The organism is Noviherbaspirillum sp. FW303-A3, assembly GCF_058788695.1.
In genome coordinates this window covers 4,593,620-4,651,290 of sequence record NZ_JBYTAZ010000001.1, presented here as the reverse complement: position 1 = coordinate 4,651,290, position 57,671 = coordinate 4,593,620, and the positions used below count along the sequence as shown (strand labels likewise).

The window sequence follows — 57,671 nt, the reverse complement described above, 5'->3', positions numbered from 1 at the left end:
TGGCCGTCTTCAGCGACCCGGCCTGCCCCCACTGCAAGCGGTTGGAACCCGAACTCGACAAGCTCGACGACGTCACGATCTATACGTTCCTGGTGCCGTTACAAGGCGCCGCGTTGCCTGCAGCCATCTGGTGCGCGCCCGACCGGCAGAAAGCCTGGCATCAGACCATGCTGCAAGGCGACCAGAGTTTGCTTGCAGCCTCGTCGCCCCCGTCGTCCGCTCCCTGTGCGCATCCGCTCGAACGCAATCTCGCCCTTGCACAGCGGCTGAAAGTGCGCGGCACGCCGACGATTTTCTATACGGACGGCCGGCGCAGCGCCGGCTACGCTCCTGCCGCCGACATCGAAGCCCGCCTCGCGCTCGTGCATGCTCCCGCCCCACGCACCCACATCCAGCCGTATGAGGTGCAGCCATGACACGGCTCTTCTTTTCAACACGCGCCGTCAGCATGCTGGCCGCCTGCTTGTCGATCTCGGCATGCGCCAACATCAGCGGACTAGGCGGCAGTAGCGAATATGGCTGCAAGGCCCCGCAAGGCGTCCGCTGCGAATCGGTCTCCGGCAACTATTACAACGCGATCAAGAACAACCTGCCGTCGCAACGTGAACGCCGCGAGACTCATGCCGCATCGGATGTCACGCCTCGCGCGTCCGCGGCTCGTGCGGAATTCACCCCCACGGCGAACGCCCCATCCCTTGGGAAAACGACGACGGACACCGCCTCTCCCTTGCGCGCCCAGGCCCGCGTGCTGCGGCTCTGGTTCAAACCGTGGGAAGACGCCGACCGGGATTTGTATGACCAGGGGTTTGTGTACGTGCAAATCGATAACGGCCGCTGGCTGATCGACCATGTGCAGCAGCGCATCCGCGATGCCTATGCGCCGATTCTGCCACCGCGCTCGGCGGCGCTGCCATCCGCCGCGCCAATCAAGCCGGCCGATCCCCGTCTTTCCGGCAGCGGTACTCCCGCCAGCAATTCCGGCCCGTCCACCACGGCGCCGAAGCCACTGGCCGGGACAACCAACCTGCCCGACGGCGACAGCCAATGACTTCACGAACCGAGGAAATCACCATGTTCGAATCCCTTCGCACAGGATTGCTTGACGCAGCCGGCGGCGCGCACATCGGCAGCTTATTCGGGCTGGACGAGCGCGACGAATCGCCGGCCGAGCAATTCGCCAGTTGGCTGCCGTATTCCGCCTATATCGGGGACGAGGCCATCTTCATCAACCGCGACAGCCTCGGCTTCATGCTGGAGATCATGCCGCAATCCGGCGCGGACGAACGCATGGTCGAAGTGCTGATTTCGCTGTATGCGACCTACCCCAAGGGCGCGGGCATCCAGTTCCACTTGTTCGCGTCGCCGCACGTGCGCAATCTGCTGCGCCGCTACGCCAACCTGCGCACGGAAGACGAGGATCAGGCCGACAAAGCCAGGCACTGGGGCCGCCCGGTACGCAATGACAACCTGTTTCGCCGGCTCGCGCGCCAGCGCGTCGCCCATCTGCTGCATGGCGCGCAAAAATCAATGACCGCCGGATTCCATTACACCGTGCGCGATTTCCGGCTGATGATGAGCGTCGCCCTGCCCGGCAACTCCGAAGACTTGAACCGTCGCGACGAACTGATCGCGCTGCGCGAAGCCATGTCCACCACCTTGCGCGCGGCATCGCTGCCCAACCGCACCTGCGACGCGGCGGACCTGATCAACTGGTGCTCGCTGTTTACCAACCCGGACCGCATCTCGCGTACCGACACCCCCAGCCTGCACTATGACGACGGCCGCGAGATCCGCGACCAGATCGTCGATTTCGACACGATCCAGGATGCCCATGCCAACGGGCTGCGCCTGTGGAAGGAAGGCGATTCCTGTGCGCTGGAAGCGCGGTTCTACTCGATCAAATCCTTCCCGGAGCGCTTCGCGTTGTGGCAGATGGGTTCGCTGATCGGCGATCTGATGCAGCCGGCACTGCAATACAACTCCCCGTTCCTGCTCACCATGGGCGTCCATGTGCTCGACCCCAACCTCACGAAAACCGCGGTCACCGCCAACCACGTGCGGGCGACGCAGAATGCGCAGAGCAAGATGGCCGCGGTCATGCCCGACGTCAACAAGAAGCTGAAAGACTGGAATGCCGCAGCCGACGCGATCGATGTCGGCGGCGCGCTGGTTTCCATGTATCACCAGCTCGCGGTCTTCACGCCGCCCGGCAAGGCGGTCGCGGTTGAGGAAACCGCGAAGGCGATCTGGCGCGCGCGGGGGTTTGAGCTGAACGCCGACGTGTACATGCACCGCCAGGCGTTGATCGCCAGCCTGCCGATGACCTTGTCCGAACGGTTCCATCGGGATCTGAAGAAGATGCGGCGCGTCACGCGCAAGACCATCGCGAACGCGATCCACCTCGCTCCCCTGATCGCCGAATGGCGCGGCACGCGCACGCCCACGCTGGTGTTCGGCGGGCGGCGCGGCCAGTTGATGACGCTGGACCTGTACGACAACGACCTGGGCAATTACAACTTCGCGATCATTGGCGCGCCTGGCTCCGGCAAGTCGGTACTGATGAACGAGATGGCGTGGTCGTATCGGGCGATCGGCGCCAAGATCTGGATGCTGGACCTGGGACGCTCGTTCGAGAAACTATGCCGCAAAGCGAAAGGCACCTATATCGAATTCCGGCCGGATATCGATATCTGTCTCAATCCGTTCTCGACCGTGCGGGACATCAACGAGGACATCGACATGCTGGTGCCGGCGATCGCCAAGATGGCGTCGATGCAGCACACACTCGAAGAAGTGCAGTACAAGGCCATCTCGGCCATGAGCCTGAAGCTGTTCCGGGAATACGGGCGCGACCTGACGGTGACCGCCCTGCGCGACGCGTTCAAGACCGGCACGATCGCCGAACTCGGCGTCGTCAACGATGCGCGCGTGCGCGATCTGGCGATCATGCTGAATCCTTATGCGAAGGGCGGCCAGTACGAGCGCTTCTTCGAGGGCAAGAGCAGCATCGATTTCTCCAACGATTTCATCGTCATCGAGAACGAGGAGTTGAAACGCAAGCCGGACCTGCACGCGGTGGTCAACATCCTGCTGCTGTACCAGATCACCGGCGAAATGTACCTGACGCGCAACCGCAAGAAAGTGCTGTTCATCGACGAGCTGAAGCAGCAGCTCGGCGACATCGGTGCCAACGATCCGGTCAAGGCGGCGGTGGTCGAAGAAGCGGCGCGCCGCGCCCGCAAATACGGCGGCGCCCTGGGTACCGCGACGCAAAGCGCCGACGACTACTACGGCTCGGCGCAGATGGAAGCCGCGTTCAACTGCTCGGACTGGGTGTTCCTGCTGCGGCAGAAAAAGGAATCGATCGAGATGCTGGACCGCAAAGGCCGGCTGACGATGGACGAATCGAAAAAGCGCCTGCTCAATTCCCTGCGCACCGAGCCCGGCGTGTTCTCCGAAGTCTATATCTCGTCGCCGGTGGGCGAAGGCGTGGCCCGCAACATCCTCGATCCAGCCACCCATCTGCTGTTCTCGAACAAGCTGGAAGACAACGCGCCGATCGACGAGCTGCGCGCGCAGGGCTACAGCATCGATGACGCGATCACCGAACTGCTGCGTCAACGGGGGCATGCGCTATGAAGGCCCTCCTGATCCATGCCGCTGTCACCCTGTTCCTGGTCGCGATCGCGCTGCTCGCCTACGACCGCCTGGTGGCACGCCCGGCACAGCTGGTCGGCATCGTCGATGTGGGCGAGGTCTACCGCCTGAAAGAAGTGGAGTTCACGCAGCAGCTCACCAAGACCGCAACGGCCGACGAGCGCCAGAAGGCGTTGGACATGGCGCGCCAGTTCGCGCAGCGGCTTCCCCTGGCCTTGGAAGAACTGCCGCTTGAATGCCGCTGCCTCGTGCTCGTGCGCACCTCGGTTGCCGGTACGCCGCCGAACGCGGTCGATCTGACGGCGCTGTTGAAGCGCAAGGTGAATCTGCCATGATCGTCGATCCTTCCACGCTCGGCCCGACCACATCACGTGGCAATCCGTTGCGCCGCACGCTGTGCGCATTTGCCCGCTTGCTCGGGAATGCCCTGCGCCACGCACGCCGCCATTGGTTTCTCTACACGCTGGTGTTCGCGATTTGGGGGCTGGCGTTCGTGCGCCTGTTCGTCAATCCAGTGCCACGCGTGCCGCTTCTCTTCAACTGGACGGGCAGCGTTCCGTACACGGTCGCGCTGGTGTGGTACGGAAAGCGGCAACCGTTGAAGCGCGGCGATTTCATCGTCTACCAGTTCGACGGCACAGCCCAGCGCATCTATCCGGGACTGCGCGCGCAGCCGTTCTTCAAGCAGATTCGCGGCATGCCGGGAGACTGCGTGACGGTCGTCGGCCGCCAGGTATTCGTGAACGGCCAGCCCGTGGGCTTCGCGAAAACCGTCACCTTCGACCGCCGCCCGCTCGAACCGATCTCAGAAACGGTGATCCCGCCCGGTTACTTCTACGTGCAAGGCACCCATCCCGACAGCTTCGATTCGCGCTATCGCGAAAGCGGGCTGGTGCGTACGGACCAGGTCGTCGGCAAGGTCATTCCCCTGTTCTAACGGAGCCCATCATGCGCAAAACATGCTTCCTGATCGCGCTGCTCTTCCCCGCTGCCGCCGCGCCGGCCGAAAGCGCCCCGAACGGGACAATGAAAGACGACATCCCGCTGGCCGCCTATCTGGACACGCTGGAGCGGATCGCACCGGCGGCACGGGAGGGTGCCGACGTCTACCTAGATGCGTTTCGGCGGCACTGCGGGCGGCCCCTCAAGACGGTCGAATTGCGCAGGGCGTTCGCGGACGGACCGGGCGATCCGGTGCTGATGGCGATGGTACTTGCCGCCTTCCAGCGCGACCCCCTGAAGCTTCGGCGTCTTGCCGACGGCATTTCATGCGCGCGGAGGATGTGAACCATGGCATATCGCGTTCCCCTGCTCATGCTCGCCGGTGCACTTGCCTTCTGCGGCCTTGCGCATGCCGCCGATCTGGGCGTGATCGGTCCGGTTTACCCCATCGACGAGCCCCATCTGCTCGATTTCATCCGGCAGCGCCTGCAGGAGAAGGAACGCAGCGGCGAACTGAAGAAATTGGAAAAACAAGCGCGCGCACGCGGTGCCGATGCCGTCACCCATCCGAAACCGGTCGCAGGCATCAAACCGGCAGAAACGGCCCGCACCTTTCATTTCGATCCGACGTTCACGCTCGACCGCCATGTTCTTGACGACAAGGGCAACCTGCTGTTCGCCGCCGGCACGCGCAAGAACCCGCTCGAAGTGGTCGCGCTTTCCAAGCACCTGCTGTTTTTCGATGCCCGCGACCAGCGGCAGGTGACACGCGCAAGTGAGCTGATCGCGTTCTACCGGGGCCGCAAGGTGCCCGTGAAACCCATCCTGGTGGGCGGTTCCTACCTCGACCTGATGCAATCCTGGCGCACGCCGGTGTACTACGACCAGCAAGGCTTGCTGACGCGTCGTCTTGGCATCACGCGGGTGCCCGCGATCGTCTCGCAGGACGGTCCGCGCCTTCGTATCGATGAATTGGTGCTGCCATGAAAACACTGTCCCGCCTTCTACTCACTCTTGCCCTGGTGCTGCCGTTTGGCGGCGTGCACGCGCAGATCGCGACCTGCACCGGCAAGTTTCCAAACCCGATCACCGACATTTGCTGGAGCTGCATCCTGCCGATTTCCATCGGCAGCGCGCGCATCGCCAACTTCGGCGGCCAGGAACACATCGACAACCCGTCCAGCCCCGTCTGCAGCTGCGGCGTGAATCCGACCATCGGCTTGTCGATCGGCTACTGGGAGCCGGCACGCCATGTCGAGGTGGTCCGCAAGCCGTTCTGCCTGGTCTCGCTCGGCGGCATCGACCTCGATCCCGGCATCCCGGCGCCGGAAGCCGCCCGATTCACCCGCCCCGAAGGCGATGGCGACGGCGGCAGCTTCTACCAGGCGCACTACTACGTGAATCCGGTGATGTATTGGCTGGGCGTGATCACGGACTTCCCGTGCATGGAGCAAGGTTCGTTCGACCTGGCTTACCTGACCGAGGTCGATCCGCTGTGGAACGACGATGAACTGACGCTGATTCTGAACCCGGATGCGGTGCTGTTCGCCAATCCTGTCGCCATTGCCGCCTGTGCTGCCGATTGCGTCGCCGCGTCCGTCGGCTTTGGCATCCGCGACCTGTTCTGGTGCGCCGGTTGCCAGGGCAGCATCTATCCGCTCGACGGTCACGTGCCTTATCACCTGGGCGGCGTGCGCACTGCGGCGCTGCTGACGCAACGGCTGACCGCCAAGCTGCACCGCGAGCTGCTGGCCTGGGGCTGGCATGGCAGGGCCGGATTGTGCGGACCGTACTTCCAGCCCGTGATGGACAAGACCGCGTACAAGACGCAGCTGACCTACCCCATTCCCAATACCGACAAGATCGACGGCAAATGCTGCCAGCCCTTCGGCCGCACCACCGTGCTGTGGGGCGCGGGCAAGGAATACCCGGTCCGCGGCGAAGACTTCGCATTCATGTTGTTCAGGAAAAGGAATTGCTGTGTCGGCTACTAACCTCTTCTCGCAGGTGGCCCGCGCCACCCTTTTGGCTGCCGTTCTCATGGTAGCCGAGATCTGCATGCATAGCGCGACGGCGCAGGCCGTCACGGACGCGGATATCGCACGCGCCGCACGCGGCCAGCCGGTGATTACCGAGCAGGACATGGAACGCGCACGGCAGAAGCACCGCATGCCGACCGAAGGTGAGCTTCTCCGGGTACCTATTCCAGCCGCGCCCAAGCTGGATGCGCTGCCAGCCCCCGCCTCATCACGCGCGGTCGACCTTGAAGCACTAGCAAAAGGATATGAAGCGAATGCCGATCGCATGGCCACTTTACAGGGCATCCAAACAGGCCTCGGATTGCTGATCTTTGTCAGCTTCTCCCTACCTGAGCCTACTTTACAGCGCCTCATCGATCAGGCCGCGAAGGCACAAGCCACCCTGGTCATCCGCGGTTTCGTCAACGGATCGCTGCGGGAAACGGTGGCGCGTGCCCAAGGATTGATCGGCAACCGGCAGGTCGCCTTTCACATCGATCCGCAAGCTTTCGACCGCTTCGCGGTCGCCAAGACGCCGACGTTCGTGTTGGTGCGCGATGGCGCTCAAGACCAGGCATGCGGTGCCGGCCTCTGCTTTCCTGCCGATGCATTCGTCGCGACCTCCGGCGACGTGAGCCTGGACTATGCGCTCGAATTCATCGAGCACCAGGCGCCGCGCTTCGCCAAGGACGCACGCCGCTATCTGAAAAGAATCAGGGGTTAGCCATGCACAAATTCATCGTCGCCCTCTTCCTCTTTTACTGGGTACAGACACCGGTTGTCGCCGGCCCGCACGAAGACGGCATCGCCGCCGGCAATGCGGCCAATACCTTCAGTCGCGGCACCGTTGACGGCGCCAGCGCGGCGAGCGTTGTCCCTGGTTACACCGCCGCGCCGCCGGAAAGAACGTATTACGGCCAGCCGAACTTGTCCGGGCAGGCGAATTCGCGTATTGCCAATTGCGCGCTGACGCCGGGCGACCCGGTGTGCGAAGCACAGCTAGGGGCGATCCGTTCCGCCAATACGCCCAGGGAGGCCATCACCGCTTACGATCCGGGCATTGCGTCGGCGAAGGACATCGCGCGCAATCCTTCCCTCGCGCTCGGCAGTCTCGCGGCGTACTACGCCGGCTGCACCACCACCGATGTCACCGCCCCGGCAACAACCCAGCCCCGCATTTGCCGTCGCACCGCCGGCGTCAGCACCTATCAATGCGCGCGGACATTGACCGTCGGCATGGAACGCAATGCGAATTGCAATCCGGGCGACTGGTTTGCCCATGCCGGCGCCGGCAATTCCAGCTTTGACGTCCAGTGCCTGCCCGAGCGGCCTGACACAACACAGCATTTCCGAATTACGCAGGCAGGCGACCCGGTCGTCTTTTTCGATGCCGATTTGACGGTGCCCCGCGTGTTCCCGGAACGCGTGGCCGACCTTGGGGCTATCGGCGGCGCCGGTACGACGGGAACGCCCACCCACAATTGGGTATGGCTCGCCGGGACTTCGTGCACGTCGACGACATGCACGGCAACCGCAATCATCGCGCCCGACCGCCATGAAGCATGCACGGGCGGCGGCGATTCCGGGTCGACCTGCAGCACAACGGAACCCTTCAACCGCGTCTTTGCCGCATGTCCGTCCGGGCAACAGCACGGGGGAGCGATCCGGCGCACGTCAGGGTCACCCGAAGCGCAGCCCGTTCCCACGGCGACACCCAACGTGATCGACTACTACGGCGACTCGACGGTATGGGGCTACGCGAGCGGCAGCGGCGGCCAGGTGGCCCGGCCCGCACCGGCCGTATTTGCCGATGAGCTGCCCGCCACCACACAGTTCGACGTGCGCAATGAAGGCGTGAGCGGCTCCACCGCCTGCGAACTGCTGCGCGGCGCCGACGGCCGACACCAGCCATGGGATCGGCAAATGGCCGCGTCCACCGCGTCATTCGTGATCATCAACCACGCGATCAACGATCAGTGGAAAGACAGCCTGGCCGACTATCGCTCGTGTCTCACTCAGCTTGCGCAGATCGCCAAACAGAACGGCAAGCAAGTCATCTTCGAAACGCCGAACCCGACCCGCGATAGCGGCCCGGGCGGCCTGGATGTCTACGTGCAGGCGATGCGAGACGTCGCCTCGCAGGAACAGGTGCCGGTGATCGATCAGTACGCCTATCTGACCAGCTATCTGGCAGGCCGCAGCCCGTACACGATTGCGCCGGACGGGCTGCATCCCTCCGATGCCGTCTATGAGATGAAAGGCAAGTTCGCGGCCGAGAGGTTTGCCAACCTGTTCCCCAATCCGTCCGGTTCCGGCTCCACGACCGCCACGTTGGACGAATCAAGATGCTACATCCCGTCGGCCACCCCGACCGCGATCGCCGGCACCGACATGACCGGAACGTTTTCGGCTTCGTACTGGATTGCCGCGGGCCAGCGCGCCGTAACCGGCTGGCAAAGGAATCCAGCATTCCCGCTGCCGATTCCCGAGATGACGCTCAGCTACACCAAGCCTGCCATGCAGATCACGGAAGGCGATCGCTGGGAAGATCAATGCCCGGTCCCGGCCTCCGGCGGGAGGTGCACACTGGCGACCGCCGATGTGTGTGTCGATGGACCGTCGACCAAGCGCATCGACGGCCGGGACGTGACGCGCCCGTGCTGGCGCTACGAGCGTACGCTATCCTGCAACGACGGCATGCCGATCAACGAATGCGCGCCGCTGGCCGCATCCGGATGCACGCCCGCCTCGTCGTCCTGCCAGCGGATGAATGTGGCGACCGGTGTGTGCGAAGTGTTCCAGGACACCTACCACTGCCCGGTTCCGGCGCAGATGACGACATCGGCGAGCAATTGTCCCAGCAACGTGTTTTGCCTTGGCGACAGTTGTTTCAATACCGCCTATTCCAGCGACGCCGACTTCGCCCGTTCGATGACGTACATGGAAGCGGCGCGCGAAGCCGGCGTGTATCTCGACACCGATCGCATGCAAGTCTTCAAAGGAGAGCGCAACCGCTGCCGGGACCGTCTGCTGACCAATTGCTGCACGTCGGACAGCACCGGCGCCGACATGACCAACCGTTCGGTATTCGGCATGGGATCCCGCCTGGTCTACGACGTGCTGATGAACTCGGACAACCGGCAATTCCTCTACCAAGGCATCCGGGCACTGCTGACCGACGCCGGTTTCAACGGCAGTTTCAGCTCGTACGGCGTGACGGTCGCGGTCAACGGCACGGCGCTGCCCGCCGGTTCCGTCACGCTATTTGCCGGCGAGAACATCGCGATCGCGTTCGATCCCTGGTCGCTGGCGGTCACCGCCATCATGTATGCGGTCACGTCGGCGACCTCCTGCGACGAGGAGGAAGGCAAGCTTGCAATGAAGGAAGGCGCACGCCTGTGCCATTCGGTCGGCACCTATTGCTCGTCCTGCCTGCGCATTCTCGGGCGATGTGTGTCCTGCATCACGCGCACGACATCCAAATGCTGCTTCAACTCCGTGTTGTCGCGCATTGTCAACGAGCAAGGCCGCGTCCAGGTCGGCAAGGACTGGGGCAGCGCGGAAAACCCCGATTGCTCCGGTTTCACGGTCGCGCAATTGCAATCGCTCGATTTTGCGGCGATGGATCTGACGGAGTTTTATGCGTCCATCGTTCCCGACACGCCCGATGTCGCGCGCATACGCTCTTCGGCTGCCACCCGCCTCGCCCAGTTTGTCGCGGATCCCCGCCAAATGCGGCCGGTCACGCCGCCGCGCGTCGAGACGCCCCCGCCACCGGCAGGACCGACACCGCTTCCGTCTGGGCAGACGCCCGGACCGCGCCCGTCACCGCCGCCCACGAACGGCAACGTGTCGCCCTATGGGCAAGACCCGTCGCTCTATACGTCGACCTTCGCGGAGGAATTCGAAAACGGCCTGGATCCCGGTCTCTGGAACGACACAATCTGGTACGAAGCGTCGAATCCGACGAGAAACTACACAGTCGAGGATGGCGTCCTGAAAATCTGGCCGGAACGCGACGCGAGCGGGCGGTTCTTCAATCGCACCATCGATACCGACGGCAAGTATTACCAGACCTATGGCTATTTCGAGATCGAAGCCAAGCTGCCGCTGGGAAAAGGCACCTGGCCCGCCTTTTGGCTATTCAACCATATCGGTGACCGCCGGCCCGAAATCGACGTCATGGAAGCCTATGCCGGCGGCGCGGCGCCCTGGGGTTTTACCGACAGCAACGGCGTCGCGCATCCGCAAGCCTATGCGCCGACGGTATGGAAGGGCGACTACGAGGGGCAGCTGGTCGGTTCGCGCCAATACGATACGGGCATGGACCTGTCGGCCGGTTTCCACAAGTACGCGGTGAAGTGGGAGCCGAACAAGCAGACCTTCTATTTCGACGGCCAGGAAGTGCTGACGCTCGACGTCGCCATGCCCGACCCGATGTACCTGATGCTGGACCTGTGGTACGGCAGCGCGAGCGGCGAGCCGGACGACTCGACGCCGACCGGAAAAGCAAACTCCTTTGAAATCAACTACGTCAGAGCCTGGAGCTTCAAATGAAGCCGCGCCATACCGCCATCGCCTTCGTGATCGCAGTCTCCACCAATGCCCAGGCATCCCCAGTCCTGCGGACGCCCGTCACGGACCCGCGTCCCTTGCTGATCGCTGCCATCGATTCGCCCACCGGCGAGGCGCATGGGGTACTGACGGGCGAAACCGCCGACGTGATCAACCGGAAATTCAAATCCACCACCCCGATCTTGATCGACGTGACCACCGACAGGCGCTATGCGCAAGCCGGTTGCAGCCGCCTCAAGGTGCGGTTCTGGCAGGACGACGTGCATTTGCCTGGAGCGCCCGCGCCGCGCAAGCAGTCGATCGAGTTCGGCATCAATTATTGCCGCGACGGACAGCCGCCGCGCTCCCGGTCATGAAGGTGGACGCGATGAAGACTCTCGTTGCGATGGTGACGGCGGCATGTTCCGCCACCGCCACCGCGCAAGTTCCGCCGCCGCAGACCATAGACCGCGCGTCCGCCCGCTCGTACTGGACCGACAGCCAGCGCGGATGGCATTTCTACGAAGATCCGGAACCAGAACCCGCTGAGCAGTCCTTGCCGAAGGCAGCGCCGGTGAAGGCCGAGCCGCAAAAGCCGCCGGAAATCGCCCAGTTCGAGCGCCTCCAAAAGACATTGGAGGAATACCGCAACGTCGCGATCATCAACCCCAGCGAAGCGAACGTGCGCCGCTACATGGAACTCGAAGCCCGGATCGTGAACCAGGCCTCCCGCTTTGCCGACGTCGCGCAACGGGTCGCCTGGGCGACGCCGGAGCTTGATCCAACGCTGCACGGCCGACCGGTCAATGCGAAAGCGCTGGAAGTCTTCGAACAGGACCAATTGGCAGCGCGTTCACGCTCGGTCGCGGCATTGGCCAAGGATCACGTCCTGTTCTTTTTCTTCCGCAGCGACTGCCCGTACTGCCACGCCTTTGCGCCGACGCTGGAAGCCTTTCAGGCAAGGCACGGCCTCACCATCGTTCCCATCAGTATGGACGGCGGCAGCATTCCCGGCTTCCCCAACCCGCGGCGCGACAACGGGATAGCGCGCACGCTGCATGTCACCCAGGTCCCGGCCGTGTTCCTGGCCCAGCCATTTACCGGAAAGATTTCACCGATCGGCTTCGGCGTGCTGTCGGAGTCGCAACTGCTCGAGCGCATTGCCGTCGTGTCGAACCCATCATCCGAGGCCATGGCGCCGAGCACCGCCAAACAGATCCCGTTGCAGCCCCCATCGCATTGAGGAGCCACACCATGTCCGCCAAGTCGTTCAAAAGTGCCGTCGCCATCGTCACCGCCTGGTCGCTGATGCTGGCACCGCCGCTGCGCGCCGCTGACTTGAACGGCGAGGTCGACAACATGTTCAACAGCCTCGGCGCAATCGGCAATTACACGGCGCCCGGCGCCTTCCGGGGCCAGACGTTCAACACCTATGCGGGCGGCAGCCTGTTCCTGCGGGCGCCCAACAAGGTGTATCAATTGGCCGCGATCCAGTTCCCCAGCGCCAAGGCCGGTTGTGGCGGCATCGACGTGTTCGGCGGGTCGTTCTCGCATATCTCCGCGACCGAGTTCAGGAACATGTTGCGCAACATTACCGCCGCGCTGCCCGGCATCGCGTTCCAGCTGGCGCTGGAATCGGTATCGCCCTTGCTCGGCGGGCTGACGAAGTGGGCGAAAGGGCTGGAAACCTGGATCAATAATGCGCGCATCAATTCGTGCGAGACAGCGAAGGCGCTCGTTAGCACCGCCGCCGAATCGATCGGCTACAGCTCGCAGGAAGCGTGCGCCGACATTGCGATCGAGATGGGCCTGGAAACCGACCGCGATGCCGCACGGCGGCGCTGCGCAACCGATCGAGCCGGCATCCTGGCCGGCGCACGCGCATCGACCGACCCCAATGTGCGGAACAAGGCGCCCTTCGTCGGCAACCTGACCTGGAAAGCGCTGCAACTGGCCGGGACTTACCTCGACGATCAGGAACGCGAACTCATCATGAGCATGGTCGGCACGGTCATTTTCTATCCAGACGAATCAGGCCAGGCGCCCGCGCCAATAGCGCCCACACTGACCTCCATCAGCCATCTTCTGTATGGCCAGGCGAATGCCGCCGCCGGAAACGTCACCCAGCACCTGCTCAAGTGCAATAACTACACCGACTGCGACGCGGTGACCATCGACACCACATATGTCCACACGCCGTTTACGACGCGGGTCGAAAACATGATGCGTTCCATCGCTTCACGGATCGCGACACGGTCCCCGATCCCCAACAACTCTGCCGAAGTCGGCTTCGTCAACCAGACCACGGAACCCGTCTACAAGATGCTCTCGATCGGCTCCACCATTCCGGGTTCGGGTCTGGCGGACAGCCTCATTACCCAGTACCGGGACGTCATTGCCGCCGATTATGCGTATGTCTTTTTGGAACGGAATCTGCGCATCGGCATGGCGGCATTGGACAAGGACTACCTGCTCGCCAACACGCAGCGCGAACAATCCGCCGAGATCCGCAAACGCGCGCAAGCCCTGCTCTTGCAGATCGCGCAGGAAAAAAACCTCCTCTACCAAAAAGTCGGGTCGTTCCGGGCGGTGTCATCGCATCTCGAACAATTGGAGCGCCAGTTACGCAGCAGCATGCCGCAGCACGTGATGGACTTGCTGGGGCAACAGGCCGCTGCCGTCGGCCGGTGAACGCTGTGATCTCATCGAGTGGGGCGACATCATGTGGGAAATCTTTGCCTACCAAAATTCGGACAGCCTGTTCGGCATCTTCAATGCGATCGCCGCCATTCGCGGCGCGGACATTTACCTGAGCGCCATTGCCGGGGTGGTGTTTTGCGGATTTGTCGCCGCCCTGCTCGCGTATGCGTTCGCACCGCAAAAGTTGCAAGGCTGGCAATGGCTGGCTTCCGTCGTGCTCGTGTACTCAATCCTGTTCGTGCCGCGCGTGACCATCGGCATTGTCGACAAGACCGGTGGCGCGCCGGTAAAGGTGGTCGATAACGTTCCCTTCGGCATTGCCCTGTTCGGCGGTCTGACCAGCACCATCGGCAATACGCTCACCGAATTATTCGAAATGGCGTTCCAGGTCATTCCCGGGAACGGCAGCCTGCCAAGCGAGCTGACCTATCAAAAGAACGGTTTGTTGTTCGGTAATCGCCTGATCCGGGATACGGGCAATGTGGTTTTCCAGGACCCGAATTTCCGTACCGATCTGATCAATTTCATCCATAACTGCACCATGTATGACCTGATCGACGGCACGATCGACCCGACGGTCTTTTCGCGCTCCGAAGACGTCTGGAGCATGATGTCCAACCCGAACCCTGCTCGCTTCACCACGGTGACCAGAGGGGGCGGCACGGTGGACACCGATACTTGCCCCAACGCCTACAACTATTTGAACGGCAGGATTCCGGCACAGATCAACAGCATCCAGGACAAGCTCGCGGGCCAGTTGAATCCGACCCTGCCTGGCGCCGCAGCCGCCGCCGTGATCGCCACGCAAATCCAGCAGGCGTACCTCAAGAACGGCATTGCCAATGCCGCGGCTACTGCCGCCGACATCATCCGGCAGAATGCCGTGATCAATGCGATCAACGATACCAGCCGGATCATCGGCCAAAAGACCAACGATCCGGCGTCGATGATGCTGGCGGTTGGCCGGGCGCAGGCAACTGCCCAGACCAATGCGGCATGGATCAATAACGGCAAGATTGCCGAACAAGCGTTGCCGGTGGTGCGCAACGTCGTGGAAGCCCTGGCCTATGCGATGTTCCCGATCGTGGTGCTCTTTCTGTTTTTGACGAGCGGGCGCGAAACGATGATGGCCCTCAAGAACTATATCGCCGTGCTGATCTGGATTCAGCTGTGGCCGCCTCTGTACGCCATCCTCAACTATATGGCCAGCATCTATGCCGCGTCCGAACTGTCCGCCGCGGCCAACGTGGGCGGCGGATTGAAAGCATTGTCGCTCCTGACGGCGTCCTCCATTTACTCGAACGCCATTTCTTCCGAGGCGGTGGTCGGCTACCTGACCATCAGCGTCCCCTTTATCGCCTGGGCGGCGCTGAAGCGCATGGAGAACTTCGGTAGTGTCGTGGTCGGCGGCCTCTCCGGCCTGCAATCCGCCATTACCGCTTCTACGGGCTCCTCAGCCGTTGGCAATGTCAACATGGGGAATGTCGCGATGGACCAGATGCAGCTCGCGCCGAATCGCACGTCGGCCTTCATGAGCAGCATGCAAAGCGATATCACCGGGAATACCGTTACGTCGAATGTTCTCAACGGCCGCGCCGCCGTCAGTCTCTTGCGCAATCAAGGCTTTGCTTCCCGGGTAGTGTCGATGCGGGTGTCGGAACAGGATGTGAGTGAGGCCAGCAGGCAAGCCGATGCCGCGCGTAGCGAGGCGATTTCCGCGAACATGGAGCGCTCGGCAGTTTTGGCTGAAACTCTTACCAAAGGCATCGCCAAGTATCGCTCGTCACGCAGCAGTGGCGGAACCTCGTCCAGCAGTTTTGAGGAATCGGGTGAAAATCTGAGCCGCTTGGACCAGATCACCAAGGGTATATCCGAGAGAACAGGACTTTCCCAATCTCAGGTAGCACAGATTGCTTTCGGGGCATCGGGCCATGTAGGGGTCAATAGCCCAATTGCAGGAGCGCAGGCCCAAGCAAATGCAAGTAAGAACTATCAATCCGGTTTATCAGTAGATCAGCAACAGGTACTGGGATCAATGACCGCCGACCAGATCGCCGCATTCAAGCAGTTTGGCGACCGCGTATCCCGGGATGCGAGCTTCGTCAATGCGATCGGAACGGACTCCAAGGAAGCGAAGGATATGTCTGCACGCCTTGCTACCGCCACCTCGAAATCGGAGCGTGCGGATGCAACGCTCGCCCAACGAACGGCGTTTGCAGAGCGACTGTCCAGCGCTCGCGAGCGTGGGGAAACGATTTCGATCGACATCGCGCAGGATCCGCATAACGTCGAGATGTTCATGCGCTATGCAGAACAGTACGGCGGCAATAGCGCTGCGGCGTTCGCACTGTTTGAAGCGGAACTGGCACGCCAGGGACTACGCCCCAATCGCATCTTCTCGGATGGAACCGCGCTACCTACTTCATTCGATGATATACGTGCGCGGCACGACCAGGACACGACTGACCCACGCTTGAATCCCAATACGGCGGCGATCAATCGCGAGCATCACAAGCAAGTCTCGCGCCTCAATACGTCTGCTCAAAACACCGCAGTTTCCGCAAAGCCTTCAGAAGTCCGAGACGATATTCAGGCGCATGGTGTGGAAATTCGCAAACAGACCGGTTCGGCGAGTCAGGAATTTGATACGAAAGCGGAAATCGATAAGACTCCTGACGGAACGCTTGCGTCGAAGAAATCCCTATTCAAACAGACGGGCAAGCAAGTAGCAGAGGACGCAGATGCTACTATCGAAAACACTAAAGGCGTAGTGAAAAATTTGCTTAAACAAGACAAGTGATTAAAACAATTGATCCGGATCTCGCGTCGCACCTTCCGGATCGGGATGCCCGGACATCGGATAAATTTTTCCCTTGTCACGCCAGTACGTTCTCATGCGTTCTTCTGGTGAAAATCCAATTCCAGGAATTGAATCTTTTTGGAAAAAGGTCGTATGGTTTCTTCCGCCAATTCGCGAAATTGCCGCCCCGACAGCCGTTCCAGCCAATCCACCGATCGACATCATTACCATCTTCAGCCCCAGACCGTCTGGAATTGAAGTGAATAGACCGATGAGCGCGCCGACCGCCGTTCCGATCCAAATAGGTAGTTTCTTCATGTGAAATCACCCACAGTTTCGCGACTATATTGCCTAAAAATTATCAGCCGAATCACCAATTGGCAAGCATTCATTCGGCTCCTTTGCGCCGCTTTTCCCTCGTCGCAAAACGACAATATGCTCTGGTATGCTCTATGCCAACATAACTATTCTTGCAGCAAGGCAAAATGGCGCAACAAAAACAAATCTCGAATAACACGCTCGCGCTACTTGCCTATTGGCGCGCAGCACTCGCGGATAGCTGCCTTTCTCATCCGACGGTTCCCCAGGACTGTGAACCGATCCAGATCGGGCAAGATGGCCGCGGCATGTGGCGTGTCACGGATGCGCCGGAAGATTGGATCGAATCGACCTTTGCCGCCAGCAAAATGAACAAGGCAGATGACGGTGATGCGCGCAAGCCGATTCCATTGCTGCTGATTCCGGCGTTGCTCGTGCCGGAAAGCGTCCATAGCGTCAAGCGCCGCGCGGCGGAACCGGACGACACCCTGGTTCCATTGTGTATTCCCTGCCTGCTTACGCCAGAAAGATCCCTGCTGTCGGATTCGGAGCGGCTCCCCTGGATTCCGCGCAAACTGCTTGAACCGAGCCACAACTATGTCACCGTTGGGTACCTGGCCGACCTGGATAAGTACTTGACGGAACTCACCCGCAAGCCCGATGCCTTATCCGACACGTTGGCGATTGCCGGAGAACTGTTTGCACAAGTCACCGGGTGCCGGTTGGCGCTCCTCGAGCACGATCGTGGCGATGTGGCGGCGGAACTGCCACCGTTGGACATCGAGGACCATGGCGTCATCGACGGCTGGTTCGGCATACCCTATGAACCGCCGATCATCGCCAGGCACATCATCCGGCTTTACGACTTGCTTGCCGAGGGACGCGCGTCCGTCCCGCTGCTGGAAGCGCTAGCCCATATGCCGGATCGCCGGTCCCAAGCGCCCACACCGCTGGCGCAATCGGCCACTCACCTCAAGAAAATCGTCGGCCATATCCATCGGAAATACCCGCTGTCAGCGTCGCAGCACGAGGCAATGGCGGAATTGATCGGCCTGAAGGAAGGCGACATCCTGGCCGTCAACGGCCCGCCGGGCACCGGCAAGACCACGCTCCTGCAAAGCGTGGTTGCCCAGAAGTGGGTCATGGCTGCGATTGACGATCAGCCCTGCCCGATCATCGCGGCGACCTCCACCAACGTCAAGGCCGTGGAAAACGTGCTGGACAGTTTCGCGAAGCTCTGCCATGAAACCGCGCACGAGCGTTGGTTGCCCGCCATCGGCGGCTTCGGACTGTTCCTGGCATCGGCGTCGCGCGACTCGGAGCATCCCACTTACAATGGCCCAAACGAACATCATTTCGTTCAATTCGAGTCCCCGGATTGGGTCAAGAAGGCCAAAGACCATTACCTGAAGCAGGCAGGCACGCTGTCGCTCCTGAGAGGGAAGACGGACACGGTCGATGACGTGGTGGCTGGATTGCGCAAACTCTTGCGCGAGTACCACCAGTATCTGCAAGCGTTGGTCACGCAGCGCTACCGAATCTTCGACTTCTCTGGCAAGGATGAGTCAGCCGGGGCATTGACCGGGTTGAAGCAAGCGATTTCCGCATGCCGACGGCACATCCGCGCGGCCGAAGAAAAGATCGCGGAAGCCGAGCGTATCGTCCAAGACTGCGCAATACAAAAGGCCGACGAGCAAGCCGAGCACGAGCGCAAACTGCAGGAAATCCGGGATACCGAACTGGCCTGGACTACCTATCTGGCGTCGTTGCTATCGTTGCTGCTCGACCTGCTGGCCTTTCTGCCACCGATCAAACGCTATCGCAATGCACGCGACCGGAAATTTTTGCTCGCCAATCCACTCACTGGCATGTTGCAGCATCGCGATGACGATGTGGAAGACCATTTCGCCCGGTTGGTCAGACATGAAAAACTGCGCACACGCGCCATCGTCGCAGACATCCAAACAGTGGAAGACGCCGCGGCCGAACGCCTTGCTGCCGCGCGCGCTGAAAAGGCCCGCTTCATGGAGCGTTTGGGCGAAGCCGAATCGCTGATGAAGAATTGGCTGAAACTGCTGGCGGATGTGTTTGCGGATTGGGCCGATATTCCCTTATGCGATCTGAACGATAGGCTCGATATCCACCTCAGGGCGCCGATGTTCCAGTTCGCGGATTGGTATTGGTCAGGTTGCTGGCTGATCGAAATGGAAGCCCGCTTTCGGGATGGCGGCAAGGATTCGAAAGCGCCGCAAAAACTGGAAACCATGCTGCGACGCTTCGCCAAACTCACGCCGTGCATGGTGTCCAATTTCCACATGGCGCCCGCGTATTTCTGCGGATGGATGGGAGATCAGCCGATTCCTCTGTGGAACGTCATCGACCTCCTGATCGTCGACGAAGCCGGCCAGGTATCACCGGAAATCGGCGCGCCGACGTTTGCATTGGCCAAGCGCGCCGTGGTCGTCGGCGACGTGCATCAGATCGAACCGATCTGGAATGTCGCGGAAGGCATCGACCGCGCGAATGCCGCGAAATTCGGCTTGATCGGGCAATGGGACGATCCGCGCTACCTGACGATTGAGCAGGATGGCTATACTGCCGCCAAGGGCAATCTGATGCAAATCAGTGCGCGCGCCTGCCGTCTGCAGAAATACCCGGAGATGCGCGGCCTCATGCTGGTCGAACATCGCCGCTGCGTGCCTGAATTGATCGACTACGGCAACAAGCTCGTCTACGGCGGGAAATTGCAACCAGTACGCGAATCGATACCGCGCGAACAGAGAATGCTTCCGGCATTCGGCTATTTTGCGATCGCCAGCAGAGACCAACGAGTAGGCGGCAGCCGCAAGAATGTTACCGAAGCCCGGGCCATCGTCGACTGGATCGTAAAAAATCGGGAGCGGCTCCAAGAGCATTACCGGGATCCGAAAACAGGCTTGCCACAACCTATCGGCAAGATCGTCGGCATCGTGACACCGTTCTCGCCGCAAGCCTATCTGATCGCCAATCTCATCAAGAAGAAAATGCCCGACACGAAGAAAAAGGGCGCTGCCATCACTGTCGGCACCGTGCATCGTCTGCAAGGCGCGGAACGCGAGATCGTGCTCTTCTCCCCGGTCTATGGGGAGGATCACAAGCGCGGCATGTTCTTCGACAACGGGCGCAACATGATGAACGTCGCCGTATCGCGGGCAAAGGACAGTTTCCTGGTATTCGGCAATGTCTCGCTGTTCAAGCCGGAAAAGAGCGGTTCGCCGTCGGGGCTGCTGGCGAAATATCTGTTTGCGCATGCGGAAAACGATCTCGCCGGCGCGATTCAGGCCGGGCAATCGGCTTCCTTTACCTTTATTTAGCCGGCTTGCCAGAAAGCGCCATGAGCCTATTACAAAAACTCGGCAGCCTGTTTCGCCCGCAGCAGTCTTCGGCTGCAGCACAAGAAAAGAAACAAACCGCCGGCAGCCAGAAACGGGGCATTGCATTCATCGGCGGCATGATGACGGTGAGATCAGTGGATTTCTTCGGCCCCTATGCACTATCTCCATCGGGGCGCTGGGCGCTCGGATGGAGAGATGCCGATATCGATGCCGGCCGCGGTGGGCACCGCGATAAGGGACACGGCGCTTATCTTCTCTATGACATCGAAAGCGATCGGATTGCAGTAGCCGGAAAACTGGAGCGTCCCAACCAGGGTGTCGTCGCCGACAACGGCACTTTCATTCTTCACGATTGGCATTTCGGAGACGGTCTTCAAGGAACGTTCATTGCGTTCGGCTCGGACGGTCAAGTTCTACTCAAGCGGCGCTTCCATGCCAATCTTCACAATGGCGCGATATCGGCGGATGGCGCCTGGGCGATTTGCCAGACCGCGAACAACCCCGCTCATGACGACGGCAACCGGCTGACAGTTTTCGATCTACGACAAGGCGCCGAATTGTTTTCCATCGAACCGCATACCGGTTGGGCAGATGGTTATGACTTTTCCTCAGACGGCAGCCGGTTCTCTGTTATGCACAATGACTTGGGGAAATTCGCCTACGATCAATCGGGCAATTTTCTCGACGAGCAAATCTATGAGAACGCGTGTCTGACGTCGAAGCGCTTCAGTATCTCGCTGTTTGCCGCCGAGGCGCTGCTCAAGAAATATCCGACGGATGACGAGCAGGCGCGCCGTGCCTTGTCCGCCATTCTCGTGGCAAGACAATCCGGTGCGGACAATGATCCGGGCTGGAAAGCGATGGCGCTCAAGCTTCAGGGCCTCGCTCTTGAAACGACTGGCCAACTTGCGGAGGCGCTGACGATTTACGACGAGGTCTTAGCCATGAATCCCAAGATCGGGGTAAAACGGCGCGCTGATTCATTGAGGAAGCAACTCAGTCAATCCTGAGTTGCGTCATTTTCGCTGCGCATGAGCTTTGCCTTGATTTCGGGCAGCAGAAACGATATCAAGATGTCGTAATCCGTGTCTCGCTCAAAGGCCGGATCTTTCGCCTTGATCTGCTCCCGGATCGTCTTCCGGCGCTTCCGCCAAGTTCCCTTGGTGTCTTGTTCGTCAAGCAAGGCATTGTGTCCGTAAGCTTGTAACGCCCAGCCGAAAGGCAATAGAAAAGGCTTGTAATGGTCAAAAGCGGTGTTCGCCACCTGGACCAGTCGCTGATGACCGTAACCGACGGGCCGGCCATGTTTCGCACTCAGCATGAGAGATACGATGCCGTTAAAAGGAGGCTCGGTGTAATGATCTGGCAACGCCAGGCCATGGGGCTTGAATTCATCGCACAGCGCTTTCCATTTTGCACGGATGGATTCCGTCGAACTCGCCCCGCCATACAGTTCCCAAAAATGCTCGAACATCTGTCTCAGCGCCGCCAGGCCCTGCTCGGCCAGCTCGTCGTTCAATCGCGCTCGTTCGGCTTCGTAGTCGAAAAAAAATACCCGCTGACGCTCCAGGTCAAAGGTCAGTTCATCAATCGAGACTTCGGTACGGCGCCACTCATCCTGGATCCGGCCTTCGGACAATAATGGGATTGTGTACCAGCATTCGAGCGTGAATTTGCCGACTTCCCGCGAGCGCTGCAAAGTAGACGCATTCGCGACAAAGACGTTGGTATTGTTGTTGAAGAAGACGTCTTCCTCCGCGCGCCGCGTTCGCTGGGGATCAAAATCCTGGAAGATCCAGATCAGGTGACCGCCTTCCGCCTGATAAAAGTCACGCCGCTCGACCACCACGTTCAGGTATGTCGTGGATAGCTGGATCTCAAAGGCAAATCGCCGATCATTCCAAGCAGCCTGCACATCAGGCTTGCGCCACGTTTTTCGCTCCATTCCACGCCACACTTTCTCGACCTGTGGTGTAGAAAAACGCGAATCGGCCAATAAGCTCTGCCGGACAAACTCCTTGACCTTTTGATGCGCCAAGCTTTCCTTGGCTCCGTTGTACTTCAGGGCGTTGATGATGTCCTGGCTAAGACCGGGCCCTGATTTTTTCGGACAATTCTCGTCTTCATGGCGATGTCGGAAAAAGAACTTCCGGTCTACGTTCGATACCAGGTACACCGCTGCCATACAGTAGGGACAGACCAACCATGGATTCTCCAAGTCCTTGTTCAACCGGCTAACGATCGTCGCGCGGTCCTGCATCACTGCACGCAGCTCTCGGGCGATAAACGCTCCCGCCTTAATGGGGTGACCGGTATCCAGATCCAGTACCTCGTCGATCAACTGAAATTCGGTAGGCTCGGCAAACTCAAGGCTCATGGGGTCATTTCGGTATTCGCAGGCAAGTAATCCAAGTATCTCATGTCGGCCGTCGGAGCCTGCCCAGCTATTCGCTCCCAATACGGGCGAACGATACATTTGGCATTCCAAACTATGGCCGATCAGGATGACCCTTTTCTAGCCGGCCTTAGCGAACGTCCCCGTGACGACCTGACCGCTGGCGATCACATCAAGGTAGTCCGCCCAATCCTGCATCATGCGCTTGCGTTCGGCCAGGAATTGCGCCCGGTCGTACGCGCTCTCCAGCTTGTCCTTCGGCGCATGCGCTAATTGCCGGTCCACCACCTCGTGTCGATAGCCGAGCCGTTCCTTGATCGTGGTCATCGCCAGCGCCCTGAACCCGTGCCCGGTCATTTCCCCCTTGTAGCCCATCCGCTCAAGCGCCTTCAGGAGCGCATTGTTGCTCATCGGCCGACTGTGGTCACGCTGATTCGGGAACAGATACTTCCCGCCGCCGGTGACTGGATGCAGTTCGCGCAACAGAGCCAGCGCTTGCGATGACAGGCAGACGTGGTGGTTCCTCTTGTCCGGGTTGAGCGCCAACCGGCCACGTTTCATGCGCTGCCACGGGATGACCCATTCGCCGCGTTCCAGATCGATTTCAGACCATGGGGTTTCAATCAGTTCGCTGGTACGTACGAATACCAGCATCATCAGCCGCAGCGCGATACGGGTCGGCTTGTGCATGCATGCTTCATTGTGGTCGAGCGCGCGAAGGAAGTCCGGCAGTTCGTCCGGACTGATCGCCGCGAAATGGCCAGGCACGACCGGCTTGAGCACATCCTTGAGATCGGCCGCCGGATTACGCTCGGTCAAGCCCGATTGGATCGCGTAGCGGAATATCTGAGCGCAGTTGGCCTTCAGACGATGCGCAATCTCGTGCGCGCCGCGCGATTCGATCTTGCGCAATGCTGCGATCAAGTCCTTATGCCGGATGCCGTCGATTGGCATGCGCCCGACCTCGGGGAAGATATCGGCTTCAAGACGCCTTAGCGTGTTTTGGGCCGTGTTGGCGCTCCAGCCGGGAATCTTGGTTTGATGCCATTCACGCGCCACCTTCTCGAACGTATGCGTCGCCTTTTCGGCAGCGATGCGCTTGGCGTCGTCACGGTGCCGGGCCGGATCTATCCCGTCCTGGAGCAGCCGACGGGCCTCCGTACGCAGCTCCCTGGCCCGCGCCAGCGTGATTTCCGGATAGGGGCCGAAGGTCAGGCGATTCGCCTTGCCATTGACTTGACGGTAGCCCATGCGCCAGAACTTCGATCCAGTCGGCATGACTTCGAGGTACATGCCCCCGCCGTCAGCGAGCTTGTACGGCTTTTCCCGAGGCTTGGCATTGCGGACCTGGATATCGGTTAGTGGTATGGCGAGTTTCGGCATGGCTCACTCTCCTTGACTGTTTCCCCCGTCGTTCGTCGCGTCCAGGAACGCCCGTAGCGCGGCGACCTGCGCGGCATTCAAACGCATCCTGCTGCGCGGTTTGTCGATCGTCAGTTCGCCCGCCCCGCTCAAGGCGAGGCGGAACGTACTACCCGCCGGCTGCGTTTCCCGCGCCAAAATTCGCTCTTCGCGCAGCACTTCCGCCGGGTCTTGTCCTTCGTCCAGGAGTTGGTGAACGCGGTCCCGGGCGATACGCGCCATGGCGAGCGAAACGCCTGGGTAGGCGCCGAGCGACAGCCTACGCTCCTTACCCAGATGCCGCTATTTCATGTGCCAGTGACAAGCACCGGACGGTTTGACGTACAGGTACAAACTGCCGCCGTCGCCGAGCTTGTAGGGATTGTCGCGAGGGACGGCGGCCCGGATTTTGGCGTCGGTCAATGGAATGGCGAGCTTCGGCATGATTTTGCGGGCATGCGACGGTTATGGTTAGACCTCATGCCTACAAATTTGGCTCCAAAATGGGGGGATGTCAACAAACGGTATGAGACGTTAGAAAACAAAAAACCCGCGTAACTCATTGAATTTACGCGGGTTTTTACACTTCTTGGGACTACTTGATACCAGTAATTGGCGGAGACGGAGGGATTCGAACCCTCGATACAGGTTTAAGCCCATATGCTTCCTTAGCAGGGAAGTGCCTTCGACCTCTCGGCCACGTCTCCACACGTCAAGCGGGGATCAGATCCCCGCTTCAGTGAAGTCACGCATGATAGCGGCTCATGCGCACTTGGTCAATGAAACATTGACTGCCACTCCACAATGATCAAGCTTTTTCCAGGTCAAAGGCCTTGTGCAACGCGCGCACAGCCAGTTCCATGTACTTCTCGTCGATCAGCACGGAGATCTTGATTTCGGAGGTGGAAATCATCTGGATGTTGATGCCTTCTTCCGACAGCGTGCGGAACATTTGCGACGCGATACCCACATGGCTACGCATGCCAACGCCGACGACGGACACCTTGGACACCTTGGAGTCGCCGATGATGCTGGCGGCACCAATGTGCTCCTTGACGCTCTTGTTCAGCACATCCATCGCCTTCACGTACTCGCCGCGCGGCACGGTAAACGTGAAGTCAGTCTTGCCGTCGACCGACTGGTTCTGGATGATCATGTCGACTTCGATGTTCGCGTCCGCGACCGGACCCAGGATCTGGTAAGCGATGCCCGGCTTGTCGGGCACGCCCAGCACAGTAATCTTCGCTTCATCGCGGTTGAACGCGATACCGGAAATGACGGCTTGTTCCATGTGTGTATCTTCCTCAAACGAAATCAGGGTGCCGGAATTGGCTTCTTCTTCCAGCGGCATCAGCGGGTCGGTCAGCGACGACAGAACACGGGTCGGCACCTTGTAGTTGCCGGCGAATTCCACCGAGCGGATCTGCAGCACTTTTGAACCGAGCGAGGCAAGCTCCAGCATCTCCTCAAAAGTGACGGTCTTCAGGCGGCGAGCTTCGGAGACGACGCGTGGGTCAGTCGTATAAACCCCATCGACGTCCGTGTAGATCAGGCACTCCGCAGCCTTCAACGCAGCCGCGACAGCCACTGCCGACGTGTCGGAACCGCCACGGCCGAGCGTCGTGATGTTGCCGAGATCGTCCACGCCCTGGAAGCCGGTAATAATCACGATCTTGCCTTCGGCGAGGTCCTTGCGAACGCGGACATCATCGATCGACTGGATGCGTGCCTTGGTGTACGCGGAGTCGGTCTTGATCGGCACCTGCCAGCCTGCATACGACACGGCTTGCTTGCCAATCGTTTGCAGCGCCATGGACAGCAGCGCAACGGACACCTGCTCGCCGGTGGAGGCAAGCATGTCGAGTTCGCGCGGGTCCGGCTGCGGCATGATTTCCTTTGCCAGGCCGATGAGGCGATTGGTTTCGCCGGACATTGCGGAAGGCACCACAACGATCTGGTGACCAGCGTCATGCCATTTGGCGACGCGCTTGGCGACGTTCTTGATGCGCTCAGTGGAGCCCATGGAAGTGCCGCCGTATTTGTGGACGATTAAAGCCATACGGATGTGAGGATGCGCAGAGAAATGAAGAAATTTTTGATAAAAATCAACCCTTTACTTTACCTGCTGCAACGCAGGATGGCAAGTGGGAGACCGATGAAATGCAGGCTTTTCGCGCCAAAAACCGATAAAAATATTGCAGAACGTTAATTGATGTCGCTCTCCCATCGCAAGCCGACCGGATTGGATGGACTTTCGGGGATAGCGCCATGGTTCATCCCGATACCGGCGGCGAAAATAAGTCGCCCACCGGCAAGAACAACTGGCAAGCGCTGCCTTTCCCAAACGGGAATATCCAATGCCTGGTAGTGCTGCTTCAGGCTGCGCGTCGGACGGTTAGCAGCCAGCTTGAGCCGTTCACCGCCTTGCCGGAGCCCGATCTCGAGAGCCTGCGCGGCCAGCCAGCCGGCATCCATGCCATCATCCGCAGAATCGAAATACAGCGTGCCGCCAAATTCCTTGAACGCGATCGACGTCTCGCCTTTCCACCGGAAGACATGCGGCATGGCGCCTGCCGGTGCGAATTGCAACCGGGGAATCAGGAAGGCCTTCCCGCGATGTCGCCTGATCTCGCAATCCGGATGGACGACGCACACTTGCGCATCGTCGCAGGCACCAAGCAATTGCGTCCTTGCTTCCAGCAGCCATGCCGTGGAAGGCATGCGTGCGCCGTGACGGGAGAACCAATAGCGCAGCAGGTTGTCCTGGCGGTCTTCGCCAAGCCTACTGAACGGAGCGAGGTCAATACGATCACCATTCCCGCAAGCCTGCCAGTCCAGCACGGCGAGCTCTCCAAGCAGGCGCTGCGCAGCCTGCGCATGTTCAGCTGCCCGAGCGAGGCATTTCTGGTATGCGGGAAAATGCACCTCGAGCACTGGAGCGATCTTGTGGCGCAACGCGTTGCGAGAGTAGCGGATATCTTCGTTGGATTCGTCCTCCACGTGGGTGATGCCACGCCGTGCGACGAACGCCTCAAGCTCGGCCCGCGACACGTCCAGCAGCGGCCGAGCCAGAACCGGAGCCTCCGCCCCGAGCAACGAGGACGCATCATTCATGGTCGCCATGCCGGAGAGCCCAGCCAGCCCTGCGCCACGCAATAGCTGCAGGAGAACCGTCTCGGCCTGGTCATCCTGATGATGCGCTGTCAGGAGCACGCACACCTCATGGCAGCGACATAACTCTCCCAAAGCTGCATAGCGCCTCGTCCGCGCCGCCTGTTCAACACCATCCTGCTTCATCGCCTCGACCTCGATACGCCGCGCATCGAACCGGATACCGAGTGCCGAACATTCCCGCTCACAGTGCTCAAGCCAGTGGTCTGCATTCTTGCTGAGGCCATGATGGATATGGAAGGCAACAAGCTCCAGACCATGCGCTCGGGCATACCGGCTCGACAGATGAAGCAAGGCCGCCGAATCCAATCCTCCACTGTAGGCGATCCCGATCCGCCCCTCAGAAGCAGAAACGCGCACCAGGATTGCTCCAAGCGCGCGTTCGAAAGCGTCCTCGAGGGACGCTGTCTGTCGGGTTGTCACGACATCATTCCGGCGAATTGATTTCCTTGAACTTGCCGTAACTCATGAGCTTCTCGTGGCGAGCGGCGATCAACTCCTTGGGCTTCATGCCTTGCAGCTGACGCAGCGAATCCGCGAGTGCCCGCTTGAGCAGCGCGGCCATCTGCTTGGGGTCGCGATGAGCGCCACCGAGCGGCTCATTGACGATCTTGTCGATCAGGTTCATCGCCTTCAGGCGATGCGCAGTGAGACCAAGCGCGTCGGCGGCATCGGCGGCACGCTCGGAGGTCTTCCAGAGAATGGAGGCACAGCCTTCGGGGGAAATGACGGAATACGTCGCATACTGCAGCATGAGCACTGCGTCGCCCACGGCGATGGCGAGTGCACCGCCGGAGCCGCCTTCGCCGATGATGGTGGCAATCAGGGGCACTTTCAGCTCTGCCATGACGTAGAGATTGTGGCCGATGGCTTCCGACTGGCCGCGCTCCTCCGCGTCGATCCCTGGGAATGCACCCGGCGTATCGACAAAGGTAAAGATCGGCAGGCCGAACTTTTCCGCGACCTTCATCAGGCGCATCGCCTTGCGATAGCCTTCCGGCTTCGGCATGCCGAAGTTGCGCATGGCGCGCTCCTTCGTGTCGCGACCTTTCTGATGGCCGATGACCATGCAGGGCTGGCCATTGAAGCGCGCCAGGCCGCCGACGATGGAGAGATCGTCCGCGTAGGTACGATCACCATGCAACTCATGGAAATCCGTGAAGATCTCGTTCACGTAATCCATCGTGTAGGGGCGCTGCGGATGGCGTGCGATCTGCGACACCTGCCAGGGAGTGAGCTTGGCGTAAATGTCCTTGGTCAGCTGCTGGCTTTTCTTGGAGAGGCGTTCGATTTCCTCGGAGATATCGACTGCGGAATCATCCTGCACAAAGCGCAGTTCTTCGATTTTTCCTTCAAGTTCGGCAATGGGTTGCTCGAACCCGAGAAAAGTTGTCTTGCTCATCGTGCCTCCTTATATCAACACGAGATGGAGTTCAGTACACTACCGGCGCGGATTCAAGGCTGCGCCACAGATACCAGGTGGCGACAGTGCGCCACGGCTCCCAGTTGGCGGCGACTTCGCGGACATCGCTGCGGGATACCGGCTCGCCGGAAAAATAGTTGACGCTGATGCCTTTGAGCAACCCGAGGTCGTCCAAAGGCAATATATTGGGCCGGAGCAGATTAAATATCAAAAACATCTCGGCTGTCCAGCGCCCGATTCCACGGATCTGGATCAGCTCGGAGATGACCTCTTCGTCGTCCATCTCCGTCCATTTGTCCGCATGGACTCGCCTGGCCTTGAAATGCTCGGCAAGGTCAATGACGTATTCCGCTTTCCTTTTTGACAATCCGCAGGCGGAAAGTGCTTCCGGACCAGCCTTGAGCACTTGCGCCGGCGTGCATTTCGGGCACGCCTCAAGGAAACGCTGCCAGACAGCCTCGGCGGCCTTAACGGAAATCTGCTGGCTGATAATCGAACGGGCGAGCGTCGTGAATGCTTCGCTCCTGCCGACGAGATGCATGTCGCCGAACTGCGGAATGAGCTTGCGCATGATGCGGTCGCGCTTCATCAGCTCTTCCTTGGCGTCGTGCCAGTAGGCAGGCACACTGATCGCAACAGCGGATTGACGGGAAACTGCCATGCGGGTTACGCCCTTCTCCATTCGGTCAGGCCGCCCGGCTTATCCTCCAGGACAATTCCCTTTGCAAGAAGCTCCGCGCGAATGCGATCGGCAGATGCAAAATCCTTAGCTTTCTTGGCTGCGGTACGCGCTTCAATCTGCGCAAGAATGCCTGCCTCGTCCAGCGCGCCCTGCTCTGCAGGACCAGCCTGCAGGAATTCCTGCGGCGCACGCTGCAGCAATGCGATCACACCTGCGAGGGATTTCAGCTGGCGCGCCAATGCGGCGGATTTCGTCTTGTTGACCTCGTTCGCAAGATCGAACAGAACGGCGATGGCAACCGGTGTATTGAAGTCATCGTTCATCGCCTCTGCGAACTTCACCGCATGCGGCTCATTCCAGTCGATCGCTTCCAAGTCCGGTGTCACTTCCTTCAATGCCGTATAGAGGCGCGTAAGTGCATGCTTCGCGTCGTCGAGATGGACATCCGAGTAATTGAGCGGGCTGCGATAGTGGGCACGAAGAATGAAGAAGCGCACCACTTCCGGATCGTACTTCTTGAGCACGTCGCGGATGGTGAAGAAATTGCCCAGCGACTTCGACATCTTCTCATTGTCGACACGGATGAAGCCGTTGTGCATCCAGTAGTTGACGAAGGTGTGCTGGTGCGCGCCTTCCGATTGCGCGATCTCGTTTTCGTGATGCGGGAACTGCAGGTCCTCACCGCCGCCGTGGATGTCGAACTGCTCGCCGAGCAGCTCGCAGCCCATTGCGGAGCATTCGATATGCCAGCCGGGGCGTCCCTTGCCCCAGGGCGAATCCCACTTCACTTCGTCGGGCTCCGATTCTTTCGCGGCCTTCCACAGCACGAAGTCCAGGGGATCGCGCTTGCCGGTATTGAGCTCGACGCGCTCGCCCGCACGCAAATCGTCCAGCGACTTGCCGGACAATTTTCCATACGTCGGGAAATCGCGGACTGAATAGTTCACGTCGCCATCGGTCGCCTTGTAGGCGAGGCCGTTGCGCTCCAGTTTCTCGATCAGGCCCAGCATCTGCGGTACGTATTGCGTCGCGCGCGGCTCGTGGTCCGGCTTCTGCACGCCCAGCGCAGCGGCGTCCTCATCCATCGCATCAATGAATCGCTGCGTCAGCTGCGAAATCGATTCGCCGTTCTCGACAGCGCGCTTGATGATCTTGTCGTCGATATCGGTGATGTTGCGGACGTAGGTAACGTCCAGCCCCGAGGAGCGCAGCCAACGCTGCACCATGTCGAACACCACCATCACGCGCGCGTGGCCGAGATGGCAATAGTCGTACACCGTCATTCCGCAAACGTACATGCGGACCTTACCGGTTTGCATGGGGACAAAAGTCTGCTTTTCACGCGCGAGCGTGTTATAGATCTTGAGTGCAGTCATGGGCGGTTTTTCCGTTTCGGCGTGAAATGGCCAGGCTCGCTGAGACAATGGACTGTCTCGCAGGACGCTGCGAGTGACGCGATGCAACGGGGCTGCCGAAACCCTTTTGTCATGCTTATTTTGATAAAATGCACGGTTTCGCTTCAGTATAACATTGATGAAACCGCCCTCCTGCCCCGCAAGGTCAAAGCGGGCGCGGATAGTGCGAAATGCCACAATCCCGTTTCGCCTGCCGTGCGGCAAGGGGCCACGGAAGATACACAATCGACATTCGCCTGTAAAGAGGAAAGGAAGCTGCAATGCAAAACACCCGTCGACGCTTCATGCACCTGGCCGCAGCACTGCTCCTGGGTTCGTCGCTCCAGAGCGCGATTGCTGCCGATGCACCGCAAGTCTCGCTCAAGACCAGCATGGGGGAAATCGTGCTGGAACTCTATCCCGAAAAGGCACCGAAGTCTGTTGAAAACTTTTTGCAGTATGTAAAGAGCGGCCACTACAACGGCACCGTCTTTCATCGCGTCATCAGCAACTTCATGATCCAGGGCGGCGGCTTCGACAAGGACATGAATCAAAAGCCGACCAAGGCACCGATCGAGAACGAGGCGAAGAACGGTTTGAAGAACGAGACCTACAGCGTGGCCATGGCGCGCACCTCGGCACCGCACTCCGCATCGGCGCAATTCTTCATCAACGTCAAGAACAACAGCTTCCTCGACTACCCTGGACAGGATGGCTGGGGTTATGCGGTGTTCGGCAAGGTCGTCAAGGGCACAGAAGTCGTCGACAAGATCAAGGCAGTGGAAACCACCAATAGCGGCATGCACCGTGACGTACCGGCAAAGCCCGTCGTCATCGAGTCCGCATCGATCGTCAAGTAATTCAACCTCATACAAGGACCATCATGGCAGTCATTTTCACCACCAACCACGGCACCTTCAAGCTGGAACTCGATGCGGAAAAAGCACCGAAGACCGTCGCCAACTTCCTCGCCTATGTCCAGTCGGGCCACTACGACGGCACCATCTTCCATCGCGTCATCGATGGCTTCATGATCCAGGGCGGCGGTTTCGAACCGGGCATGAAGCAAAAGCCCACGAATGACCCGATCGAGAACGAAGCGAAGAACGGCCTGAAGAACGAGCCGTATACCATTGCCATGGCGCGCACGTCGGCGCCACATTCCGCCTCCGCGCAGTTCTTCATCAACGTGAAGAACAACAGCTTCCTTGACTACCCGGGACAGGACGGCTGGGGCTATTGCGTGTTCGGCAAGGTTGTCGAAGGCACCGACGTCGTCGACAAGATCAAATCGGTGAAAACTACCCGTACCGGCATGCATGCCGATGTCCCGGTCGAAAACGTGGTCATCGAGAAAGCGGAAGTGGTCTAAGCTGACGACCGCTCCCGCCATGCAACAGCAGCACACGCCTTCAGGCACACAGGAAGCGCAATCCGAAACGGTTGCGCTTTTTGTTTCGGACGTGCATTTGCACGATTCATTGCCGCGCACCACGCAGGCTTTCATCGATTTCCTCGAAGGCCCTGCGAGGAATGCGCGGCGCCTCTACCTTCTGGGAGATCTGTTCGAGTACTGGGCAGGAGATGACGACATCGACACGCCGTATCACAAGCAGATCGCGCAATCCCTTCGTGACGTGAGCGATGCCGGCGTGGCAGTTTTCTGGATCGCGGGTAATCGCGACTTCCTGGTCGGCCAGGCGTTCGCGCGCGAGGCCGGCCTGACACTGCTTGCCGATCCGCACATCGAAGACATCGCGAGAACGCGCGTCGTGCTTTCTCATGGCGATGCACAGTGCACGGACGACCAGGCCTACATGGCGTTTCGCGCACAGGTACGCCAACCGCAGTGGCAGGCACAATTTCTTGCACAGCCACTGTCCCAGCGCAAGGCGATCATCGAAGGCATGCGAACGGGCAGCCGCGAAGCGCAGCGCGCGAAGTCCTATGAAATCATGGATGTGAATCCTGGCGCAATCAGGTCGCTATTCGAGTCCTCAGGTGCGACAGTCATGATTCACGGCCACACGCACCGTCCAGCGACGCACGTTCATGAAGTCGGCGGCGTAACCTGCACCCGGCACGTATTGCCCGATTGGGACTGCGATACGGGTACGCCCCGTGGAGGATGGCTGGCGCTCGACACCAGGGGGGAAACAAGACGATTTGGCGTCGACGGCAGCCAGGTATCTGCCACCATCGTACGCAGCTAGTCGAACTGCTTGCGAAAGCTGTCGAATTGCTCGCTCAGGCGCGCAACTTCAGAGCGAAGGTGCGCGACCTCGGCTTCAAGCTCGGCAATACGATCCTGCCGGGCCGCAGGCGCGGAAACAGCGTCAGGCGCCCGTTCAGGCACTTCCTCGCCGCTAAGCAGGTGCATGTAGCGCACTTCCTTCTCCCCGGGGGCGCGCGGAAGGCGGGCAACCAGCGGCGGATACTTGTCGATCAGGAATTGCAGCCCCGCCTCCACGTCGGCGACCGACGCGAAGTCGTGCAGGCGTCCGCTCCGTGAGCGAATCTCGCCTGCGGTCTGGATGCCGCGCAACATCAGCAACGCAAGCACCGCCAGCTTGTCCTGCTCGAGCGACCATTTCATCCGCATGCGATGCTCGTATTTCGACACACGGGCGCCGGCTTGCCTGACCTCCGAGACGAGTTTCTTTTGAATCAACCGATGCAGCGTGTCCAGAACAGCATCTTCGGAGATCGACATGACCGGATCGCGGCTCGTCAACTGGTTGCAACCGTTGGTGAGCGCATTGACGGATAGCGGGTAATTATCAGGCGTCAGGGCTTCCTTCTCCGCCAGCACACCGAGCACCCGCACCTCCACGGCGTCGAGCACGAGGTCATTTCCGCCAGCGGTCGCACCGCCTTCATTCGATCCTGGTTCCATCATGGCAGCATCCTCATTCCACCAGCTTGTTCAACTGTTCGGCGTCGAACTTGTCCTTCTGCGGCAGGATCTCGCAACCGACACCGGCCGCCTGCAGCGCAGCCAGGACCTTTTGCATCTGCTCTTCCTGCGCAACCGCATTGTCGATCAGCTTGTGCAAGGCGGTCGACAAGGGATCCTCGTCCGCACTCAACGTCACACCATAGGCTGCAAACACGCGAGCGGCAGCTTCCTCTCGCTGTTTGCCGGCATCCTTTTGCACGATATGCGCGGGATTGCCGACCGCCGTCGCTCCCGGAGGAACTTCCTTGACGACGACCGCGTTCGAGCCGACCTTGGCGCCATCTCCAACCGTGAAGCCGCCCAGGACTTTTGCGCCCGCGCCAATGATCGCTCCCCGGCCGAGCGTGGGATGGCGCTTGGCGCCTTTGCTAAGCGACGTGCCGCCCAGCGTCACGCCCTGGTAAATCGTGCAGTCGTCGCCGACCTCCGCCGTTTCGCCGATGACAACGCCAAATCCGTGGTCGATGAACACGCGCCGGCCGATCGTCGCCCCTGGATGGATTTCGATCCCGGTAAGCCCGCGTGCGATATGTGAAATGAAGCGTCCCAACCATTTCATGCCATGCGTCCAGCACCAGTGCGCCCAGCGATGCATCACGATGGCATGCAGGCCCGGATAGCAGGTCAGCACCTCCCAGGCCGTACGCGCGGCGGGGTCTCGTTCAATGATGCTGGCGATATCTTCGCGGATGCGGCTGAACATAGGGGGCAAGTGAGATGGCGTGAAGTCGTAATGTTACCGCGCAGCATCCGGCTTGCCTACGCAAGCCGGCACCTCACTTCGGCATCATGCGCTGGCGGCGCGCCTCGTACAGGCAGACGCCCGAGGCGACGGATACATTCAGGCTTTCGACGGCGCCTTCCATCGGGATGCGCACCAGTACGTCGCAGTTCTCGCGTGTGAGGCGGCGCATGCCCTCGCCTTCCGACCCCATGACGAGGGCGGTCGGCACGGCAAAATTGGCGTCGTACAGGGTCTTTTCGGCATCGTCGGTCGTGCCGGTCAGCCAGATGTCACGCTCCTTCAATTCGCGCATGGTGCGGGCCAGGTTGGTGACGGTGATGTAGGGCACTGTATCGGCGGCGCCGCTGGCCACCTTGGCTGCCGTTGCGTTGAGTCCTACAGCCCTGTCCTTCGGTGCAATCACGGCGTGCGCCCCGGCGCCGTCGGCAACGCGCAAACAGGCCCCGAGATTGTGCGGGTCGGTGACGCCATCCAGGATCAGCAGCAAGGGCGGACCGGAAATGGCATCGAGGAGTTCGTCGAGATTGCGGGCGAGCGACATTTCGCCTGCCTTGGCCACCACGCCTTGATGGCGGCGCGTTCCGGCCATGCCATCGAGTCGCCCTCCCTGGACGGGGATGACGCGAACCTTGGCAGCTTCGGCGGCACGCAGCAATTCCTGCATCCGCCGGTCAGTGCGTTCGGCATCGAAATATATTTCCTCCACCGAAGATGCGTCGTGGCGCAACCGTGCCGTCACGGCATGGAAACCGAATAACAATTTGCTTTTCATGTCTTATCTTTTCTTCTTGCCCGCCTTCGTGCGCGGCTTGGTGGTGCGCGCAGTCTTTGCGGCGGTCGTGCCCGAGCGTGAGCTCTTGCCTTTTGCTGTCTTCCCGGCGGCGCTCTTGCGCGGCGGAGCCGCCTTTGCTTTCGGCTTTGCCTTCTTTTCGCGGACCGGTTCGGCCTCAGTGCGCCGCGCCTCGTTCTTGAGCACAGTGCGAATATCCGGCGTCGTCACGAGGCGCAAATCGATCTTGCGTGCATCGAGGTCGACCCGGCTTACCTGCACGGTGACACGGTCGGTCAACTGATAACGGATGCCTGTGCGCTCGCCGCGCAGCTCGTGACGCACCTCGTCATACTGGAAATAATCGGCCCCCAGTTCGGTAACGTGCACGAGACCTTCGATGAACAAGGTGTCGAGCTGAACGAAGATGCCGAACGGCGCAACGCCAGAGATAGTGCCGGTGAACTCTTCGCCCAGCTTGTCGCGGATGAAGTAGCACTTCAGCCAGGCTTCCACATCGCGCGATGCCTCGTCGGCGCGCCGCTCGTTCGCCGAACAGTGAATGCCGAGCGCTTCCCAGATGGCGAGATCGCCTTCCTTCTTTTTCTTGCCGTCCGCCTTGTCCTGCGCAGCCATGCGGCGTGCGGCTGGCGACAGCATGGTATTGAGCTGGCTGGTGTCGACATCCTTCGGCACATAGCGCTTGCCATGCAGGATCGCCTTGATCGCGCGGTGCGTCAGCAGGTCGGGATAACGCCTGATCGGGCTGGTGAAGTGTGCATAGGCTTCATACGCGAGGCCGAAATGGCCGATATTGTCCGGACTATAGACTGCCTGCTGCATGGAACGCAGCAGCATCGTCTGTAGCAGGACCGCATCGGGACGCAGCTTGATCTTCGGGATCAGCTCCGCGTAATCGGAAGCTGCCGGCGAATCTCCTCCGCCCAAGGTCAACCCCATCTGCTTCAGGAAGGTCCGAACCTGGTTGAGCTTTTCCTTGGACGGCGCTGCATGCACACGATAGACACCCGGATGCTTGTGGCGCGCGAGCAGATCCGCCGCACACACGTTGGCAGCAAGCATGCACTCCTCGATCACGCGGTGCGCGTCGTTGCGGGTACGCGGGACGATCTGCTCGATCTTTCCTACGGCATTGCAGACAATATACGTCTCAGTGGTCTCGAAATCGATCGCCCCACGCTCCTGGCGCGCCTTCAGCAGGGCGTTGAACACGTCGTACAGATTGAGCAGATGCGGCACCAGCTGCTGGCGTTTCGCGGCTTCTGTGCCCTTTGTATTGGAGAGAATTGCGGCGACTTCGGTATAGGTGAGTCGCGCGGCGGAGTGGATCACGGCCGGGTAAAACTGGTAGGCCTTGATCTCGCCCTTCGCAGTGATGACGGCATCACAGACCAATGTGAGGCGATCCACGGCGGGATTGAGCGAGCACAGGCCGTTGGACAGCTTCTCCGGCAGCATCGGAATGACCCGGCGCGGGAAGTAGACCGAGGTACTGCGTTCCAGAGCATCGCTGTCGAGCGCATCGCCGGGCTTCACATAATGGCTCACGTCCGCAATTGCGACGATCAGGCGGAATCCCTTCGTCCGGCCGATCTTCACCGGCTCGCAATAGACCGCATCGTCGAAATCGCGCGCATCTTCACCGTCGATGGTGACAAGCGGAATATCCCGCAGATCGACACGATCCGTGAGATCCGCCTCGCGGACTTCACCGGGCAGTTTGGCGGCGAGCTTTTTCGCGGCGTCGGAAAACTCATGCGGCACGCCATACTTGCGCACCGCGATTTCGATTTCCATGCCCGGATCGTCGATGTCGCCAAGGACTTCGACAATCTTTCCGACCGGCTGGGTATAACGCGACGGCTGCTCGATCAACTCAACGCTGACCACCTGCCCCGTCTTCGCCTTGCCAGGGGAACCGGTCAACAGGATATCCTGGCCAATGCGTTTGTCTTCGGGAGCGACGATCCACACGCCGTTCTCGTTCAGCAGGCGTCCGATCACATGCGTATTAGCGCGCTCCAGCACTTCGACAATCGTGCCTTCCGGCCGGCCGCGACGGTCTGTACCCGCAATGCGGATTTGCACGCGATCGCCGTGCAGCACCTTCTGCATTTCCTTTTCAGGCAGGAAGATGTCTTCGCTTCCGTCTTCGGGAGTGAGAAAACCGAAGCCATCGCGGTGACCGCTAACACGGCCCTCAATGAAATTCGGCTGATGCGCAAGCTGATAGGCGCCGTTGCGACTCGGCTTGATCTGACCGTCACGTTCCATCGCATTCAAGCGGCGCGTAAGGCCGTCCAGTTCTTCCGGTTTGACGTCGAGGGCCGCAGCGAGCGAGTGCACATCCTGAGGCGCGGCCGCGGTGCGTAGGATGCCGAGAATCTCCTCCCGGCTGGGAATCGTGTATGAATATTGGCTCAAAAGGGTACTTCAGTTCATTATTGTCATGACAGGGCTAGTGTAACGGACTACCGTTGTGTTTACCTAACACATTGCCACCCGCCCCTGCCCAAAAAAAGATGCCGCATGAGATTTGACATCCCCGATTTTTCCGCTATAATCTTGGTCTTTCGCATCGCCCAGATGGCGGAATTGGTAGACGCACTAGGTTCAGGTCCTAGCGGTGGCAACACTGTGGAGGTTCGAGTCCTCTTCTGGGCACCAAGGTTCTAAAGGCCCGCTTCGGCGGGCCTTTTCCTTTTCTGCGTCCGAAACGCTTCCCCCTGCCCCTCTCGCACCAACGCCACCAACGCTCAAAATGCAAAAACCCGTTGGCTCTGCCAACGGGTTTTCACTTTTCGATCCTCATCCGGCAAATCCAGACCAATTTGAGTCTGAATCAACCGGCAAGTTCTGATCAGCCGACTTCACCCTTCTTCAGCCACGCCGCCAACTGGTGCGGACGCAGGCTGTCGTACTCCTCGAACGGCTGGTGAATCCACGGGTTGGTGGGAAGGTACTGAAAGTAAAAGTCCGGCCGCACCACGGAACAAGCCTTGCACCAGATCACCGCAGACCGGACTTCAGTCACTGCAGGAAAATTCTCCTTCAGGTGGCCTTGCACCTTTTCCAGCGTCACACCGGAATCGACGAGATCATCCAGAAGCAATACCTTGCCCCCGAGCGATCCCTTGGTCATGGTGATGTGCTTCGCGATGTCCAGCGAACCCTGCGTCATTCCTGCATCCTCGCGATACGAACTGGTCGAAAGGATTGCCAGCGGCACGTCGAAAATGCGCGAGAAAATGTCCCCGGGACGAAGGCCGCCGCGCGCAAGGCACAGTACTTGATCGAACTTCCAGCCCGACTCGTGCACCATTCGCGCCAGCTCGACGACCGCACGGTTGTAGTCATCCCAAGATACCCAGAGGTCTTTATCGTCCGAGACGCCGATTGCCTTTTCAGTCATCTCAGTTCCAATCAAGCAAAGGGATGGCGGAGGACGATCGTCTCTTCACGATCCGGCCCAGTGGACACCATGTCGACCGGGACACCGACGAGTTCCTCGATCCGCTTGACGTATGCGCGCGCATTCGCCGGCAGCGCATCCATGGACTTCGCGCCAACCGTCGACTCGATCCAGCCCGGCATCTGCTCGTAAATCGGTTCGCAGCGGCCGGCATCTTCCGCGCCGACCGGGAACACATCGACCACCTTGCCGTCGAGCTTGTAGCCCGTGCACAGCTGAAGGGTTTCGAGGCCATCGAGGACGTCGAGCTTGGTCAGGCACATCCCCGACACACCGTTGATCTGCACAGAACGGCGCAGCAACGCGGCATCGAACCAGCCACAGCGGCGCGCACGGCCGGTAACCGTACCGAATTCATGGCCGACGCTTGCCAGGTGTTTGCCGACACCTTGGTCAGTCGGAAGTTCCGATGGGAACGGACCGGAGCCGACACGTGTCGTATACGCCTTGGTAATGCCCAGAATGTAATGCAACATGTTCGGGCCGACACCCGAGCCGGCCGCAGCATTGCCGGCGACACAGTTACTGGACGTGACGAATGGATACGTGCCATGGTCGACGTCAAGCAGGCTGCCCTGCGCGCCTTCGAACAACAGACTAGCACCCGCTTTATGCGCCGCATACAGGGCGCTGGACACGTCCGCAACCATCGGCCTGATACGCGGCACGGTGGCCAGCGCGTCATCCAGAGTCTTCTGATAGTCGACCGGCTGCGCCTTCAGGTAGTTGGCCAGGACGAAGTTGTGATAGTCGAGATTCTCTTTCAGCTTCTCGGCAAAACGCTTCTCGTTGAGAAGGTCGGCAACGCGGATGGCACGGCGCGCGACTTTATCCTCATAGGTCGGGCCGATGCCTTTTCCGGTCGTGCCGATCTTTGCTGCGCCACGCGCCGCTTCACGCGCTGCGTCCAGTGCCGTGTGATACGGCAGGATGACCGGGCATGCTTCGGACACTTTCAGGCGGGAGACGACCTCCACACCTACACCTTGCAGCTTGTCGATTTCACGCAGGAGATCGGGCACGGACAGCACGACGCCGTTGCCGATGTAGCAGGCCACGCCTGCACGCATGATGCCCGAGGGGATCAGTTGGAGGGCCGTCTTCTGGCCGCCGATGACCAGCGTATGGCCGGCGTTGTGTCCACCCTGGAAGCGAACCACACCTTGCGCATGATCAGTCAGCCAATCGACGATCTTGCCTTTTCCTTCATCGCCCCACTGGGTGCCGATGACGACAACGTTCTTTGCCATGCTATTAACCTAGTTTTGTAAGAGTCCAGTTACCGTTTTCAAACACGACTGCACGGTCGCAGTCGAATTCATCCTGATCGTTGTCATGTCCCGGCAGTGCCTGAATGACAACTTCGCCTGCTGTCCGCAGTTCTGCAATCTTCTGGCGCAGCGCCGGTTCGGTTCCCCACGGCGCCCGGATCGCACGCTTGCGCTCGGCGATCGGCAGCAGGCGCGCCAATTCACGCAAATCCATGGAAAAGCCGGTGGCAGGACGCGCGCGTCCGAATGCCTCGCCGACGTGGTCGTACCGCCCGCCGCGTGCAACCGCGTTGGGAAGTCCGGGAACATAGGCGGCGAACATGACACCGCTGTGATAATGATAGCCACGCAAATCGGCAAGATCGATAGTCACGCTGGCCTTGCCGGCCTGACTGGAAAGTAAATCGAGCTCATCCAGCGCATTGGCAATACCCGGAAGGTTGGGAAGCACTTTCCGCGCACGGGCAATGGTCGATGCATCGCCGTATAGATTGGGCAGCGCCAGCAAAGCCTCGCGCGTCGCCATGTCGAAATCCCGTGTCAACATGCGCAGGCCGGGGATGTCCTTGCATTCGAGCAAGGTAAACAGTTCGTTTTCTCGCTTCCGGGCCTTCGTATCGTTTTCAACGATCGTACGCAGGACGCCAACATGGCACAAATCCAGACGAACCTCGGACATCCCGGCAAGATTCAGCGAGGCCAGCGCCAGTTCCTGAATTTCCGCATCGGCCTCAAGTCCCTTGTGGCCGTAGATTTCAGCACCGATTTGCAATGGCTCGCGAGTGGCATGCAGCCCTGAGGGGCGAGTATGGAGGACACTGCCGGCATAGCAAAGGCGCGTCACCGAGGAACGGTTCAACAGGTGGGCATCGATGCGCGCCACCTGAGTCGTCATGTCCGCGCGAATTCCCATCGTTCTGCCTGAAAGCTGATCGACAAGCTTGAATATTCGCAGATCCATGTCCTGCCCGGCCCCGGTCAGCAACGACTCCAGGTACTCAAGCATCGGCGGCATGACGAGTTCATAGCCGTACAAACGGAAGTTGTCGAGAAGCGAACGTCGCAACTCTTCGATCTTGCGCGCTTCGGACGGCAAAACGTCGGCAATGTTTTCAGGAAGTAGCCAATTCGGCATGACAGGAAATACTGCTTTAAGAAAAAATGTGAACCAGGCCCAGCGTCACCAAGCCGCACGAAAAAACGACAAGACCGACGAAACGAATTTGTCCGTCGGTCAGTTGAGCGATGCGGTTAATTGTGTCGCGCCATTGCCTTGGGAAAAGAAATGGAATGATACCCTCAAGCAAGAGCATCAGGCCAAACGCGACAAACAACAAGCTTTTCACTTCCAGCCCGGATTACTTCTTCGGGCTGGCCGCCGCCCCCGGTCCCGTGCTCTTGAAATACTTGAAGAATTCGGAGTTCGGGTCGATGACCATCATGTCATTCCGGTTCTTGAAGCTGGCACGATAAGCCTCAAGACTGCGGTAGAACTTGAAGAACTCGGGATTCTGCCCGAAAGCCTGCGCGTAGATCTGCGTTGCCTTGGCGTCGCCGTCACCGCGAATGTTTTCTGCCTCGCGATAGGCCTCCGCCAGGATGACAGTACGCTGGCGGTCGGCGTCCGCACGGATCTTTTCGGATTCCGCAGCGCCGGTAGAACGCAGTTCGTTCGCAACGCGGGTACGCTCCGCTTTCATGCGGTCATACACCGAATTGTTGATCTGCTCGACGTAATCCACCCGCTTGAGGCGAACGTCGATGATTTCGACACCGATCTGTTTTGCCTCGTCGGTCACTTTCTTCTGGATCGCGTTCATCACCTTTCCGCGCTCGCCGGAAATCACTTCCCGCACGGTGCGCTTGGTGATCTCTTCGTTCAGCGCCGCCTTGATGATCTGCGACATGCGATCCTGCGCACGGCGCTCGTCGCCGGTAAAGCTCACGAAATACAGGCGCGGATCCAGGATACGCCACTTCACATAGGCATCCACCAGGATGTTCTTCTTCTCGGCAGTGATGAAGCGGTCAGCTTCCGGCGTATCAAGCGTCAGAATGCGCTTGTCCAGGACGACAACGTTCTGGAACGGCGGCGGCAATTTGAAATGCAAACCAGGCTCGCTGATGACCTTCTTGACCTCGCCGAGTGCAAATACGATCGCATACTGGCGCTGGTCGACGACAAACAGCGTGGACAGCAAGACCGACAGGAGAATCAGGCCGGCAATGGTGTAAGAGACGAGACGGTTCATTATCGCGTCTCCCTGTCACGAGAATCGCGGCTATCACGGCTGCGCGAATCCTTTTGTCGTTGTGTTTCCATCGATTGCAGCGGCTCTGGCGCCTGTGGTTGGTTCGAGGCCTGCGGCACAACCGCTCCGCTGCCCTTCGAAGAATCATTGGCAGCCTGGGAAATCAGTTTGTCGAGCGGCAGGTACAACAAGTTGCTGCCACTCTTGCTGTCGACCATGATTTTGGTGGTATTCGTGAAGATCTGCTGCATCGTATCCAGGTACATGCGGTCGCGCGTCACGGCAGGTGCCTTCTGGTATTCCGCAAGAACCTGCTTGAAGCGCGACGCATCACCTTGTGCGTTTGCGACGACGCGGGAACGATAGGCCTCTGCTTCCTGGAGCAGGCGGGATGCCGCACCGCGTGCGCGTGGAATCACATCGTTCGCATAAGCCTGGCCCTCGTTCTTCTGGCGCTCGCGGTCCTGACCTGCCTTCACAGCATCGTCGAATGCTGCCTGCACCTGCTCAGGGGGCTGAACCGCCTGCATGGTGACATTCGTGATCTGGATACCGGCCTTGTAGCGGTCGGTGATCTGCTGCATCAGCTGGCTGACGTCGAACGCGACCTTTTCACGGCCCTCGTAGAGAACGAAGTCCATTTTGCTGCGTCCGACGATTTCGCGGATGGAGGTTTCCGCAACCTGGCGAACAAGCTCATCCTGCTCGCGGTTGTTGAACAGCCACTCCGACGCATTCTTGAGCTTGTACTGGACCGCGAACTGGATGTCGATGATGTTTTCATCGTCGGTCAGCATCAGCGATTCCTTGGCCTGCTTGTTGCGGACGGAGGAACGGTAGCCGACCTCGACGGTCCGGACCTGCGAGACGTTGACGACTTCGTGGCTCTGGATCGGATACGGCCAACGCCAGTTGAAACCCGCCGGTGTCGAATGGCTGTACTTGCCGAAGGTGAGCACGACGCCGGTCTGCCCCTCCTGGACGATGAAGAAACCGCTGACCAGCCACAGGAATCCGATGATCGCCGCAATCAGGCCGATACCGATGCCGGCACCGCGCGCGTCAGGATTGAATCCACCGCCGCCATCGCCACCGCGCCCCCCCTTGTTGCCGAAGAGACGATTCAACCGCTGGTTGAACTCTCGCCATAGCTGATCGAGATCCGGAGGACCATCATTGGGTCGCTTGCCATCCTGATTTTGGTTCTGACCATTGTCCTGAGAGCCGCGGCCCCAACGGGGATCGTTCAGTGAGAACTTCAGGCCGATTTTTTTGAATAGAGGAACGGGCATTCTCTCGTTATCCGGCTTTGTTGTTAAAGGGTTGTACGGCTGGCTTGTTGTGAGGGCCTCTGACGAAATGAAACGTCCCTAGGTTCGTGCGTCGTGCTGCTCAGTTACCGGCAGACGATCAAGACGCGCCATTGTGCTTGCCTTCGCATATTCGGTGACGGCTTCGCGCAGCAGGTTGAGGCCGGCTCCAGTCTGGGCGCTTATGAAAACACGCCGGATTTTATCATATTCATCACGCTCCAAAGCCGGTTCCAGACCTGCAGCGTCGATCTTGTTCCACACCAGAATCTGGGGGATATGGTCGGCGCCGATTTCCGCGAGCACGGCATTGACCTGCTCTATCTGCTCCATCCGCGTCGGGCTGGCCGCATCGACAACGTGCAGCAACAGGTCGGCGTGAATCGTCTCCTCCAAAGTGGCGCGGAAAGCAGCGACCAATTGGTGCGGCAGCTCCCGGATGAATCCGACCGTGTCGGATATGACGATATTGCCGGCATCACCCAGGAAAATACGGCGGGACGTCGTGTCCAGAGTCGCGAATAACTGGTCCGCGGCATAAGCCTGGGCCTTCGTCAGCGAATTGAACAGCGTGGACTTGCCCGCATTGGTATAGCCGACAAGGGACACCGAAAAGGTGTTATTCCGGCCGCGCGCGCGCCGCTGAGTCTCGCGTTGCCGTTGCAGCTTGTCGAGCCGGATCCGCAGCGCCTTCACCCGGTCACCAAGCAAACGGCGGTCGGTCTCGAGCTGTGTTTCCCCGGGACCACGCAAACCGATACCGCCCTTCTGCCGTTCCAAGTGAGTCCATCCACGGACAAGACGCGTGGCCAAGTGCTGTAACTGCGCGAGTTCGACCTGCACCTTGCCTTCGTGGCTCTGCGCGCGCTGCGCGAAAATGTCCAGGATCAGGCTGGTACGATCAACGACACGGGTCTTCAGGTGGCGCTCAAGGTTGCGCTGCTGCGCCGGCGACAGTGCATGGTTGAAGATGACAATGTCGAGGCGGTCTCGCGTGACCGCCTCGGCGATCTCGCTCGCCTTGCCGGAGCCGACAAACAAGGCGGCATCCGGGCTGGAACGCTTTCCGGTGATGGTTACAGCGGGCTCTGCCCCGGCCGATTTTGACAGCAGGGACAGCTCTTCGAGGCTTGCGGCAAAGTCACCCTTGCCGAAATCGACGCCGACTAATGCAGCGCGCATAAGGGGAAAAGACGAGGCAACGATATGTTATTCCGCGTCGGATTCAACATTGATATTGACGGCACGTGCCGGTACAACCGTGGAAATGGCGTGCTTGTACACCATCTGCGTCACGGTATTGCGGAGCAGTACGACGTACTGGTCGAACGACTCGATGTGTCCCTGCAGCTTGATTCCGTTGACGAGGTAAATCGAAACGGGAACATGCTCTTTGCGTAAGGCGTTGAGGAAGGGGTCTTGTAACAGTTGCCCTTTATTGCTCATGACGGCTCCATTGTGTAGTTTTGTGATGTGGAGTTGGAGGCACCCCGGAGGATTTCAAGTGCTTCCCTGATATATGAATTACGACTGTAATCGATTTTTGCGTTTCCTGCCAAGAGAATGGCTATTTTTGAGACTTGGCAAAAGGATTCTTGCTCGAACGCAGTTCGATACGTAATGGAGTGCCGACCAACGAAAAAGTTTCGCGGAAGTGTTTCTCCAGATACCGCTTGTAATTGTCGTCAAGCGACTCGAGCGCATTTCCGTGGATAACGACAACCGGCGGGTTCATGCCGCCTTGGTGCGCATAGCGCAGCTTGGGCCGGATCGATCCTTTGCGGCGCGGCTGCTGATGTTCGACAGCTTCGATCAGTGCGCGTGTCAGGCGCGGCGTCGATAGCTTTGCCATTGCGGCGGCATAGGCAGAATCGATCGACTTCATCATCGGTGCAATGCCACTCCCCTTGAGCGCCGAAACAAAGTGGAATTTGGCGAAAAAGAGGAAGTTGAGCTTGCGTTCGATATCGATCTTGATCTCGTCGCGCCGATCCGATTCGAGACCGTCCCATTTGTTCACCGCGACAACCAGCGCGCGCCCGGATTCGAGGACGAATCCGGCGATGTGCGCATCCTGTTCGGAGATGTCCTGTTGCGCGTCCAGCAACAGGAGGACGACATTCGCTTCGGAGATCGATTGCAGGGTTTTGACGACCGAAAATTTTTCGATCGCCTCAAATACCTTGCCGCGCCGGCGAATACCGGCTGTGTCGATCAACGTGTAGTGCTTGCCGTCGCGCTCGAATGGAATTTCGATCGCGTCACGAGTCGTGCCCGGCATGTCGAAGGCAATGACGCGATCTTCACCCAGGAGAGTATTCACCAATGTCGACTTGCCTACATTCGGACGGCCGACAATTGCGATCTTGACACCCTTCTTGCCCGGATCCGCCGGCTCGTCTTCCGCGGGACGCTGTGCAATCGCAAGGTCGAGCGCCTCATTGACCAGGTCAGGAACGCCGTCGCCATGGGCGGCCGAAATGACATAAGGGTCGCCAAGGCCAAGCTCGTAGAAATCCGCGGTGACCGACGTGTACTTCATTCCCTCGGCCTTGTTCACGACCAGCATGACCGGACGGCCGGCCTTGCGCAGGAAATCGGTGATGGTCTTGTCATGCGGCGTCATGCCCTGGCGGCCGTCGACAATGAAAACGACGACATCCGCTTCGACCACGGCCTGCTTCGTCTGTTTGGCCATCTCGTGCATGATGCCTTCCTTGGCCACCGGCTCGAAACCACCGGTATCAATGACCAGGAAAGGACGCTCGCCGACCCGGCCTTCGCCATAGTGGCGGTCGCGGGTCAGGCCCGGGAGGTCGGCGACCAATGCATCGCGCGACCGGGTCAGCCGGTTGAACAACGTGGATTTGCCGACGTTCGGTCGGCCTACTAATGCGATTACCGGCTTCATTCAATACTCACTCTGTTGCCAAAGCAACAATTGCTCCCGCTTGCGTCTGGAAAACGGCACTGCTGGCCGAAAGCGGGGATGCGGCAACCACGCGGCTGCCGTCCGTCGGAACACGGGCGAGGAACGCGCCATCCTCGCGCGACAGGAAATGGATATAACCCTCAGCGTCACCGACGGCGAGCGCGCGCGCCATGACGACCGGGGACGAGAGACGGCGGTTGGCCAGCTTGTTGTTGCGCCATGCTCCGGAACCGGTGTCGCGCGCCAATGCGGTCACTGCACCTCGCTCATCAGCGGCGTAAACATTGCGCTCGTCTACAGCCACGCCAACCTCGCTTGACATGTCCTTACCCCAGCGAGGGGCGCCGCTGGCAGCATCAAAGCAGGCTACCCTGCCCTGATAGGCGACTGCGCAAACATCCCGGCCCGCGACGAAAGGGGTGCCGGACAGGTCGGCAATACGCTCGAGTTCGGTCGTTCCGCGCGGATCGCCGACCGCGACTTCCCAGCGCGCACCGCCATTGCTGAGGGCAAGCGCGAGCAACCGGCCGCCGGGCAGCGCCACGTATGCGGTGGTGCCGGAAACAGCGATTCCCGGAGCCGAACGCAGGGTCAGCGGCGGCGACGTGCGCTGCACGGCCCAGCGGCGGGAACCGGTTTCCGCATCATAGGCAGTGATGCGGTTGTCGACGCTGCGGACGACAATCACGCCCTGCCCCACAGCGGGAGCGGAAAGAATCTCGCTCGATGCCTGCACCTTCCAGCGCACCTTTCCATCGCCGTCCAGCGCAAGCAGCATGCCCTTTTCCGCGGCAACCGCCACGGTATTGCCGTCGCTGCCGACGCCTGCGGTCAGCCGCGTGTCGGTGTTGATACGCCAGATGGTGCGACCACTGCCGGCGTCGATCCTGACGACGGTACCGTCCGCACCGGCAGCAAACACGCTATTCCCTGCTGCTGCAGGAGAAAACACGAATTCGCCCGCATTGCCGACTGAAACGGACCAGGCAGTGCGCACACCAAGCGTTTGCTTGAAATCCTCCAGCGCCGCCGGCGGGTTGCGCGGGGCCGGCTTGCTCGCAAACGGATTCAATGAGGAGCAGCCTGCCACGAGAGCAACCATTCCGACACACGTCAGCTTCACCGCAATACGCATTTCTTCCCCTTGTCGTTTTTCTTGTTAAGCAGCGCCTTTGGCCTGCTCGCCGCCCAGAGCGTCCAGCTTCAACTGAATCAACTGGCGTGCGGGATTTTTCTCATCGGTCTTTTCGAGCGCGGCCTTGTATGCGGCGCGTGCATCGTCGATCTTGGACTGGGCGACAAGAATATCGCCCTTGCGGTCGGCGACCGGACCGGCAAACTGCGCGGGGAAGTCGCCGGCAAGGAGCTTCAGCCCTTCGTCATACGCTTTTTCGTCGAGCAGGATGCCTGCAAGGCGAATTTTAGCGATCGCCTTGTACTCGTCGGACGCCGCGTTGTCCACGACCCATTGCAGCTGGGCCTTGGCTGTTTTCAGGTCATTGGCGTCGAAGGCGCTCTTTGCCGCCGCCAGTGCCGCCATCTGGGCGTAGGCAGTGCTGCCGAACTTGGCGGTCATGTCCGTCGTGGCGCGCTGCACCTTGCCGTTATCCTTCGATGCAACGGCCTTTTGCAGTTCTTCATAGAGCTGGCCGGCCTGGGCGGCCTGGTTGCGCTGGTAGTAGTTCCAGCCAGTCCAACCTGCATAGGCCGCCAGCGCAATGATCAGCAGCCAGGTGAGGAGATTGCCGTACTGGTTCCACCATGCCTTGAGCGTGGCTAGCTGTTCTTGTTCTTCGAGATCGTATGCCATGATGTCTTGATGTTAGTGGTGATGGTGATGCGCCGGATCGTCGCACTCGTCGCCGCAGAGGGTCTGGTCGACAACATAGTTGACGACGGATTCGAAAGGAATGGTCGTCTGGTTGTTTTCCGCGTCGTCCGAACGGAGGTTCTTGACGGCGACAATGCCTTTGGCGACTTCGTCGTCGCCAATGATCACCGCGAAGTTGGCACCGCTTGCGTCGGCGCGCTTCATCTGCGACTTGAAGCTTCCGCCGCCGCTTGACGATGCGCAGTTCAGGACGACGTCGAGACCGGCGTCGCGCAGCCGCTCGGCAACCACGAAAGCTTGCATCTGCGCCGCTTCGCCCTGGTGCACCACGTAGACGTCGCACTGGTTCGGCGTGAACTGTTCACCCGACGCCTTGAGCAGCTCAAGCAGGCGCTCCACTCCGATGGCGAAACCGCAGGCCGGCGTGGGCTTGCCGCCGAACATTTCGATCAGGGGGTCGTAACGTCCGCCGCCGCACACTGTCCCTTGGGAACCGAGCTGATCGGTCACCCACTCGAAGACCGTACGGTTGTAGTAATCCATGCCGCGGACGAGGCGCGGGTTGATCGTGAACGGAATGCTGTTGTTGCGCAGGATGCGCTGCACGCCTTCGAAGTGTGCCCGCGACTCCTCGCCGAGGTAATCGAGCAGTTGCGGCGCCTTGTTGACCATGTCCTGCATGGCCGGATTCTTCGTATCGAGGATGCGCAAAGGGTTGGAATGCAAACGGCGCTGCGCGTCCGCATCCAGCAGCTCCTTGTGCTGCTCGAAGTAGGCGATCAGGTCCGTGCGATGGCGATTGCGCTCCTCGGCGTTGCCGATCGAATTCAGTTCCAAGCGGATGTTGTCCAGTCCGAGGTCATCCCACAGGCGTTGGCACAGCATGATGAGTTCGGCGTCGATATCCGGCCCGGTAAACCCGAGCGCTTCCGCACCCACCTGGTGGAACTGGCGATAGCGGCCGCGTTGCGGCTTCTCGTGGCGGAACATCGGGCCTGCATACCAGAGACGCTTCGGGCCGTCATAGGTCAGGTTGTGTTCCAGCACGGAACGGACAACGCCCGCGGTGCTTTCCGGCCGGAGCGTCAGCTGGTCGCCGTTCATGGAATCGACGAAGGAATACATTTCCTTTTCGACGATGTCGGTGACGGCGCCAAGGCCGCGTGCGAACAGCGGTGTCGGTTCGACGATCGGCGTGCGGATCTGCTGGTAGCCATAGCTCTTCAACACCGATTGCACGGTGTTTTCAAACAGTTCCCACAATGGCGCATCGGCGGGCAGGATGTCGTTCATCCCTTTCACGCCGAAGATTTTCTCTGCTTTCTTGTTGTCAGACATGCTCTTTGGAGGCAATGCGCGCTTCGATCAATTTTCGACCGCGGTATTGCCATAACGGGTTTTCACATAATCCAGGACGATCGCCTGGAACTCTTCTGCAATATGGTCGCCGCGCAGCGTGACCTTCTTTTCGCCATCGACAAATACCGGTGCCGCCGGCGATTCGCCGGTACCCGGCAGGCTGATGCCGATGTTTGCATGCTTGGACTCACCGGGGCCGTTCACGATGCAGCCCATGACGGCGACATTCATGTTCTCGACGCCCGGATACTGCTTCTTCCATACCGGCATCTGGTCGCGCAAATAGGTCTGGATGCGATCGGCCAGCTCCTGGAACACGGTTGACGTCGTGCGGCCGCAACCCGGGCAGGCAATAACCATCGGCGTAAACTTTCGCAACCCCATAGTTTGCAGGATTTCCTGTCCCACCACGACTTCCTTCGTGCGATCGCCGCCGGGCTCCGGGGTGAGCGAAATCCGGATCGTGTCGCCAATACCTTCCTGCAGGAGGACCGACAGGGCTGCCGTCGACGCCACAATACCCTTGCTCCCCATACCAGCCTCGGTCAGGCCAAGGTGCAAGGGGTAATCGCAACGGCGGGCGAGCTCGCGGTAGACGGCGACGAGGTCCTGAACACCGGAGACCTTGCACGAGAGGATGATCTTGTCGCCGGCCAGTCCCAGTTCTTCCGCACGGCGCGCGTTCTCGACAGCGGAGGTGACCAGCGCTTCGTACATCACTGCCTGGGCGTCCCAGGGCTCGGGGCGCTGGGCATTTTCGTCCATGATGCGCGCCAGCAGGTCCTGGTCGAGACTTCCCCAGTTCACGCCAATACGCACCGGCTTGTCGTACCTGCAGGCTGTTTCGATCATCTGCGCAAACTGGGTATCGCGCTTGGCGCCCTGCCCCACGTTGCCTGGATTGATGCGGTACTTGGACAAGGCCTGTGCGCACTCGGGAAAATCGTTCAGGAGCTTGTGGCCGTTGTAATGAAAGTCGCCGACGAGCGGGACGTCAACACCCATCTTGTCGAGCTGCTCGCGGATCGCGATCACCGCAGCGGCTGCCTCAGGATTGTTGACCGTGATTCGCACGACTTCAGATCCGGCGCGCGCGAGATCCTTGATCTGGATTGCGGTGCCGATCGCATCGGCCGTGTCGGTATTGGTCATCGACTGGACCATGACCGGCGCACCGCCACCGACCATGACCGTTTTGCCCGCATAGCGGATTGCCACTGCACGCGTCTTGCGCCTCTGCAGCGGGCCGGAGCCGATAGGTAAATTCGGAAGTGCCATTCGCTGCCTACTTCACGGTTAAACGGGCGACATTGTTCTTGGAACTTGTCTTCAATTCCAAAGGAGAGCCGCGCAAGCTTGCATCCACACCCGAAGCATTGCCGATGACGACTGATACAGGTTCGGCCACCTGCACGCTCTCGGTCTCGCCCGGCTTCACAATGCGCGACAGAAGGACGCTGTTGTCACTGCTGCGCCGGATTTCGATCCACGATTCCTCACGCACTTTCAATTGAAGCGCGTCCTTGCCGGCGGCAGGCGCGGCATCCGATGTCGCAGGCTGTGTCGCAATAACGGCTGGTGCCGGTGCAGTTGCCTGAGACGGCGCTTCGGGGACAGCCACCGCGGGAGCACTTGTCTCGGCGGGCGGGTTGGCAGGCGCTTCGGGCTTCGTCTCTGAAGGCAGCTTGTTTTCATCCGCACCCGCCATGCTGGCAGTGCTTTCCTTGACTGCAGACGAGGCAGCTTCCGGGACCGTCAATTGTTCGCCACCATGCCTACTTGCCCAGATTCCGACCGCCACCAGCACGAGCAACAGTGCGCCCACCACCCATTTGGAGGAGACGCCGGGACGCTCCGTCATGGAGGGCATGCGGGAATCGGCAAAGGGTGTCGACAGCGACTTTTGCGGCGTCAACGAATCGTGCACAAGCACTGCCTCCCCGCCGAGATCGGCGAGCAAAGGCGCGGCATCAATTTTCAACAGCTTGGCGTAGGCGCGAACAAATCCGCGCACGATAGCCATGCCCGGCAGGGCCGGATAATCGTCACGCTCGATCGCAAGGATCTGCCTCGGCGCGAGATTCAGCTGGCTTGCCACCTGCTCGACACTCCAGCCACGCTCCTCGCGCAATGCTGCGAGCCGCGAGCCTGGGGATATCTTCGGCAGCCGGTTCTCCGATTCGTTGGAGACCGACTGATCGTTTACTCCGGAATCACTCATCAAATGCTCCGCGTTGGTACGCTGCGAATTCAGCAGAGCCGCCATGGCGACGACGCAATTGCGTGGCCAGGCTTGTTTCGGCCGCACGATCGCCGAGCTTGCGCTCGATCTTGATGGCCAGCCACAGCACTTCAGCGGTCATGACGTCCGACTTCATCACGCGTCCAATGTAGAAGCGTGCACGCTCGTAGTCACCCTGGTCGTGATAGATACGCGCCAGGTTGGAGTTGGTCGTCGGATTGCCCGGGTCGTACTGGAAAGCCTGGGAAAAATAGCGTTCGGCGGCGGCCCTGTTCTTCAGCTTCATGCTGCAGATACCGGCATTGTTCAGCGCCTTGGCCGGCGACTGGTAGCCACGGTTCTTTAACGCAGCGTCGAAATAGGCGATGGATTCCTTTTCCCGGCCGTTCTGGCACAGGAACCATCCGTAGTTATTATTAAAATCAGGGGTATTCGGGGACAACTTGATCGCCTGAAGAAAGCTCTCTTCGGCCAGCTTGTTCTCTCCCATGTCCATGTAAATCAGCGCACGCATGACGTAGGCTTCGGCAAATGCCGGGTCAGCAATCAGTGCCTGCCTGATTTCGTCAAGCGCCACGGCCATTTGCCGCTGTTCGTAATACCCCAACGCGAGCTGCAGGCGAATTTGGGCGCGGCGACGACTCTCGGCCTGGTCGGCGCTCGCGGGCTGTTCGCCCTGCGGCGTCGCAACGGGCCCGGATGCGCAGCCGGTCAACAACACCGCGGACGCAAACACGGCCGCGAGTAATGCATTCACCCGGATTGTCGTCACCTGGGCACCTCGACGATACGGCCAAAATTCTTTCCGAATTTTTCCTGATATTCCGCCATCTTCTGCATGCGCTCCTGCACACGGGTGCGATCCTGCACTTCGCCGGCAAGCTGGCCGCAAGCGGCATCGATGTCGTCGCCGCGCGTCTTCCTGATCGTCGTGACGATGCCTGCATCGATCAGGAGCTGGGCGAAGGCCTTGATACGCGTGTTGTTGGAACGGGTAAGGCCCGACTCGGGGAATGGGTTGAACGGAATCAGGTTGAATTTGCACGGCACGGACTCGGCACCATTCTGCACAAGCGCTATAAGTTCGCGCGCGTGGGTGTCGGTATCGTTGACGCCATCCAGCATGCAGTATTCGAAGGTGATGAAATCGCGTGGCGCAAACTCGAGGTAGCGCCGGCATGCGGCCATCAACTCCTTCAACGGGTATTTCTTGTTCAATGGCACGAGGCCATCGCGTAACGGATCGTTGGACGCATGCAGGGACACGGCCAGGGCGACCGGGCAATCCTGCGAAAGCTTGTCAATCATCGGGACGACGCCGCTGGTCGACACCGTAACACGGCGGCGGGAAAGGCCGTAGGCGTTATCGTCAAGCATCAGCTTGAGCGCCGTGACGGTCGGCTCGAAGTTGAGCAGCGGCTCGCCCATGCCCATCATGACGACATTGGTAATCTGGCGCTCGCCTTTGGGGCCCGGTTCGATGCCCTTGGAGCGGCGCAATTCGAACTCGGCCATCCATAGCTGGCCGATGATTTCGCCTACCGACAAGTTGCGGCTGAAGCCCTGCTTGCCGGTCGAGCAGAAACGGCAATTGACCGCACATCCGGCCTGCGTGGACACGCATAGCGTTCCGCGATTTTCTTCCGGGATGAATACGGTTTCGACCGCATTTCCCAGTCCGACGTCCAGCAGCCATTTGCGGGTACCGTCGGAGGAAATGTGATCGCTGATGATCTTGGGTGCAGTAATCGTCGCGCGCGATTTGAGCTTGTCCCGCAAGGATTTTGCGAGATCTGTCATTGCATCGAAGTCGCTGGCGCCGAATTGGTGGATCCAGCGCTGCAATTGCTTGGCGCGAAACGGTTTCTCACCCAACTCGCCGCAGTAGGCGACGAGTTGCGCGGGATCGAGATCCAGCAGGTTGGTGAGAGCCGTCATAGGAGTATTTCATTCCTGCGTTCAACCTTGAAAGTAAACGATCCATCAAGGCAAACGCAATGTCAAATTAGCGGGAGTAAACGTTCAGGGCCGGGAAGAAATACGCGATTTCGACCTTGGCGGTGTCGGCGCCGTCGGAACCGTGCACGGCGTTAGCGTCGATGGAATCAGCGAAGTCAGCGCGGATGGTGCCCTTGTCGGCCTTCTTCGGATCGGTGGCGCCCATCAGTTCACGATTCTTGGCAATCGCGCTTTCGCCTTCCAGCACTTGGATCATGACCGGGCCGGAAACCATGAAATCAACCAGGTCCTTGAAGAAGGGGCGCTCGCGGTGCACGGCATAGAAGCCTTCTGCCTCAGCGCGGGACAGTTGGGCCATGCGCGAAGCGACGATCTTCAGGCCGGCGTTTTCGAAGCGGGTGTAGATTTGGCCGATAACGTTCTTTGCGACTGCGTCCGGTTTGATGATCGACAGGGTGCGTTCGATTGCCATCTGTAAAAACTCCAATAAAAATAAAGGGTTAAGGTTATCAATTGAGAAATCAACTAACCTTTAATTGTAGCACGAAAGCCCTTCCCCCAATGCCTTGCTCTTGGTGAACTTAACATCCTCGCTTACATCCTATACTGTAGATGCGCGTGTTATGCTTTTACCACTTTATCTTTGCAAAACGTCGTTGGAGGCAATATGGACCAAAACCTGCAGCATACCTATAGCGCTCCGGCGGAAGCGCTGGTCGTCCGCAATCGTGTATTGCGCAACACCTATTGGCTGCTCGCCCTTTCCATGGTTCCCACCGTATTCGGGGCATGGCTGGGAGTTCAGCTCAAGTTCACGCTCTTCGCAGGCAGCCCGTTCATCGGGTTCATGGTTTTCCTGGCGATTGCGTTTGGTTTCTTTTATGCAATCGAACGGACCAAGAATTCAGGGCTGGGCGTTGCCATCCTGCTCGGCTTCACTTTCTTCATGGGCCTGATGCTGTCGCGGCTGATCGGCCATATTCTCGGATTTTCGAACGGAGCATCGTTGATCATGACCGCATTTGGCGGCACGGCGGCCATTTTTGCCACGATGGCATCGATTGCCACCGTGTCGAAGCGCGACTTTTCGGGAATGGGGAAATGGCTGTTTGCAGGCGTTCTTGTCATTCTGGTCGCTGCGCTGGCGAACGTATTCCTGCAACTGCCCGCACTTTATCTGGCTGTCTCGGTACTCGCCATCGGCATTTTTTCGGCCTTTATCCTGTATGACGTACAGCAGGTCATCAATGGCGGCGAAACCAACTACATCACCGCGACGCTTGCCATCTATCTGGACGTGTATAACATTTTCAGCAACCTGCTGGCGCTGCTCGGCATCTTTGGCGGCGACAACGACTGACGCAGTTGCAAATCGGACAAAAAGCCGGCTGAACAGCCGGCTTTTTTATTGCGTGAAGGGATTTACGCCGCGAGGTCGAACACAGCAATGGATTCCACATGCGCGGTATGGGGAAACATGTTGACCACGCCGGCCTGCCTTAGCGTATAGCCGCCCTGATGCACCAGATAGCCGGCGTCGCGGGCCAGCGTGGACGGGCTGCACGACACATACACAAGCCGTTTCGGCTTCATTTCCGGATGCTGCTCGCCAAGGGCAACAATCGCCTGGCATACCGCGATCGCCCCTTCCCTCGGCGGGTCGATCAGCATGCGGTCGAAGCGGCCCAGTGTGGCGAAGTCCTCCGCGGTCGCTTCGAACAGGTTCCGGCAATGGAACGTAGTCTTGTCGTCCAGCCCATTGGCGCGGGCATTGGCCAGCGCACGTTCGGTGAGCGCGGTGCTGCCCTCGATACCCACGACTTCCCGCGCCTGGGTGGAAATCGGAAGCGTGAAGTTGCCAAGACCGCAAAACAGGTCGGCGACACGCTCCCCAGGCTGGATTCCCAGAAGGCTCAATGCCTTGGCGACCAGCACACGGTTGATATGGTGGTTGACCTGCGTGAAATCGGTGGGCTTGAACGGCATGCGCACACCGAATTCCGGGAGCACGTATTCAAGCTGGACATCGGTGGGGTAGAACGGGTAAACCGTGTCCGGCCCCTTGGGCTGAAGCCACCATTGAATCCGGTATTCATCGGCGAAGGCGCGCAGTTTCTGCTCGTCCTCAACGGTCAGCGGCGCCATGATGCGCAGGACCAGAGCCGTCACGCTTTCGCCGACGGCCAGTTCGATCTGCGGCATCTGCTCGAAAATCGTCAGCGACTCGACCAGCCGGCGCAACGGCACCAGCATGGCCGAGACGTTAGGAGGCAGGATTTCGCAGATCTTCATGTCGGCGATGAAGGACGACTTCCGTTCATGGAAGCCGACCAGGACTCCGCCCTTCTTCTGCACGTTGCGCACGGACAGGCGCGCACGGTAGCGATAGCCCCATGTCGGGCCGTAGATGGGCCGCATCATGCGCTCGGCGCGCACCTTCCCGATATGCCAGAGATTATCCTCCAGCACGCGCTGCTTGATCGCAACTTGCGCAGACGGTTCCAGATGCTGCATCGCACATCCGCCGCAAATGCCGAAATAGGTGCACTTCGGGTCGACCCGCAACGACGATTCGCTGTGCAGTTCGGTCAGTGTGGCGGCCTCCCATTTTGGTTTCTTGCGGAAGGACTGGAAGCTGACGCGCTCCCCGGGCAAGGCACCTTCGACGAAGATGACCTTGCCGGGCGTGCCGTCTTCATTGGTCAGATGGCCGACACCGCGGCCTTCCATGTCGAGGGATTCGATGACGATGATGTTCTGCTGCATGGCTACGGAAATGAAATGCCGGGCGCGTGCCGGCCCGGGAAGTAAGTAATCGGATGCGTTGTCGTGCCGTCAGGCGGACGGCCAGGCGGAGAGATATTCTTTCCAGTGCGGGCCATCCAACAAGGCGAGCGATGACCTGACGAGGTCAATTTCGACATTGTACGCTTCGCGCGACATGGCGCCGCGCATCAGGAGGTAACGGCAGTAGACGAGATAGGTGTTGACCACGTCGGTCTCGCAGTAATCGCGAATCTCGCCGAGGCGCCCTTCCTGGTACAGCGGCCACACCTGCGAGCCGTCGACGCCGAGCTTGCCGGGGAAGCCGCAGAGCTTGGCCAGGTCATCGAGCGGCGCATTGGCGCGCCCCGTGTACAGGGCGAGCAGGTCCATCAGGTCGAGATGGCGCGTATGGTAGCGGCTCAGGTAGTTGTTCCATTTGAAGTCGCGGTCGTCTTCGCCCATTTCCCAGTAGCGGGAAGCGCAGACGCCGTTGATCATCGCGCGGTAGTGAAGGACCGGAAGGTCGAATCCCCCGCCGTTCCACGACACCAGTTGCGGCGTGTACTTGTCGATGATGCGGAAAAAATCGTTGACCAGCTTCGGCTCCTCGTCCTCGAGGGTGCCAAGCGAACGAACGCGGAATCCTTCGTCGTCCCGGAACACGCAGGAAATCGCCGCGATGCGATGCAGATGATGCTGCAGGAATTCGGAGCCGGTTTTCTCGCGGCGCTCGGCGAATGCCTGTGCCGCGACATCGGCGTCGCTCATCGTCGCCGGATGCCCGTGCAAGGTGCGAAGACCGGCCACATCGGGAATCGTCTCGATGTCGAAAACAAGAACAGGAATCACAGCAAGGCGTCCTTGCCGACGCCGCGTGCCGTCAGTGCGCGCTTGAGCTTGACCAGGGCTTCCTGCTGGATCTGGCGCACGCGTTCGCGCGTGACGCTCATTTCC

The 57,671-nt window shown here is 59.9% G+C and carries 54 protein-coding genes and 2 tRNA genes (2 of these 56 running past the window's edge); 21 read left to right on the top strand and 35 right to left on the bottom strand.

All coding sequences use genetic code 11. The features are described from left to right. The 14 genes in view from AC3WOY_RS22255 to AC3WOY_RS22190 are tightly spaced (at most 31 nt apart) and all read left to right on the top strand, a layout consistent with a single transcriptional unit that may run on beyond the window. Positions 1 to 416, top strand: partial view of a DsbC family protein gene (locus tag AC3WOY_RS22255; protein ID WP_492427746.1) — the 3' end only. The gene continues 424 nt to the left of window position 1, outside the view; 416 of the gene's 840 nt are visible here — the last part of the coding sequence; the start codon falls outside the window, past its left edge; the stop codon is at positions 414 to 416. Continuing rightward, positions 413 to 1,048 carry a TraV family lipoprotein gene (locus AC3WOY_RS22250; protein ID WP_492427744.1) on the top strand — a complete coding sequence of 212 codons (636 nt, stop codon included), beginning with the start codon at positions 413 to 415 and terminating at the stop codon, positions 1,046 to 1,048. The genes AC3WOY_RS22255 and AC3WOY_RS22250 overlap by 4 nt, the downstream gene beginning before the upstream one ends. Before the next feature lie 23 nt (positions 1,049 to 1,071). Then, entirely contained in the window at positions 1,072 to 3,639 is a 2,568-nt protein-coding gene (gene traC, locus AC3WOY_RS22245) for a type IV secretion system protein TraC (protein WP_492427742.1), read from the top strand. Beyond that, positions 3,636 to 3,992: a hypothetical protein gene (locus AC3WOY_RS22240; protein ID WP_492427740.1), complete on the top strand. Its 357-nt coding sequence runs from the start codon at positions 3,636 to 3,638 to the stop codon at positions 3,990 to 3,992. Before traC ends, AC3WOY_RS22240 begins: the two co-directional genes overlap by 4 nt. Next, positions 3,989 to 4,594 (top strand): conjugative transfer signal peptidase TraF, encoded by a 606-nt coding sequence (traF, locus tag AC3WOY_RS22235; protein ID WP_492427738.1) that lies wholly within the window; start codon positions 3,989 to 3,991, stop codon positions 4,592 to 4,594. The genes AC3WOY_RS22240 and traF (AC3WOY_RS22235) overlap by 4 nt, the downstream gene beginning before the upstream one ends. Before the next feature lie 11 nt (positions 4,595 to 4,605). After that, positions 4,606 to 4,944: a hypothetical protein gene (locus AC3WOY_RS22230; protein ID WP_492427736.1), complete on the top strand. Its 339-nt coding sequence runs from the start codon at positions 4,606 to 4,608 to the stop codon at positions 4,942 to 4,944. Between the two features lie 3 nt (positions 4,945 to 4,947). Next, positions 4,948 to 5,586 (top strand): type-F conjugative transfer system protein TraW, encoded by a 639-nt coding sequence (traW, locus tag AC3WOY_RS22225; protein WP_492427734.1) that lies wholly within the window; start codon positions 4,948 to 4,950, stop codon positions 5,584 to 5,586. Then, complete coding sequence (gene traU / locus AC3WOY_RS22220; protein ID WP_492427732.1) at positions 5,583 to 6,593, top strand: conjugal transfer pilus assembly protein TraU; 1,011 nt, start codon at positions 5,583 to 5,585, stop codon at positions 6,591 to 6,593. The genes traW and traU overlap by 4 nt, the downstream gene beginning before the upstream one ends. After that, positions 6,580 to 7,341 carry a type-F conjugative transfer system pilin assembly protein TrbC gene (gene trbC / locus AC3WOY_RS22215; RefSeq protein WP_492427730.1) on the top strand — a complete coding sequence of 254 codons (762 nt, stop codon included), beginning with the start codon at positions 6,580 to 6,582 and terminating at the stop codon, positions 7,339 to 7,341. Before traU ends, trbC begins: the two co-directional genes overlap by 14 nt. 2 nt (positions 7,342 to 7,343) lie before the next feature. Beyond that, positions 7,344 to 11,174 carry a type-F conjugative transfer system mating-pair stabilization protein TraN gene (gene traN, locus AC3WOY_RS22210; protein WP_492427728.1) on the top strand — a complete coding sequence of 1,277 codons (3,831 nt, stop codon included), beginning with the start codon at positions 7,344 to 7,346 and terminating at the stop codon, positions 11,172 to 11,174. Then, complete coding sequence (locus tag AC3WOY_RS22205) at positions 11,171 to 11,548, top strand: hypothetical protein (RefSeq protein WP_492427726.1); 378 nt, start codon at positions 11,171 to 11,173, stop codon at positions 11,546 to 11,548. The genes traN and AC3WOY_RS22205 overlap by 4 nt, the downstream gene beginning before the upstream one ends. An 11-nt stretch (positions 11,549 to 11,559) precedes the next feature. Continuing rightward, positions 11,560 to 12,414, top strand: coding sequence for a conjugal transfer protein TraF (gene traF, locus AC3WOY_RS22200; protein ID WP_492427724.1), 855 nt, complete (start codon positions 11,560 to 11,562; stop codon positions 12,412 to 12,414). An 11-nt stretch (positions 12,415 to 12,425) separates the two neighbouring features. Further along, positions 12,426 to 13,862, top strand: a complete 1,437-nt coding sequence (locus AC3WOY_RS22195; RefSeq protein ID WP_492427722.1) for a conjugal transfer protein TraH — start codon at positions 12,426 to 12,428, stop codon at positions 13,860 to 13,862. Between the two features lie 31 nt (positions 13,863 to 13,893). After that, entirely contained in the window at positions 13,894 to 16,671 is a 2,778-nt protein-coding gene (locus tag AC3WOY_RS22190) for a conjugal transfer protein TraG N-terminal domain-containing protein (RefSeq protein ID WP_492427720.1), read from the top strand. On the opposite strand, the gene AC3WOY_RS22185 is transcribed toward AC3WOY_RS22190, so the two are convergent. Further along, complete coding sequence (locus AC3WOY_RS22185; protein ID WP_492427718.1) at positions 16,672 to 16,989, bottom strand: hypothetical protein; 318 nt, start codon at positions 16,987 to 16,989, stop codon at positions 16,672 to 16,674. It lies immediately after the preceding gene. Between the two features lie 167 nt (positions 16,990 to 17,156). Here AC3WOY_RS22185 and AC3WOY_RS22180 point away from each other — a divergent pair, with 167 nt between their 5' ends. Further along, positions 17,157 to 20,342, top strand: a complete 3,186-nt coding sequence (locus AC3WOY_RS22180) for a DEAD/DEAH box helicase (protein WP_492427716.1) — start codon at positions 17,157 to 17,159, stop codon at positions 20,340 to 20,342. Between the two features lie 20 nt (positions 20,343 to 20,362). After that, a complete protein-coding gene (locus AC3WOY_RS22175) occupies positions 20,363 to 21,373 on the top strand; it encodes a WD40 repeat domain-containing protein (RefSeq protein WP_492427714.1) in 1,011 nt (336 codons plus the stop codon). On the opposite strand, the gene AC3WOY_RS22170 is transcribed toward AC3WOY_RS22175, so the two are convergent. From AC3WOY_RS22170 to cysS, 10 genes are all read right to left on the bottom strand, one after another. After that, positions 21,364 to 22,839 carry a DUF6035 family protein gene (locus AC3WOY_RS22170; protein ID WP_492427712.1) on the bottom strand — a complete coding sequence of 492 codons (1,476 nt, stop codon included), beginning with the start codon at positions 22,837 to 22,839 and terminating at the stop codon, positions 21,364 to 21,366. The two genes, AC3WOY_RS22175 and AC3WOY_RS22170, sit on opposite strands and share 10 nt — an antisense overlap. Positions 22,840 to 22,878: 39 nt before the next feature. Further along, complete coding sequence (locus AC3WOY_RS22165; protein WP_492427710.1) at positions 22,879 to 24,141, bottom strand: tyrosine-type recombinase/integrase; 1,263 nt, start codon at positions 24,139 to 24,141, stop codon at positions 22,879 to 22,881. Between the two features lie 3 nt (positions 24,142 to 24,144). Then, positions 24,145 to 24,456: an Arm DNA-binding domain-containing protein gene (locus AC3WOY_RS22160; RefSeq protein ID WP_492429384.1), complete on the bottom strand. Its 312-nt coding sequence runs from the start codon at positions 24,454 to 24,456 to the stop codon at positions 24,145 to 24,147. Positions 24,457 to 24,462: 6 nt separating this feature from the next. Beyond that, on the bottom strand, positions 24,463 to 24,603 hold the full coding sequence (locus AC3WOY_RS22155; protein WP_492427708.1) for a hypothetical protein: 141 nt from the start codon (positions 24,601 to 24,603) through the stop codon (positions 24,463 to 24,465). Positions 24,604 to 24,772: 169 nt separating this feature from the next. Next, positions 24,773 to 24,866: transfer RNA gene (locus AC3WOY_RS22150), tRNA-Ser, on the bottom strand. A 101-nt stretch (positions 24,867 to 24,967) separates the two neighbouring features. Next, positions 24,968 to 26,218, bottom strand: a complete 1,251-nt coding sequence (locus AC3WOY_RS22145) for an aspartate kinase (RefSeq protein ID WP_492427706.1) — start codon at positions 26,216 to 26,218, stop codon at positions 24,968 to 24,970. Between the two features lie 146 nt (positions 26,219 to 26,364). Further along, positions 26,365 to 27,753 (bottom strand): tRNA lysidine(34) synthetase TilS, encoded by a 1,389-nt coding sequence (tilS, locus tag AC3WOY_RS22140; RefSeq protein WP_492427704.1) that lies wholly within the window; start codon positions 27,751 to 27,753, stop codon positions 26,365 to 26,367. Between the two features lie 4 nt (positions 27,754 to 27,757). Beyond that, positions 27,758 to 28,732 carry an acetyl-CoA carboxylase carboxyltransferase subunit alpha gene (locus AC3WOY_RS22135; RefSeq protein WP_492427702.1) on the bottom strand — a complete coding sequence of 325 codons (975 nt, stop codon included), beginning with the start codon at positions 28,730 to 28,732 and terminating at the stop codon, positions 27,758 to 27,760. Positions 28,733 to 28,763: 31 nt separating this feature from the next. After that, positions 28,764 to 29,414 carry a DNA-3-methyladenine glycosylase family protein gene (locus tag AC3WOY_RS22130; RefSeq protein ID WP_492427700.1) on the bottom strand — a complete coding sequence of 217 codons (651 nt, stop codon included), beginning with the start codon at positions 29,412 to 29,414 and terminating at the stop codon, positions 28,764 to 28,766. 5 nt (positions 29,415 to 29,419) lie between these two features. Next, a complete protein-coding gene (gene cysS / locus AC3WOY_RS22125) occupies positions 29,420 to 30,811 on the bottom strand; it encodes a cysteine--tRNA ligase (RefSeq protein ID WP_492427698.1) in 1,392 nt (463 codons plus the stop codon). 299 nt (positions 30,812 to 31,110) lie between these two features. On the opposite strand from cysS, the gene AC3WOY_RS22120 reads away from it, so the two are divergent. Genes AC3WOY_RS22120 through AC3WOY_RS22110 form a run of 3 tightly spaced genes read left to right on the top strand, consistent with a single transcriptional unit; the run spans position 31,111 to position 33,042 of the window. Then, entirely contained in the window at positions 31,111 to 31,689 is a 579-nt protein-coding gene (locus AC3WOY_RS22120) for a peptidylprolyl isomerase (protein ID WP_492427696.1), read from the top strand. A gap of 23 nt (positions 31,690 to 31,712) precedes the next feature. Further along, positions 31,713 to 32,201, top strand: a complete 489-nt coding sequence (locus tag AC3WOY_RS22115) for a peptidylprolyl isomerase (protein WP_492427694.1) — start codon at positions 31,713 to 31,715, stop codon at positions 32,199 to 32,201. Positions 32,202 to 32,220: 19 nt separating this feature from the next. After that, complete coding sequence (locus AC3WOY_RS22110) at positions 32,221 to 33,042, top strand: UDP-2,3-diacylglucosamine diphosphatase (protein ID WP_492427692.1); 822 nt, start codon at positions 32,221 to 32,223, stop codon at positions 33,040 to 33,042. Here the strand turns inward: AC3WOY_RS22110 and AC3WOY_RS22105 are convergent. The 4 genes from AC3WOY_RS22105 to rnr form a co-directional block, all read right to left on the bottom strand. Next, positions 33,039 to 33,728, bottom strand: a complete 690-nt coding sequence (locus AC3WOY_RS22105; RefSeq protein WP_492427690.1) for a YceH family protein — start codon at positions 33,726 to 33,728, stop codon at positions 33,039 to 33,041. The two genes, AC3WOY_RS22110 and AC3WOY_RS22105, sit on opposite strands and share 4 nt — an antisense overlap. Before the next feature lie 10 nt (positions 33,729 to 33,738). Continuing rightward, positions 33,739 to 34,491 carry a serine O-acetyltransferase gene (cysE, locus tag AC3WOY_RS22100; RefSeq protein ID WP_492427688.1) on the bottom strand — a complete coding sequence of 251 codons (753 nt, stop codon included), beginning with the start codon at positions 34,489 to 34,491 and terminating at the stop codon, positions 33,739 to 33,741. Positions 34,492 to 34,564: 73 nt separating this feature from the next. Next, positions 34,565 to 35,305, bottom strand: a complete 741-nt coding sequence (gene rlmB / locus AC3WOY_RS22095) for a 23S rRNA (guanosine(2251)-2'-O)-methyltransferase RlmB (protein WP_492427686.1) — start codon at positions 35,303 to 35,305, stop codon at positions 34,565 to 34,567. 3 nt (positions 35,306 to 35,308) lie between these two features. Further along, a complete protein-coding gene (gene rnr / locus AC3WOY_RS22090) occupies positions 35,309 to 37,747 on the bottom strand; it encodes a ribonuclease R (RefSeq protein ID WP_492427684.1) in 2,439 nt (812 codons plus the stop codon). 156 nt (positions 37,748 to 37,903) lie between these two features. Between rnr and AC3WOY_RS22085 the strand changes: the two genes are divergently transcribed. Further along, positions 37,904 to 37,990: transfer RNA gene (locus AC3WOY_RS22085), tRNA-Leu, on the top strand. Positions 37,991 to 38,183: 193 nt separating this feature from the next. Here the strand turns inward: AC3WOY_RS22085 and AC3WOY_RS22080 are convergent. The 17 genes from AC3WOY_RS22080 to ndk all read right to left on the bottom strand — a co-directional run bounded on the left by AC3WOY_RS22080 (position 38,184) and on the right by ndk (position 54,423). Beyond that, entirely contained in the window at positions 38,184 to 38,720 is a 537-nt protein-coding gene (locus tag AC3WOY_RS22080) for a phosphoribosyltransferase (RefSeq protein WP_492429383.1), read from the bottom strand. Between the two features lie 26 nt (positions 38,721 to 38,746). Beyond that, complete coding sequence (locus AC3WOY_RS22075) at positions 38,747 to 40,045, bottom strand: adenylosuccinate synthase (protein WP_492427682.1); 1,299 nt, start codon at positions 40,043 to 40,045, stop codon at positions 38,747 to 38,749. A 4-nt stretch (positions 40,046 to 40,049) separates the two neighbouring features. Next, positions 40,050 to 41,201, bottom strand: coding sequence for an ATP phosphoribosyltransferase regulatory subunit (locus AC3WOY_RS22070; RefSeq protein WP_492427680.1), 1,152 nt, complete (start codon positions 41,199 to 41,201; stop codon positions 40,050 to 40,052). A 16-nt stretch (positions 41,202 to 41,217) separates the two neighbouring features. After that, positions 41,218 to 41,403, bottom strand: coding sequence for a DUF2065 domain-containing protein (locus tag AC3WOY_RS22065; protein ID WP_492427678.1), 186 nt, complete (start codon positions 41,401 to 41,403; stop codon positions 41,218 to 41,220). Positions 41,404 to 41,424: 21 nt separating this feature from the next. After that, positions 41,425 to 42,318, bottom strand: a complete 894-nt coding sequence (gene hflC, locus AC3WOY_RS22060) for a protease modulator HflC (RefSeq protein ID WP_492427676.1) — start codon at positions 42,316 to 42,318, stop codon at positions 41,425 to 41,427. After that, on the bottom strand, positions 42,318 to 43,610 hold the full coding sequence (gene hflK / locus AC3WOY_RS22055; RefSeq protein ID WP_492427674.1) for an FtsH protease activity modulator HflK: 1,293 nt from the start codon (positions 43,608 to 43,610) through the stop codon (positions 42,318 to 42,320). The genes hflC and hflK overlap by 1 nt, the downstream gene beginning before the upstream one ends. A gap of 78 nt (positions 43,611 to 43,688) precedes the next feature. After that, positions 43,689 to 44,810, bottom strand: a complete 1,122-nt coding sequence (gene hflX / locus AC3WOY_RS22050; protein ID WP_492427672.1) for a GTPase HflX — start codon at positions 44,808 to 44,810, stop codon at positions 43,689 to 43,691. Positions 44,811 to 44,837: 27 nt separating this feature from the next. Further along, positions 44,838 to 45,074 (bottom strand): RNA chaperone Hfq, encoded by a 237-nt coding sequence (hfq, locus tag AC3WOY_RS22045; protein WP_057291543.1) that lies wholly within the window; start codon positions 45,072 to 45,074, stop codon positions 44,838 to 44,840. Positions 45,075 to 45,195: 121 nt separating this feature from the next. Continuing rightward, positions 45,196 to 46,539: a ribosome biogenesis GTPase Der gene (gene der / locus AC3WOY_RS22040; RefSeq protein WP_492427670.1), complete on the bottom strand. Its 1,344-nt coding sequence runs from the start codon at positions 46,537 to 46,539 to the stop codon at positions 45,196 to 45,198. 7 nt (positions 46,540 to 46,546) lie between these two features. After that, on the bottom strand, positions 46,547 to 47,695 hold the full coding sequence (gene bamB / locus AC3WOY_RS22035; protein WP_492427668.1) for an outer membrane protein assembly factor BamB: 1,149 nt from the start codon (positions 47,693 to 47,695) through the stop codon (positions 46,547 to 46,549). A 24-nt stretch (positions 47,696 to 47,719) separates the two neighbouring features. Further along, the gene (locus AC3WOY_RS22030) at positions 47,720 to 48,370 is read right to left on the bottom strand and encodes a tetratricopeptide repeat protein (protein ID WP_492427666.1); all 651 of its coding nucleotides are present in this window, start codon (positions 48,368 to 48,370) and stop codon (positions 47,720 to 47,722) included. A 12-nt stretch (positions 48,371 to 48,382) separates the two neighbouring features. After that, positions 48,383 to 49,729: a histidine--tRNA ligase gene (hisS, locus tag AC3WOY_RS22025; protein WP_492427664.1), complete on the bottom strand. Its 1,347-nt coding sequence runs from the start codon at positions 49,727 to 49,729 to the stop codon at positions 48,383 to 48,385. A gap of 27 nt (positions 49,730 to 49,756) precedes the next feature. After that, complete coding sequence (gene ispG / locus AC3WOY_RS22020) at positions 49,757 to 51,028, bottom strand: flavodoxin-dependent (E)-4-hydroxy-3-methylbut-2-enyl-diphosphate synthase (RefSeq protein WP_492427662.1); 1,272 nt, start codon at positions 51,026 to 51,028, stop codon at positions 49,757 to 49,759. Positions 51,029 to 51,035: 7 nt separating this feature from the next. Next, entirely contained in the window at positions 51,036 to 51,971 is a 936-nt protein-coding gene (locus AC3WOY_RS22015) for a helix-turn-helix domain-containing protein (RefSeq protein WP_492427660.1), read from the bottom strand. After that, the gene (gene pilW, locus AC3WOY_RS22010) at positions 51,964 to 52,749 is read right to left on the bottom strand and encodes a type IV pilus biogenesis/stability protein PilW (RefSeq protein ID WP_492427658.1); all 786 of its coding nucleotides are present in this window, start codon (positions 52,747 to 52,749) and stop codon (positions 51,964 to 51,966) included. Before pilW ends, AC3WOY_RS22015 begins: the two co-directional genes overlap by 8 nt. Positions 52,750 to 52,760: 11 nt before the next feature. Further along, positions 52,761 to 53,930 (bottom strand): dual-specificity RNA methyltransferase RlmN, encoded by a 1,170-nt coding sequence (rlmN, locus tag AC3WOY_RS22005; protein WP_492427656.1) that lies wholly within the window; start codon positions 53,928 to 53,930, stop codon positions 52,761 to 52,763. 67 nt (positions 53,931 to 53,997) lie between these two features. Then, positions 53,998 to 54,423 carry a nucleoside-diphosphate kinase gene (ndk, locus tag AC3WOY_RS22000; protein ID WP_492427654.1) on the bottom strand — a complete coding sequence of 142 codons (426 nt, stop codon included), beginning with the start codon at positions 54,421 to 54,423 and terminating at the stop codon, positions 53,998 to 54,000. Between the two features lie 195 nt (positions 54,424 to 54,618). On the opposite strand from ndk, the gene AC3WOY_RS21995 reads away from it, so the two are divergent. Beyond that, complete coding sequence (locus AC3WOY_RS21995) at positions 54,619 to 55,311, top strand: Bax inhibitor-1/YccA family protein (protein ID WP_492427652.1); 693 nt, start codon at positions 54,619 to 54,621, stop codon at positions 55,309 to 55,311. Between the two features lie 62 nt (positions 55,312 to 55,373). Here the strand turns inward: AC3WOY_RS21995 and rlmD are convergent, their stop codons facing one another. The 3 genes from rlmD to rpoS form a co-directional block, all read right to left on the bottom strand. Continuing rightward, complete coding sequence (gene rlmD, locus AC3WOY_RS21990; RefSeq protein ID WP_492427650.1) at positions 55,374 to 56,717, bottom strand: 23S rRNA (uracil(1939)-C(5))-methyltransferase RlmD; 1,344 nt, start codon at positions 56,715 to 56,717, stop codon at positions 55,374 to 55,376. 69 nt (positions 56,718 to 56,786) lie between these two features. Next, positions 56,787 to 57,566, bottom strand: coding sequence for a 3'-5' exonuclease (locus AC3WOY_RS21985; protein ID WP_492427648.1), 780 nt, complete (start codon positions 57,564 to 57,566; stop codon positions 56,787 to 56,789). Further along, positions 57,563 to 57,671 carry the final stretch of an RNA polymerase sigma factor RpoS gene (gene rpoS / locus AC3WOY_RS21980; RefSeq protein WP_492427646.1) on the bottom strand. The gene runs 920 nt beyond the window's last position, so 109 of the gene's 1,029 nt are visible here — the last part of the coding sequence; its start codon lies beyond the right edge, outside the window — the gene reads right to left on this strand; its stop codon occupies positions 57,563 to 57,565. Before rpoS ends, AC3WOY_RS21985 begins: the two co-directional genes overlap by 4 nt.

Coding starts and splice junctions, on each gene's coding strand:
- AC3WOY_RS22185 (WP_492427718.1), bottom strand. CDS start 16,989: ATGAAGAAACTACCTATTTGGATCGGAACGGCGGTCGGCGCGCTCATC.
- traW (WP_492427734.1), top strand. CDS start 4,948: ATGGCATATCGCGTTCCCCTGCTCATGCTCGCCGGTGCACTTGCCTTC.
- AC3WOY_RS22250 (WP_492427744.1), top strand. CDS start 413: ATGACACGGCTCTTCTTTTCAACACGCGCCGTCAGCATGCTGGCCGCC.
- AC3WOY_RS22070 (WP_492427680.1), bottom strand. CDS start 41,201: ATGCCGAATTGGCTACTTCCTGAAAACATTGCCGACGTTTTGCCGTCC.
- AC3WOY_RS22135 (WP_492427702.1), bottom strand. CDS start 28,732: ATGAGCAAGACAACTTTTCTCGGGTTCGAGCAACCCATTGCCGAACTT.
- AC3WOY_RS22030 (WP_492427666.1), bottom strand. CDS start 48,370: ATGGCATACGATCTCGAAGAACAAGAACAGCTAGCCACGCTCAAGGCA.
- AC3WOY_RS22175 (WP_492427714.1), top strand. CDS start 20,363: ATGAGCCTATTACAAAAACTCGGCAGCCTGTTTCGCCCGCAGCAGTCT.
- hflK (WP_492427674.1), bottom strand. CDS start 43,610: ATGCCCGTTCCTCTATTCAAAAAAATCGGCCTGAAGTTCTCACTGAAC.
- AC3WOY_RS22190 (WP_492427720.1), top strand. CDS start 13,894: ATGTGGGAAATCTTTGCCTACCAAAATTCGGACAGCCTGTTCGGCATC.
- AC3WOY_RS22120 (WP_492427696.1), top strand. CDS start 31,111: ATGCAAAACACCCGTCGACGCTTCATGCACCTGGCCGCAGCACTGCTC.
- AC3WOY_RS22155 (WP_492427708.1), bottom strand. CDS start 24,603: ATGCCGAAGCTCGCCATTCCATTGACCGACGCCAAAATCCGGGCCGCC.
- AC3WOY_RS22105 (WP_492427690.1), bottom strand. CDS start 33,728: ATGATGGAACCAGGATCGAATGAAGGCGGTGCGACCGCTGGCGGAAAT.
- AC3WOY_RS22180 (WP_492427716.1), top strand. CDS start 17,157: ATGGCGCAACAAAAACAAATCTCGAATAACACGCTCGCGCTACTTGCC.
- AC3WOY_RS22165 (WP_492427710.1), bottom strand. CDS start 24,141: ATGCCGAAACTCGCCATACCACTAACCGATATCCAGGTCCGCAATGCC.
- rlmD (WP_492427650.1), bottom strand. CDS start 56,717: ATGCAGCAGAACATCATCGTCATCGAATCCCTCGACATGGAAGGCCGC.
- AC3WOY_RS22130 (WP_492427700.1), bottom strand. CDS start 29,414: ATGGCAGTTTCCCGTCAATCCGCTGTTGCGATCAGTGTGCCTGCCTAC.
- AC3WOY_RS22205 (WP_492427726.1), top strand. CDS start 11,171: ATGAAGCCGCGCCATACCGCCATCGCCTTCGTGATCGCAGTCTCCACC.
- traU (WP_492427732.1), top strand. CDS start 5,583: ATGAAAACACTGTCCCGCCTTCTACTCACTCTTGCCCTGGTGCTGCCG.
- rlmN (WP_492427656.1), bottom strand. CDS start 53,930: ATGACGGCTCTCACCAACCTGCTGGATCTCGATCCCGCGCAACTCGTC.
- AC3WOY_RS22230 (WP_492427736.1), top strand. CDS start 4,606: ATGCGCAAAACATGCTTCCTGATCGCGCTGCTCTTCCCCGCTGCCGCC.
- ispG (WP_492427662.1), bottom strand. CDS start 51,028: ATGGCACTTCCGAATTTACCTATCGGCTCCGGCCCGCTGCAGAGGCGC.
- hflX (WP_492427672.1), bottom strand. CDS start 44,810: ATGCGCGCTGCATTAGTCGGCGTCGATTTCGGCAAGGGTGACTTTGCC.
- AC3WOY_RS21995 (WP_492427652.1), top strand. CDS start 54,619: ATGGACCAAAACCTGCAGCATACCTATAGCGCTCCGGCGGAAGCGCTG.
- AC3WOY_RS22075 (WP_492427682.1), bottom strand. CDS start 40,045: ATGGCAAAGAACGTTGTCGTCATCGGCACCCAGTGGGGCGATGAAGGA.
- cysE (WP_492427688.1), bottom strand. CDS start 34,491: ATGTTCAGCCGCATCCGCGAAGATATCGCCAGCATCATTGAACGAGAC.
- ndk (WP_492427654.1), bottom strand. CDS start 54,423: ATGGCAATCGAACGCACCCTGTCGATCATCAAACCGGACGCAGTCGCA.
- AC3WOY_RS22145 (WP_492427706.1), bottom strand. CDS start 26,218: ATGGCTTTAATCGTCCACAAATACGGCGGCACTTCCATGGGCTCCACT.
- AC3WOY_RS22115 (WP_492427694.1), top strand. CDS start 31,713: ATGGCAGTCATTTTCACCACCAACCACGGCACCTTCAAGCTGGAACTC.
- traN (WP_492427728.1), top strand. CDS start 7,344: ATGCACAAATTCATCGTCGCCCTCTTCCTCTTTTACTGGGTACAGACA.
- traF (WP_492427738.1), top strand. CDS start 3,989: ATGATCGTCGATCCTTCCACGCTCGGCCCGACCACATCACGTGGCAAT.
- AC3WOY_RS22240 (WP_492427740.1), top strand. CDS start 3,636: ATGAAGGCCCTCCTGATCCATGCCGCTGTCACCCTGTTCCTGGTCGCG.
- hisS (WP_492427664.1), bottom strand. CDS start 49,729: ATGTCTGACAACAAGAAAGCAGAGAAAATCTTCGGCGTGAAAGGGATG.
- AC3WOY_RS22170 (WP_492427712.1), bottom strand. CDS start 22,839: ATGTATCGTTCGCCCGTATTGGGAGCGAATAGCTGGGCAGGCTCCGAC.
- hflC (WP_492427676.1), bottom strand. CDS start 42,318: ATGAACCGTCTCGTCTCTTACACCATTGCCGGCCTGATTCTCCTGTCG.
- rlmB (WP_492427686.1), bottom strand. CDS start 35,305: ATGAAAAGCAAATTGTTATTCGGTTTCCATGCCGTGACGGCACGGTTG.
- traC (WP_492427742.1), top strand. CDS start 1,072: ATGTTCGAATCCCTTCGCACAGGATTGCTTGACGCAGCCGGCGGCGCG.
- AC3WOY_RS22015 (WP_492427660.1), bottom strand. CDS start 51,971: ATGAGTGATTCCGGAGTAAACGATCAGTCGGTCTCCAACGAATCGGAG.
- AC3WOY_RS22195 (WP_492427722.1), top strand. CDS start 12,426: ATGTCCGCCAAGTCGTTCAAAAGTGCCGTCGCCATCGTCACCGCCTGG.
- hfq (WP_057291543.1), bottom strand. CDS start 45,074: ATGAGCAATAAAGGGCAACTGTTACAAGACCCCTTCCTCAACGCCTTA.
- der (WP_492427670.1), bottom strand. CDS start 46,539: ATGAAGCCGGTAATCGCATTAGTAGGCCGACCGAACGTCGGCAAATCC.
- bamB (WP_492427668.1), bottom strand. CDS start 47,695: ATGCGTATTGCGGTGAAGCTGACGTGTGTCGGAATGGTTGCTCTCGTG.
- traF (WP_492427724.1), top strand. CDS start 11,560: ATGAAGACTCTCGTTGCGATGGTGACGGCGGCATGTTCCGCCACCGCC.
- AC3WOY_RS22110 (WP_492427692.1), top strand. CDS start 32,221: ATGCAACAGCAGCACACGCCTTCAGGCACACAGGAAGCGCAATCCGAA.
- cysS (WP_492427698.1), bottom strand. CDS start 30,811: ATGACTGCACTCAAGATCTATAACACGCTCGCGCGTGAAAAGCAGACT.